At 36.2% G+C, this 57,671-nt stretch carries 61 protein-coding genes, 2 pseudogenes and 2 other annotated features (2 of these 65 only partly in view); of the genes and pseudogenes, 51 read left to right on the top strand and 12 right to left on the bottom strand.

Annotated features, from left to right (window positions below; genetic code table 11):
- Nucleotides 1-226: the 3' portion of a VOC family protein gene (locus DT250_RS23065; protein ID WP_149213749.1), read on the top strand. 197 nt of this gene lie to the left of the window's left edge; the window shows 226 of its 423 coding nt (coding positions 198-423); its start codon lies off the left edge, out of view; its stop codon occupies nt 224-226.
- A 266-nt stretch (nt 227-492) separates the two neighbouring features.
- Here the strand turns inward: DT250_RS23065 and DT250_RS23070 are convergent, their stop codons facing one another.
- The gene (locus DT250_RS23070) at nt 493-951 is read right to left on the bottom strand and encodes a universal stress protein (RefSeq protein WP_001066680.1); all 459 of its coding nucleotides are present in this window, start codon (nt 949-951) and stop codon (nt 493-495) included.
- Nucleotides 952-1,098: 147 nt separating this feature from the next.
- On the opposite strand from DT250_RS23070, the gene DT250_RS23075 reads away from it, so the two are divergent.
- Both DT250_RS23075 and ald read left to right on the top strand, forming a co-directional pair.
- Nucleotides 1,099-1,890 (top strand): SDR family oxidoreductase, encoded by a 792-nt coding sequence (locus DT250_RS23075; RefSeq protein ID WP_060486605.1) that lies wholly within the window; start codon nt 1,099-1,101, stop codon nt 1,888-1,890.
- Nucleotides 1,891-2,104: 214 nt separating this feature from the next.
- The gene (gene ald / locus DT250_RS23080) at nt 2,105-3,238 is read left to right on the top strand and encodes an alanine dehydrogenase (protein ID WP_001219390.1); all 1,134 of its coding nucleotides are present in this window, start codon (nt 2,105-2,107) and stop codon (nt 3,236-3,238) included.
- 51 nt (nt 3,239-3,289) lie between these two features.
- On the opposite strand, the gene DT250_RS23085 is transcribed toward ald, so the two are convergent.
- Together DT250_RS23085 and DT250_RS23090 are read right to left on the bottom strand one after the other, a co-directional pair.
- Nucleotides 3,290-3,715 carry a hypothetical protein gene (locus DT250_RS23085; RefSeq protein WP_149213750.1) on the bottom strand — a complete coding sequence of 142 codons (426 nt, stop codon included), beginning with the start codon at nt 3,713-3,715 and terminating at the stop codon, nt 3,290-3,292.
- Nucleotides 3,712-3,927: a helix-turn-helix transcriptional regulator gene (locus DT250_RS23090; RefSeq protein ID WP_000594566.1), complete on the bottom strand. Its 216-nt coding sequence runs from the start codon at nt 3,925-3,927 to the stop codon at nt 3,712-3,714. The genes DT250_RS23085 and DT250_RS23090 overlap by 4 nt, the downstream gene beginning before the upstream one ends.
- 178 nt (nt 3,928-4,105) lie before the next feature.
- Here DT250_RS23090 and DT250_RS23095 point away from each other — a divergent pair, with 178 nt between their 5' ends.
- The 7 genes and pseudogenes from DT250_RS23095 (at nt 4,106) to DT250_RS23125 (ending at nt 7,939) form a co-directional block, all read left to right on the top strand.
- Complete coding sequence (locus DT250_RS23095; RefSeq protein ID WP_088064561.1) at nt 4,106-4,534, top strand: hypothetical protein; 429 nt, start codon at nt 4,106-4,108, stop codon at nt 4,532-4,534.
- 44 nt (nt 4,535-4,578) lie between these two features.
- A complete protein-coding gene (locus tag DT250_RS23100) occupies nt 4,579-4,911 on the top strand; it encodes a cupin domain-containing protein (protein WP_149213751.1) in 333 nt (110 codons plus the stop codon).
- The gene (locus DT250_RS23105; RefSeq protein ID WP_149213752.1) at nt 4,908-5,696 is read left to right on the top strand and encodes a GNAT family N-acetyltransferase; all 789 of its coding nucleotides are present in this window, start codon (nt 4,908-4,910) and stop codon (nt 5,694-5,696) included. Before DT250_RS23100 ends, DT250_RS23105 begins: the two co-directional genes overlap by 4 nt.
- Before the next feature lie 2 nt (nt 5,697-5,698).
- A pseudogene (locus tag DT250_RS23110) lies at nt 5,699-6,043 on the top strand (DUF6176 family protein).
- A 122-nt stretch (nt 6,044-6,165) separates the two neighbouring features.
- A complete protein-coding gene (locus DT250_RS23115) occupies nt 6,166-6,675 on the top strand; it encodes an RNA polymerase sigma factor (protein ID WP_149213753.1) in 510 nt (169 codons plus the stop codon).
- Complete coding sequence (locus DT250_RS23120; protein WP_000087170.1) at nt 6,656-7,669, top strand: anti sigma factor C-terminal domain-containing protein; 1,014 nt, start codon at nt 6,656-6,658, stop codon at nt 7,667-7,669. Before DT250_RS23115 ends, DT250_RS23120 begins: the two co-directional genes overlap by 20 nt.
- Nucleotides 7,670-7,732: 63 nt before the next feature.
- A complete protein-coding gene (locus DT250_RS23125) occupies nt 7,733-7,939 on the top strand; it encodes a hypothetical protein (RefSeq protein ID WP_149213754.1) in 207 nt (68 codons plus the stop codon).
- Nucleotides 7,940-7,953: 14 nt separating this feature from the next.
- Here DT250_RS23125 and DT250_RS23130 read toward each other — a convergent pair whose 3' ends face one another.
- Nucleotides 7,954-8,781 carry a DUF2785 domain-containing protein gene (locus DT250_RS23130; RefSeq protein ID WP_149213755.1) on the bottom strand — a complete coding sequence of 276 codons (828 nt, stop codon included), beginning with the start codon at nt 8,779-8,781 and terminating at the stop codon, nt 7,954-7,956.
- A 93-nt stretch (nt 8,782-8,874) separates the two neighbouring features.
- Here DT250_RS23130 and DT250_RS23135 point away from each other — a divergent pair, with 93 nt between their 5' ends.
- Both DT250_RS23135 and DT250_RS23140 read left to right on the top strand, forming a co-directional pair.
- Nucleotides 8,875-9,249, top strand: a complete 375-nt coding sequence (locus tag DT250_RS23135; protein ID WP_097916527.1) for a hypothetical protein — start codon at nt 8,875-8,877, stop codon at nt 9,247-9,249.
- A 20-nt stretch (nt 9,250-9,269) separates the two neighbouring features.
- A pseudogene (locus DT250_RS23140) lies at nt 9,270-9,635 on the top strand (DUF3221 domain-containing protein).
- A gap of 29 nt (nt 9,636-9,664) precedes the next feature.
- Here the strand turns inward: DT250_RS23140 and pepQ are convergent.
- Entirely contained in the window at nt 9,665-10,762 is a 1,098-nt protein-coding gene (gene pepQ / locus DT250_RS23145; RefSeq protein WP_149213756.1) for a Xaa-Pro dipeptidase, read from the bottom strand.
- Nucleotides 10,763-10,911: 149 nt separating this feature from the next.
- Here pepQ and DT250_RS23150 point away from each other — a divergent pair, with 149 nt between their 5' ends.
- Nucleotides 10,912-11,595: a metal-dependent hydrolase gene (locus tag DT250_RS23150; protein WP_149213757.1), complete on the top strand. Its 684-nt coding sequence runs from the start codon at nt 10,912-10,914 to the stop codon at nt 11,593-11,595.
- A gap of 40 nt (nt 11,596-11,635) precedes the next feature.
- Here the strand turns inward: DT250_RS23150 and DT250_RS31785 are convergent, their stop codons facing one another.
- Nucleotides 11,636-11,797, bottom strand: coding sequence for a hypothetical protein (locus DT250_RS31785; protein WP_087985390.1), 162 nt, complete (start codon nt 11,795-11,797; stop codon nt 11,636-11,638).
- A 244-nt stretch (nt 11,798-12,041) separates the two neighbouring features.
- Here DT250_RS31785 and DT250_RS23155 point away from each other — a divergent pair, with 244 nt between their 5' ends.
- From DT250_RS23155 to DT250_RS23165, 3 genes are all read left to right on the top strand, one after another.
- Nucleotides 12,042-13,355: a CBS domain-containing protein gene (locus tag DT250_RS23155; protein WP_000201566.1), complete on the top strand. Its 1,314-nt coding sequence runs from the start codon at nt 12,042-12,044 to the stop codon at nt 13,353-13,355.
- 147 nt (nt 13,356-13,502) lie between these two features.
- Entirely contained in the window at nt 13,503-13,826 is a 324-nt protein-coding gene (locus tag DT250_RS23160; RefSeq protein WP_149213758.1) for a hypothetical protein, read from the top strand.
- Between the two features lie 121 nt (nt 13,827-13,947).
- Entirely contained in the window at nt 13,948-14,211 is a 264-nt protein-coding gene (locus DT250_RS23165) for a DUF3949 domain-containing protein (protein ID WP_142291818.1), read from the top strand.
- Nucleotides 14,212-14,229: 18 nt separating this feature from the next.
- Here the strand turns inward: DT250_RS23165 and DT250_RS23170 are convergent, their stop codons facing one another.
- Nucleotides 14,230-14,526 carry a YtpI family protein gene (locus tag DT250_RS23170; protein ID WP_001144772.1) on the bottom strand — a complete coding sequence of 99 codons (297 nt, stop codon included), beginning with the start codon at nt 14,524-14,526 and terminating at the stop codon, nt 14,230-14,232.
- Nucleotides 14,527-14,763: 237 nt separating this feature from the next.
- On the opposite strand from DT250_RS23170, the gene DT250_RS23180 reads away from it, so the two are divergent.
- A complete protein-coding gene (locus DT250_RS23180) occupies nt 14,764-15,696 on the top strand; it encodes a DHH family phosphoesterase (RefSeq protein ID WP_087985387.1) in 933 nt (310 codons plus the stop codon).
- 51 nt (nt 15,697-15,747) lie between these two features.
- Here DT250_RS23180 and ytrI read toward each other — a convergent pair whose 3' ends face one another.
- Nucleotides 15,748-16,251: a sporulation membrane protein YtrI gene (ytrI, locus tag DT250_RS23185; protein ID WP_046958744.1), complete on the bottom strand. Its 504-nt coding sequence runs from the start codon at nt 16,249-16,251 to the stop codon at nt 15,748-15,750.
- Nucleotides 16,248-16,661: a sporulation membrane protein YtrH gene (gene ytrH / locus DT250_RS23190; RefSeq protein WP_073516695.1), complete on the bottom strand. Its 414-nt coding sequence runs from the start codon at nt 16,659-16,661 to the stop codon at nt 16,248-16,250. Before ytrH ends, ytrI begins: the two co-directional genes overlap by 4 nt.
- A gap of 42 nt (nt 16,662-16,703) precedes the next feature.
- Between ytrH and dnaE the strand changes: the two genes are divergently transcribed.
- The 8 genes from dnaE (at nt 16,704) to DT250_RS23230 (ending at nt 27,532) form a co-directional block, all read left to right on the top strand.
- Nucleotides 16,704-20,030 carry a DNA polymerase III subunit alpha gene (gene dnaE, locus DT250_RS23195; protein WP_088609291.1) on the top strand — a complete coding sequence of 1,109 codons (3,327 nt, stop codon included), beginning with the start codon at nt 16,704-16,706 and terminating at the stop codon, nt 20,028-20,030.
- Between the two features lie 133 nt (nt 20,031-20,163).
- Complete coding sequence (ystJ, locus tag DT250_RS23200) at nt 20,164-21,372, top strand: NADP-dependent malic enzyme (protein ID WP_161796084.1); 1,209 nt, start codon at nt 20,164-20,166, stop codon at nt 21,370-21,372.
- A gap of 14 nt (nt 21,373-21,386) precedes the next feature.
- A complete protein-coding gene (locus DT250_RS23205; protein ID WP_000204434.1) occupies nt 21,387-22,031 on the top strand; it encodes a FadR/GntR family transcriptional regulator in 645 nt (214 codons plus the stop codon).
- Between the two features lie 185 nt (nt 22,032-22,216).
- Nucleotides 22,217-23,086, top strand: a complete 870-nt coding sequence (gene accD / locus DT250_RS23210) for an acetyl-CoA carboxylase, carboxyltransferase subunit beta (RefSeq protein WP_149213759.1) — start codon at nt 22,217-22,219, stop codon at nt 23,084-23,086.
- Nucleotides 23,074-24,048 carry an acetyl-CoA carboxylase carboxyl transferase subunit alpha gene (gene accA / locus DT250_RS23215; protein WP_000818786.1) on the top strand — a complete coding sequence of 325 codons (975 nt, stop codon included), beginning with the start codon at nt 23,074-23,076 and terminating at the stop codon, nt 24,046-24,048. Before accD ends, accA begins: the two co-directional genes overlap by 13 nt.
- 128 nt (nt 24,049-24,176) lie before the next feature.
- Nucleotides 24,177-25,136 carry a 6-phosphofructokinase gene (gene pfkA, locus DT250_RS23220; RefSeq protein WP_149213760.1) on the top strand — a complete coding sequence of 320 codons (960 nt, stop codon included), beginning with the start codon at nt 24,177-24,179 and terminating at the stop codon, nt 25,134-25,136.
- A gap of 53 nt (nt 25,137-25,189) precedes the next feature.
- Nucleotides 25,190-26,947 (top strand): pyruvate kinase, encoded by a 1,758-nt coding sequence (gene pyk / locus DT250_RS23225; protein WP_001232677.1) that lies wholly within the window; start codon nt 25,190-25,192, stop codon nt 26,945-26,947.
- A gap of 195 nt (nt 26,948-27,142) precedes the next feature.
- Entirely contained in the window at nt 27,143-27,532 is a 390-nt protein-coding gene (locus DT250_RS23230) for an FxsA family protein (protein WP_048544357.1), read from the top strand.
- Between the two features lie 631 nt (nt 27,533-28,163).
- Here DT250_RS23230 and ytvI read toward each other — a convergent pair.
- Nucleotides 28,164-29,282 (bottom strand): sporulation integral membrane protein YtvI, encoded by a 1,119-nt coding sequence (gene ytvI, locus DT250_RS23235; RefSeq protein WP_001081380.1) that lies wholly within the window; start codon nt 29,280-29,282, stop codon nt 28,164-28,166.
- A gap of 420 nt (nt 29,283-29,702) precedes the next feature.
- On the opposite strand from ytvI, the gene DT250_RS23240 reads away from it, so the two are divergent.
- From DT250_RS23240 to DT250_RS23265, 5 genes are all read left to right on the top strand, one after another.
- The gene (locus DT250_RS23240; RefSeq protein ID WP_000625511.1) at nt 29,703-30,164 is read left to right on the top strand and encodes a DUF441 domain-containing protein; all 462 of its coding nucleotides are present in this window, start codon (nt 29,703-29,705) and stop codon (nt 30,162-30,164) included.
- Nucleotides 30,165-30,551: 387 nt separating this feature from the next.
- Nucleotides 30,552-31,700 (top strand): citrate synthase, encoded by a 1,149-nt coding sequence (citZ, locus tag DT250_RS23250; RefSeq protein ID WP_000503659.1) that lies wholly within the window; start codon nt 30,552-30,554, stop codon nt 31,698-31,700.
- A 160-nt stretch (nt 31,701-31,860) separates the two neighbouring features.
- On the top strand, nt 31,861-33,153 hold the full coding sequence (gene icd, locus DT250_RS23255) for an NADP-dependent isocitrate dehydrogenase (protein ID WP_000206896.1): 1,293 nt from the start codon (nt 31,861-31,863) through the stop codon (nt 33,151-33,153).
- A gap of 19 nt (nt 33,154-33,172) precedes the next feature.
- Nucleotides 33,173-34,111, top strand: a complete 939-nt coding sequence (gene mdh / locus DT250_RS23260) for a malate dehydrogenase (protein ID WP_088609290.1) — start codon at nt 33,173-33,175, stop codon at nt 34,109-34,111.
- A gap of 217 nt (nt 34,112-34,328) precedes the next feature.
- Entirely contained in the window at nt 34,329-34,802 is a 474-nt protein-coding gene (locus DT250_RS23265) for a MaoC family dehydratase (protein ID WP_000914190.1), read from the top strand.
- Between the two features lie 56 nt (nt 34,803-34,858).
- Here DT250_RS23265 and DT250_RS32355 read toward each other — a convergent pair whose 3' ends face one another.
- On the bottom strand, nt 34,859-34,990 hold the full coding sequence (locus tag DT250_RS32355; protein WP_001265022.1) for a hypothetical protein: 132 nt from the start codon (nt 34,988-34,990) through the stop codon (nt 34,859-34,861).
- Between the two features lie 88 nt (nt 34,991-35,078).
- On the opposite strand from DT250_RS32355, the gene DT250_RS23270 reads away from it, so the two are divergent.
- The 19 genes from DT250_RS23270 (at nt 35,079) to DT250_RS23360 (ending at nt 55,298) form a co-directional block, all read left to right on the top strand.
- Nucleotides 35,079-35,324 carry a hypothetical protein gene (locus tag DT250_RS23270; RefSeq protein ID WP_149213761.1) on the top strand — a complete coding sequence of 82 codons (246 nt, stop codon included), beginning with the start codon at nt 35,079-35,081 and terminating at the stop codon, nt 35,322-35,324.
- A gap of 154 nt (nt 35,325-35,478) precedes the next feature.
- Nucleotides 35,479-36,198, top strand: coding sequence for a two-component system response regulator PhoP (gene phoP / locus DT250_RS23275; RefSeq protein WP_001065223.1), 720 nt, complete (start codon nt 35,479-35,481; stop codon nt 36,196-36,198).
- A complete protein-coding gene (gene phoR / locus DT250_RS23280; protein WP_098145505.1) occupies nt 36,191-37,954 on the top strand; it encodes a sensory box histidine kinase PhoR in 1,764 nt (587 codons plus the stop codon). Before phoP ends, phoR begins: the two co-directional genes overlap by 8 nt.
- Before the next feature lie 284 nt (nt 37,955-38,238).
- On the top strand, nt 38,239-40,872 hold the full coding sequence (gene polA / locus DT250_RS23285) for a DNA polymerase I (RefSeq protein ID WP_149213762.1): 2,634 nt from the start codon (nt 38,239-38,241) through the stop codon (nt 40,870-40,872).
- A gap of 12 nt (nt 40,873-40,884) precedes the next feature.
- Nucleotides 40,885-41,715, top strand: a complete 831-nt coding sequence (mutM, locus tag DT250_RS23290; RefSeq protein ID WP_087985380.1) for a DNA-formamidopyrimidine glycosylase — start codon at nt 40,885-40,887, stop codon at nt 41,713-41,715.
- A 72-nt stretch (nt 41,716-41,787) separates the two neighbouring features.
- Nucleotides 41,788-42,420 (top strand): sporulation membrane protein YtaF, encoded by a 633-nt coding sequence (gene ytaF, locus DT250_RS23295; protein WP_149213763.1) that lies wholly within the window; start codon nt 41,788-41,790, stop codon nt 42,418-42,420.
- A 53-nt stretch (nt 42,421-42,473) separates the two neighbouring features.
- Nucleotides 42,474-43,076, top strand: coding sequence for a dephospho-CoA kinase (gene coaE / locus DT250_RS23300; protein WP_088064547.1), 603 nt, complete (start codon nt 42,474-42,476; stop codon nt 43,074-43,076).
- Between the two features lie 109 nt (nt 43,077-43,185).
- The gene (locus DT250_RS23305; RefSeq protein ID WP_000198978.1) at nt 43,186-44,214 is read left to right on the top strand and encodes a glyceraldehyde-3-phosphate dehydrogenase; all 1,029 of its coding nucleotides are present in this window, start codon (nt 43,186-43,188) and stop codon (nt 44,212-44,214) included.
- Nucleotides 44,215-44,601: 387 nt separating this feature from the next.
- Nucleotides 44,602-44,985: an adenosylmethionine decarboxylase gene (speD, locus tag DT250_RS23310; protein WP_002003660.1), complete on the top strand. Its 384-nt coding sequence runs from the start codon at nt 44,602-44,604 to the stop codon at nt 44,983-44,985.
- A 285-nt stretch (nt 44,986-45,270) separates the two neighbouring features.
- A complete protein-coding gene (gene nrdR, locus DT250_RS23315; protein ID WP_001203687.1) occupies nt 45,271-45,732 on the top strand; it encodes a transcriptional regulator NrdR in 462 nt (153 codons plus the stop codon).
- A gap of 151 nt (nt 45,733-45,883) precedes the next feature.
- Complete coding sequence (locus DT250_RS23320; protein WP_087985378.1) at nt 45,884-47,290, top strand: replication initiation and membrane attachment family protein; 1,407 nt, start codon at nt 45,884-45,886, stop codon at nt 47,288-47,290.
- 33 nt (nt 47,291-47,323) lie between these two features.
- On the top strand, nt 47,324-48,262 hold the full coding sequence (gene dnaI, locus DT250_RS23325; RefSeq protein ID WP_000400114.1) for a primosomal protein DnaI: 939 nt from the start codon (nt 47,324-47,326) through the stop codon (nt 48,260-48,262).
- A 278-nt stretch (nt 48,263-48,540) separates the two neighbouring features.
- Nucleotides 48,541-49,422: a putative sporulation protein YtxC gene (gene ytxC / locus DT250_RS23330; protein ID WP_088064546.1), complete on the top strand. Its 882-nt coding sequence runs from the start codon at nt 48,541-48,543 to the stop codon at nt 49,420-49,422.
- A 31-nt stretch (nt 49,423-49,453) separates the two neighbouring features.
- Nucleotides 49,454-49,683 (top strand) — a binding site (T-box leader).
- A gap of 47 nt (nt 49,684-49,730) precedes the next feature.
- On the top strand, nt 49,731-51,668 hold the full coding sequence (gene thrS, locus DT250_RS23335) for a threonine--tRNA ligase (protein ID WP_000786074.1): 1,938 nt from the start codon (nt 49,731-49,733) through the stop codon (nt 51,666-51,668).
- Between the two features lie 210 nt (nt 51,669-51,878).
- Nucleotides 51,879-51,999 (top strand) — a sequence feature (ribosomal protein L20 leader region).
- A 62-nt stretch (nt 52,000-52,061) separates the two neighbouring features.
- On the top strand, nt 52,062-52,565 hold the full coding sequence (gene infC, locus DT250_RS23340) for a translation initiation factor IF-3 (RefSeq protein WP_000973214.1): 504 nt from the start codon (nt 52,062-52,064) through the stop codon (nt 52,563-52,565).
- Nucleotides 52,566-52,586: 21 nt separating this feature from the next.
- Nucleotides 52,587-52,787 carry a 50S ribosomal protein L35 gene (rpmI, locus tag DT250_RS23345; protein WP_001125946.1) on the top strand — a complete coding sequence of 67 codons (201 nt, stop codon included), beginning with the start codon at nt 52,587-52,589 and terminating at the stop codon, nt 52,785-52,787.
- A 37-nt stretch (nt 52,788-52,824) separates the two neighbouring features.
- Nucleotides 52,825-53,181, top strand: coding sequence for a 50S ribosomal protein L20 (rplT, locus tag DT250_RS23350; RefSeq protein WP_001138364.1), 357 nt, complete (start codon nt 52,825-52,827; stop codon nt 53,179-53,181).
- A 470-nt stretch (nt 53,182-53,651) separates the two neighbouring features.
- Nucleotides 53,652-54,143, top strand: coding sequence for a dUTP diphosphatase (locus tag DT250_RS23355; RefSeq protein ID WP_000365057.1), 492 nt, complete (start codon nt 53,652-53,654; stop codon nt 54,141-54,143).
- A 69-nt stretch (nt 54,144-54,212) separates the two neighbouring features.
- Nucleotides 54,213-55,298 (top strand): M42 family metallopeptidase, encoded by a 1,086-nt coding sequence (locus DT250_RS23360; protein WP_048544341.1) that lies wholly within the window; start codon nt 54,213-54,215, stop codon nt 55,296-55,298.
- A 40-nt stretch (nt 55,299-55,338) separates the two neighbouring features.
- Here the strand turns inward: DT250_RS23360 and DT250_RS23365 are convergent, their stop codons facing one another.
- Complete coding sequence (locus DT250_RS23365) at nt 55,339-55,956, bottom strand: TetR/AcrR family transcriptional regulator (RefSeq protein ID WP_048544339.1); 618 nt, start codon at nt 55,954-55,956, stop codon at nt 55,339-55,341.
- 297 nt (nt 55,957-56,253) lie between these two features.
- Between DT250_RS23365 and DT250_RS23370 the strand changes: the two genes are divergently transcribed.
- Together DT250_RS23370 and DT250_RS23375 are read left to right on the top strand one after the other, a co-directional pair.
- Nucleotides 56,254-56,907, top strand: coding sequence for an HlyD family secretion protein (locus DT250_RS23370; RefSeq protein WP_001071411.1), 654 nt, complete (start codon nt 56,254-56,256; stop codon nt 56,905-56,907).
- A 12-nt stretch (nt 56,908-56,919) separates the two neighbouring features.
- Nucleotides 56,920-57,671, top strand: partial view of a DHA2 family efflux MFS transporter permease subunit gene (locus DT250_RS23375; protein WP_087985376.1) — the beginning only. Its footprint extends 1,048 nt past the window's final position; the window shows 752 of its 1,800 coding nt (coding positions 1-752); its start codon is at nt 56,920-56,922; its stop codon lies off the right edge, out of view.

A 57,671-nucleotide genomic window follows, 5' to 3' on the forward strand; every position in this document is an offset into this window, starting at 1 on the left:
AGATTCCTTTATCGGTAACCAATCAGGCGGCAGAGTTTTTCTTTTCTTAAATACTGACGATTTTTGGAGAGATTATAATGAAATGATTTCAAGAGGAATAGAATTTGTGAGAGAGCCGAAAGAGCAAGAATATGGAATAGTTGCAGTATTCAAGGATTTGTACGGGAATTTATGGGATTTGTTACAACTAAAAGATGACCATCCAATTACTCAAAGAATTAAGTAGAATACAGTTTAAACTTGATTAGAAAATCAATTAAAAAATGAGGATTTTAAAATCCATGTAAGAGTGGAGAAAAACAGAGAAGATTTATTTTTATGAGTAAAATGAAACATCTTTATTCTTCTTACACATTCGTGAAAAAAAGGAGTGGATTACCCACTCCTTTTTTATCATTGTTGAGCAACATGTATTTATTGTTCATTCAAGCCTAAAGCTTCATTTCCCTTATCCACCAGTAAAACATGTGGACTTGGTGTTTTATTTATGAATTAAAGATCACCTTGCTCCTCATCACCACGAACAACAAGGACATCGCATTTCGCATAGCGAATAATATGTTCAGAGACGCTACCAATTAGGAAACGCTCAACAGCATTTAAACCAGTTGCACCACACATAATTAAATCTACTTTATGGTTTGGAGCGATTTCTTTTGAAATTTTAGATTTAGGATTACCAAATTCTAATACAGTTTCAATTTTTTCAAGGCCAGCTTCAAGCGCAGTTTTTTTGTAGTCTTCTAATAAGTCTTCTGCAAATAGATTTGCACGTTCAGCAATTGCGCGGCTATAAGCTTCTACTGCTGAGTATGCTTTTACATCAACGATATGAGCAATTGTTAATGTTGCATTGTTGCGTTTTGCGACTTGAATTGCTTTTTTAAAAGCTCTTTCTGCTTCTTTAGAACCATCCACCGCGATTAAAATATTTGTATATGTATTATTCATAGTAAATTCCTCCCAATCATTTTTATTACCGTTTACAACTTTATTATAAAGCAAATTTTGGTAATGTGCTTGCCAGAAACGTTACAGAATTTTGAAAACTTTGCTTTAATTCATTTTAGTTGTAATTGAGGCGAGAACTTGTTACATATGAAGTATAGCAATTTAAAAGGAGGCATGTTTGTGAGACACGCGCTCATTACAGCCGGTACGAAAGGTTTAGGAAAGCAAGTAACAGAAAAGTTATTGGCTAAAGGGTATTCAGTAACAGTAACATATCATAGCGATATAACTGCTATGGAAACGATGAAAGAAACATATAAAAATATGGAAGAGCGTCTACAATTCGTGCAAGCGGATGTCACGAAAAAGGAAGATTTACATAAAATAGTAGAAGAAGCGATAAGCCGTTTTGGTAAAATTGACTTTTTAATTAATAATGCTGGTCCATATGTATTTGAACGAAAAAAGTTAGTCGATTATGAAGAAGACGAATGGAATGAAATGATTCAGGGTAATTTAACAGCGGTATTTCATTTATTAAAACTTGTCGTTCCGGTTATGAGAAAACAGAACTTTGGCCGTATTATTAATTACGGATTCCAAGGGGCAGATAGCGCACCGGGATGGATTTATCGTTCAGCTTTTGCAGCAGCGAAAGTAGGACTTGTTTCATTAACGAAAACAATTGCTTACGAAGAAGCAGAATATGGTATTACTGCAAATATGGTATGTCCTGGTGATATTATTGGTGAAATGAAAGAAGCGACAATTCAAGAAGCACGTCAATTGAAAGAACATAAAACACCAATTGGTAGATCTGGAACAGGTGAAGATATCGCAAGAACGATTTCGTTTTTATGTGAAGACGATTCCGATATGATTACCGGTACAATTATTGAAGTAACTGGTGCAGTAGATGTTATTCATAGACATCGATAGAGCGAAATAAGGTGAAGTTTTGAATAATTGGACAGTTTATCCTTTACGCTGAGAGGTGCGGATAATACTGTCCTTTAATGTGAGATTAAATCTATCGGAAAACTTGTATTATTTTTTTGTCAAATATTGAGATATTATGTTAAAATATAAGAGCGTAGAAAGCGCTTTAAAAAATGATTCAGGGGTCATTTCATAACTCAAGGGGGAACTAATAATGCGTATCGGTATTCCAACAGAAATTAAAAACAATGAAAACCGTGTGGCGATGACGCCAGCGGGAGCTGTACATTTAGTACAAAATGGTCATGAAGTTTTTGTTCAAAAAGGAGCAGGTATAGGATCAGGCTTTACAGATGAAGAATACGTACAAGCTGGTGCGAAACTTGTTGAAACTGCTGAAGAAGCATGGAATCAAGATATGGTTATGAAGGTAAAAGAGCCAGTTGCAAGTGAATACGGCTATTTCCGCGAAGGTTTAATTTTATTCACATACTTACACTTAGCTCCAGAACCAGAATTAACGAAAGCATTAATTGATAACAAAGTTGTATCAATTGCATACGAAACAGTGCAATTAGACAATCGTTCTTTACCATTACTTGCACCTATGAGTGAAGTAGCTGGTCGTATGTCTGCACAAATCGGTGCACAATTCCTTGAGAAAAACAAAGGCGGTAAAGGTATTTTACTTGCAGGCGTTCCAGGGGTAAAACGTGGCAAAGTAACAATTATCGGCGGTGGTCAAGCTGGTACAAACGCAGCTAAGATTGCAGTAGGTTTAGGTGCAGATGTAACAATCATCGACTTAAGTGCAGAGCGTCTTCGTCAACTAGATGATATTTTCGGTAACCAAGTAAAAACGTTAATGTCTAATCCATACAACATTGCAGAAGCTGTAAAAGAATCTGACCTTGTTATTGGTGCGGTATTAATTCCAGGTGCAAAAGCGCCAAAACTTGTAACAGAAGAAATGATTCAATCAATGGAACCAGGTTCTGTCGTTGTAGATATCGCGATTGACCAAGGTGGTATTTTCGAAACAACTGACCGTATTACAACTCACGACAACCCAACTTACGAAAAACATGGCGTTGTTCATTATGCAGTTGCTAATATGCCAGGTGCGGTTCCACGTACATCAACTCTTGCATTAACAAACGTAACAGTACCATATGCAGTACAAATTGCGAACAAAGGTTACAAAGATGCTTGCTTAGGCAACACTGCATTATTAAAAGGTATTAACACATTAGACGGATATGTAACATTCGAAGCAGTTGCAGAAGCACACGGTTTACAATATGCTGATGCGAAAGAGCTTCTTGAAAAAGCTCCTGCTTTATCATAATAGAAATACATGTAAGCCCCTCCTTTTGTAAGGAGGGGCTTTTTGCTTGGATTAATTGTCTAGTTTCTTTACAATTTTCAATCCGAACATCATTGTAAAGAAAAGAATGCCGAATAAGTAATACAAGGCATACTCAACTCGTATCATCGAATTTTTGTCAGTGATATATAAAATAAATAGTATCGCAGAACCGATTAAATGAGAGAGACCAAAAATTTGCGCCATAAGTTTTAAACTCATCTTCTCGATTCTTTCATCCATCTCAGGTAATGGATATTTTTCGGGATCGCTCTTTTTTTTCTTAAAGAATATTTGTTTCACTACGAATAGTATCGAGTCTAAGAGTATAAATACGCCAGCGAATAGAAGGACAGAAGTAATTTTTTCTTCATCATTACTAGTGAAATAAAGAAAAGTTGAACCTAACAATAAAAAGGTAAGATGCGAAATGAACTTTTGATTAAAAGGTTTTTTCATTCTTTTTCCTCCCCAGTTTTATCTAATTGAAATAAATCTTCTACTTTACAGTTGAAAAACTCACATAATTTCAATGCTAATTCTAAACTCGGGTTGTATTTATTCTTCTCGATAGCGATGAGGGATTGTCTAGTGATTTGAACAGAGGAAGCTAATTGTTCTTGGGTGATGTCTCTAATGACGCGGAATTGTTTCACCTTATTTTTAATCAAATATACAAAGTCTCCTTTTTGTAAATTTGTTACATTTATTATATCCATTTTTAGGTAATAAGTAAATAAAACTTTACAAAAAGTAAACAAAACTTTACGTGAAATATAGCTTGTTATAATGTTATTTTTTGTGATAATTTGGAATTAAATGAAAAAAGAAGTCGGAAGAGGAGATTCAATGGGGAGTAAAAAGAGGAAGAAAAGGCAAGTTAAAAGACAAAAGTATATGAAGAAAAAACAGGAACAGAACATACCTCTATCACAAAAAATAGTCATTATGATAGAGAAAACATTTCGGTATATTTGTATGGCTCTGTATGTAATTTTGTGTCTTTATTCAGCTAGGGTGTTTTACAGTTTTGGGATAACACCCAATATTATTGAGAATGTTTTTGGGTATCTCCTTGTCGCAATAGAGCTAGTCTTATTCTTTATATTATTTAATAAAGTGTGGCCTAGTTATGAAAGTAAGAACGATAAGCAAAGAAAAATGAGAAAAAAATCTTCAGATGCTTCAAGCTCATCAAGTGGATTCGGTGACTACAGTAGCAACGATTGTAGCAGCTCAAGTGATAGTGGAGGAGATTGCGGAGGTGGTGGAGACTAAGTTGTTTTTGAAGAAGAACGACTAATGAAAGGGTGGGACGAAATATGGAGACTGTGAATTTATTAGAATTAACGAAGGGCATTCAAGATCAACATAAAAACTTCTTCGTTTCAAATGTAAATAGTCATTGCTTACGAATCGCTGTATTTACTGGTGAATATGATTGGCACTATCATTCTAATTCGGATGAATTATTTATTGTGTTAGAGGGAGAATTACTTATCGATTTTGAAGATGGAGAAACGGCGGTTTTAAAGCCAAATGATTCTATCTTAATTCCAGTATGCACGATTCATAGAACGAGAGCGTTAAAGAGAACAGTAAATCTTTGTTTTGAAAATATAGAAGCTGATACGATTAAAGTGGAGCAGCTATGAAAAAATTATCTGTAGCTGAGTATAGAAAAATCTTTCCGATTTTAGAAAGTAATACAACAACGACGACGTTTGCTTATGCGGTATGTGACCAAATGATAGATGGCGAGATTTTTGCCAACGAGAAGTTAACAGCAGGGTTAATTCGTACAGCTAACGGTATCTATTATGTATTTGGTGATACGGATGATCACAATTATAACGAATATTTATTTGCGTATTTAAAAATGGCTATTGAAAAAACAGAGAAGAGATTTACATTGTTCACTTCGAGTGAGGAGTGGGAAATGAAGTTAGAAGAGCGTTTTAGTAATACACTTCGGAACATCCTGCGAATGAAATTTCAACGAGAAATTTTTGAAGAGAGAAAACGAGATGCAAACAAAAATACATATGAAGTGAAGCGTATTGATAAAAGTGATATAGAACGAAGCAATGAATTTACAGAGGAGTATTATAAAGAATATTGGGGATCAAAAGAGCTATTTTTGAACGGTGGTTTCGGATTTTGTATAGAACAAGATGGGATGATTGTAGCTGAATGTGTTTCGATATTTAACGGGAATGGATTTGCTGAAATTGATATTGTGACGCATAAAGCATATCAAGGGAAAGGATTAGCACAAGCTGTTGCAACACGGTTCATTGAACATTGCATGCAAAATGATATTACACCGTGCTGGGATTGTTATGTAGACAATATTCCTTCGCAAAAACTAGCTAGTAAATTAAGTTTTAATCATCCAATAGAATATAGATTGTTTGTACGCAAGAAAACGGGGGAATAAAAATGAATGTAGAGTTAACGAGATTCAAAGTGAAACAAGGTAAAAGTTAGCGTGTAGATGCATGGATGCAGCTTCTTAATGACAATATGAAAGAAGTGCTTTTGACACTAAACGACGAAAAGATGTACGTTGAGACAATTTTCCGGGAAATAAGAGATGGAGAAGAATACTTATATTGGTATTCTGTGCAAGGAGAAGGCGGGATTCCTGTCGAAAATTCTCATCATGAAATTGATAAAAAGCACTTAGCGTTTTGGTATGAATGTATTGATGAAGAAGCACTGTCTGTTGATATGAAAACAGAAGTCGTTATGATTCAAGATGTTGTGAAGGAAGCGATGAAATAATAGAATAGTATGTTGGAGAGAAGCGCATCAAAATAGGTGTGCTTTTTATTTTGAAAAAAATTATAGAAAAGCTGTATACATTTTACGCTCTCAAACGTTGAGTATATAGAAGGGAGAGCAGAATGAGTCATGATACGTTTGAATCGTTATTAATAGAGAAGTCAAAAGCTGTGTTTGGATACTTAATTAAGATTGGAGCAGATAGAAAAGAAGCGGAAGATATTGTGCAAGATACGCTGTATAAAGCTTTATTGCTTATGGAGGAAATACCGTTAGAGCATTTAACACCGTGGCTCTTTAGGGTTGCAATCAATCAACACCGAGATTTATATCGGAAAGAAAAAAGGCTAAATCCCATTGCGATTGAATCTGTCGTTCTTATTGGCCAAAAGTCATTAGATGAAGTGCTTTTAACAAGTGAACTACAAGGCGAGGTACAAGAAATATTGGAGACGATGACGGAGGATCATCGTCATATTTTACTGTTGAAATATGAATATGAACTATCTTATAAGGAAATTGCCATTTTATTAAGTATGAAAGAAGATACAGTAAAAACAAGTTTGTACCGTGCAAGAAATCAATTTAAAAAATTGTATAGGAGGAGAAACGATGAGTCGGAAAGACTTTGATTTGAATATGGATGATAAGCAGATGAAAGTTTTGATGAAGAGAGCGAAGCGGAAGCAACTTTGGAGAAATTGGCTTATTTCTATTTGTGCGTCCATTATTGTTATAGTAAGTTTGTTTTTGGGAGCAGCGTATTTTTCTCAGCAAACGTTTAGAAAAATGGAAAGAGAAATGAATGCACTACATAGGGTTCAAGGCCCTAATATTCGTTTCAGTGGAAGTATGTATTTAAGTCTCGGTGTTACAGGGAGTACGGTAATATATAACTCGTATAAAAATATAGCTGGCCAACCAGTAAAATGGGTAAATGATATATATGAATCTGGCATATGGGATTATAGTATGAAGCACTACAATGGTGAGCTTGTTAGTTTAGATGAGGAAAAAAGGGGCGAAGAGGCTGTTGCGATACCAGACTATAATGTACAAACAATGCAAAGAGAAATGAGGTTTTATTTACCTTTCGTTACTTATAAAAATTATGTGGATGACCTGAAAAATATTGGGGATTTGCAAAATAAAGTTGCAGAAGTAGCCTTATCTTTTGATAAATCGTATACAGTTGAACAAATTACTGAGATGCTTCCCAAAAGTGTACAGCCAGTTTGGTTTTGGGTAGATACATATAATGAAAAGAAAAGTGATTCTTATGTAGGGCTAAAAGATCCTAAAAATGGCGCAATATTAAATGCAGAAATGGCTAAAAATGTTTTTGGGTTTGAAGGGAGTTATGCAAAAGTAAAAGAAGATGTGAAAAATGATGTAACAATAAACTCAAAAGAGTTTCTATACCAAATGAAGTATTTAGCAAAAAATAGTGAAGGTATACCAAGTGATTATTTTGAACAATATTATAAAGAAATAAAAAATACGAAACCAAAAGACCTACCAATATACGGTGTAGTCGTAACAGGTAAAACAGAGGATTTACAAAGTTTACAAGGAGCACCGTATATTAAGGCTGCTGTTAGAGGTGTAACAGTTGAGAAATATTGATTACAAGAGATTAATGTGAATAATCAGAAAATTTATGTTATAATATGGGAAAAGGAGGTTAATATGAGGCAAATACATGGAGCAATTTATATTTACATAACAATGTTTTTCGTGGCGATATCCTATGGATTAGGGCACGTGTATTCGCATCCTATACTAACTTTTTTAAGCGGAGCATGTATGGTGTTTGCGATTCTTGTCCACCTTTTCTCAGTTTGGATCGTGAAATTTCAATTAAATATTAGTGAAATAGAAGAAGGCACTTTTTGAGTGGCCTTCTTTTTTTAATAATATCTTGGAAGCTCTCGTAGCAATTTTTCAATTTTGCATTCGGTTTCTTCACATATAGACAGTGTGCGTAGTCGGAAAAACAAACTACGTAAGAAAGATTTTATATTTCCGTATAGGTACTCGTACGATTCAATATGTAATGTTTGTTTTTTGACGGGTAATTGAGCTACTACATCATGAAGGGCTAATATGAGTACTTCTTCCTTTAGGCCATTTTGCAGCATTGCGACAATCGGATAAACGATACGTTCATCTTCTTCATATTTGTAATAGATGGAATGAACACAAACTTTGTTTAATAAAGTTTTTAATAGTTCTTCGTAATGTAAAGTTTCCAGTTTAGGACTACGAACAAGCGCTTCAAATGTATCAGAAGCGTGAGCGATACTATGTGCCCAGCCGTGGTCTTGCACATATCCGCGGAAATCATGCTCATTGTTCATATATAGAATTAATTGATCTTTCACATTTAAAATATCAGTCTGTGATAAGAAATTATGATTTGTATCGGCATCAATAATGAGCGCAATTAATAATGTTGTAAATGCGCGGGTAAATACAGCATCTTCGTCATCCGAATGAATCTTATACAATAAATATTTGTCACTGATGCTTTCTAATAATAGTTTCTCTAATTGCGTGTGTGAAATGTAGTCCTTTTTGATGAGATTATAAAAAGTAGAGTAGATGAGCTTGTCTCTTAAATAGCTATCGGTAACACCGATATGCTCAAGCATATTGGAACTTAAAGAATCAATGTTAAGTGTGTTATCCAATATGTAATTATTATTACGAATTTCTTCTAACTGTTGTTGTAACATATAAACCTCCTATTTTAGAAAATTCTGTATTTTTATAATATAATAAGAGGAAGAAATAGACAATAAATAAGTGCTTTTGAATGGAGGAGCATTATGAAGAGAGCGTTATTCTTTTTCATTAGTATTTTCTTTTTAGGAAGTTGTTCGATTTCGTATGTTACTTTTTCTAGCGAGAGCAAAAGTTGGACGGGGCAATATAAAGGATATATTAAGGATGACAGTGAAGATGGAATGTTTACGTTTCAGTATAAGGGCGGAGATGGAAATACAGAATTTAAAAATTTAGAGATTGCTATTAATGAAACCTTTAGTGCAATGACGCAAACTTCAGAAGTTCATAAAGGAGCAAGGATTGAAATGAAGTCTTCTTGTGTAAGTTGTGCACCTCTATCTAAAGATGAACCGATAGAGGTTGTGATTAAATGGGATGATAAGTATGAGGAGAAGATGGTGTTAAATTTGAAATAGCCTAGAGTAAGGAGTTAAAAATGAATAGGCGTATGAAAAACTTTATGTTTTTAAGTGTATTTCTAATCATATTATCAGCGTGTGATATAAAATAAGTAGAGCAAGTAGCGGTAAAAAAAGTACCTGAAGAGGGGTATGTCATAGTAAGAAATGACACGGTATTTTTTGTCGATGATAAAACGTTTAATACAAAAGTAGAATTGCAACATTATATGGAACAACAAATAAATAAAGAGCATCCATCACATATAGTTTTGAGCTTTAAAGATAAAGGCGCATATAAACAGTTAAAAACAGGGGATAAAATAAAAGTATGGTTTTCTCAAATGCTTGAAAGCTATCCAGCAAAAATGATTGTAGAGAAATTTGAAATAGTAGAGAAATAAAAAAGGCAGCAATCACGCTGCCTTTTTTATTATTTCACAAATTGTAATTCTTTCGGGAATTTCGTTAAAATTTCTGACCCGTCTTTTGTGATATAAATATCATCTTCAATACGAACGCCACCTACGTTTGGTACGTAAATACCTGGCTCGATTGTGAAGACCATACCTTCTTTTAATGGAGACTCGTTACCAGCTTTTACATCTGGATATTCGTGTACGCTAATTCCAAGTCCGTGACCAAGGCGGTGTGGGAAGAAGTCCCCGTAACCTGCATCTGCGATAACAGAACGAGCAGCGTTGTCGATTGCGCCAAGTGTAACACCTGGTTTACATGCTTCAACTGCTTGTAGTTGTCCAGCAAGTACAGTGTTATAAATACGAGTTTGTTCTTCAGAAATTTCACCGAATGCTACTGTACGTGTAATGTCAGAGCAATAACCTTCAATGATTACGCCTAAATCAAATAGTACGAAATCGCCGCGTTTCATTTTGTTTGCACCTGGAATACCGTGTGGAAGAGCAGAGTTTGCACCTGCTAATACCATCGTATCAAATGACATTTTATGTATGCCTTTTGTTTTTAATTCGTGTTCAATAATTGCTAATACTTCTAGCTCGCTACGATTTTCTTTAATTGCATTTACACCAACTCCAACAGCGTAGTCCGCCATTTTAGCTGCTTCGCGTAAAATAGAAAGTTCTTTTTCATCTTTAATTAAGCGAAGTTCACGAACTTTTTCCTCAGCTGATTTGAAAGCTGCATTTGGGAATAACTTTGTTAATTCTTCGTAGCGCTCTACGTTTAAATGTTCTTTTTCAATTGCAACTGCATTTGCATTGATGCCGCGGTCTTTAATTGCTTTTGCAATCATATCCCATGGTCTGTCAGTATCAGTAAATCCGATAATTTCATGTGCCCAGCCAGCGTTACGCGCTTGACCTTCTTCCATTTTAGGGCAAATTAAAATAGGCTCTTTTTCTTGGAATACAAACATACCAAGAAGTCTTTCATGTGGTTCACAGTGGAAGTTTGTCATGTAGAAGACGTTCGGTGTAGAAGTTAAGAACGCAGCTTCTACGTTTTTTTCTTTTAGCCATTGCATTAAATTTTCTAATCTAGCATTCATCGATTGGCACCCCCGAGATATTTAATTACAAATATAACTTTACATCGGAAGAAAGCGTTATGACAAGTAAATAGATGTTAGAAAAGACAGGGAATTGAAAAATCATGTAGAATAAAAAATGAGAATGTGAATAGGGGAGGAATGTAGTAATGAAAGTATCTTATCACGGGCATTCAGTTGTAAAGATTGAAACGAATGGAAAAGTGATTTTAATTGACCCATTTTTAACTGGAAATCCGACAACGGATTTAAAGGCTGAAAATGTCAAAGTAGATGCAATTCTTTTATCGCATGGACATGGTGATCATGTTGGAGATACAGTAGAGCTTGCGAAGAAAAATAATGCAGTTGTTGTGGCACCATTTGAACTAGCGACATTTTTAAGTTGGCAAGGTGTAAATACACATCCGATGCATATTGGTGGTTCGCATGAATTTGACTTCGGAAAAGTGAAGTTTACACAAGCATTCCACGGTTCTAGTTATATTGATGAAGAAAATAAGACGATTACATATACAGGTATGCCAGCAGGTATTTTATTTACAGCAGAAGAGAAAACTGTATACCATGCAGGAGATACCGCTCTATTCTCTGATATGAAATTAATTGGGGAACTGAATAACATTGATATAGCATTTTTACCAATTGGCGATAATTTCACAATGGGGCCAGAAGATGCTGTTTTAGCAGCAAAATGGGTTCAGGCGAAAACTGTTGTGCCGATGCATTACAATACGTTCCCAGTAATTGAACAAGACCCATATCAATTTGTAGAAAAGCTACAAAATTGTACAGGAAAAGTATTAGAAGCTGGAGAAAGTATTACACTATAGAAAAGAAACCCTTCATTTGAAAAGACAAGTGAAGGGTTTTTTACGTGTGTAGGACAGCTTTTAAAGGTTGTACTTGTTTTGATGATTTTTTTCTTTTTGGAAGTGGCTGTTCAGGTGTTTCATTCAATTCCATTGCAACTTTTTTTCCATCTACGAAAGCTAAAAATACAGCACCTAAAACTTCTAATAATTTTTTCATCATATATCCGCTCCTTTGTTTCATTTCTTGTCTTCATTGTATATTGAAGCGGCTGGACAAACTATCGAACGAGATGACAATACCATTACATTGTTGTAATAGAAGAAGTAGTGTAATGTAAGGCGTATTTTGTTATAAAAAAAATAGTACAGATATATAAAGAGAGAGTGTAACAGTTTTGAAAATATAGTATACTGAAAATACAACACATGAAGAATTTAGGGAAAAGAAAGTATGGTGAAACCATTTGGCTACCAAGCATAACCAAATTTTAGAACATATTAATGGCCTGCCAGTAGGGCATAAAATTTCTGTAAGGCAAATTGCGAAAGATTTGAGTGTAAGTGAAGGGACAGCTTACCGTGCAATTAAAGATGCAGAAAATAAAGGATATGTTAGTACGATTGAACGTGTCGGAACAATACGAATTGAACAAAAGAAGAAAGAGAATATTGAAAAGCTGACATATGCAGAAGTCGTTAACATTGTCGATGGTCAAGTACTTGGGGGCAGAGAGGGCCTACATAAAACGTTAAATAAATTCGTAATCGGGGCAATGAAATTAGAAGCGATGATGCGCTATACAGAAGCTGGAAACTTACTTATTATCGGTAACCGTACGAACGCACATCAATTAGCGTTAGAAGCCGGAGCTGCGGTATTAATTACGGGCGGATTTGATACGGAAGATCATGTGAAGAAATTAGCAGACGAATTAAAACTGCCGATTATTTCAAGTAGTTACGATACATTTACAGTTGCGACGTTAATTAACCGTGCAATTTACGATCAGCTTATTAAGAAAGAAATTGTCCTCGTTGAAGATATTTTAACGCCAATTGAAGAGACGTTATATTTAAAGCCGAATGATACAGTGCAGCAATGGCATGCGTACAATGAAGAAACGATGCATGGACGTTATCCAATTGTTGATGAAAATAAAAAGGTGTTAGGTATCGTAACTTCAAAAGATATGATTGGTGTCGTGAAAGAAACACCAATTGATAAAGTGATGACAAAGCATCCAATTACGGTAAACGGTAAAATGTCTGTCGCAGCTGCAGCACGTATGATGGTGTGGGAAGGTATTGAGTTACTTCCAGTTGTTGATGAAGGAAATAAACTGCAAGGAATTATTAGTCGTCAAGATGTACTTCAGGCGCTACAAATGATTCAGCGTCAACCACAAGTCGGCGAAACAATCGATGATATTGTAACGAATCAATTTATGACGCCGAAAGAAGCGAAAAATGAACATTTATATCAATTTTCAGTGACGCCGCAAATGACGAATTCAATCGGAACGTTATCTTACGGTGTATTCACAACAATTGTGACGGAAGCAACGAATCGCGTTATTCGTGCGCAAAAGAAGAGTGATTTAATTGTTGAGAACTTAACAATTTATTTCGTAAAACCAGTTCAAATTGACAATGTTGTATCGGTTCATCCGAAAGTATTAGAAATTGGACGTAAATTTGGTAAGGTTGATGTAGAAGTGCATCATGAAGGTAATGTTGTCGGGAAAGCATTACTTATGGTGCAGTTGATCGATAAGTAAAAAGATGGAGCAGACCGCTTTGGTTTGTTCCATTTTTTTATTTAAAAGGATAGAAACAAAAATAAATAGCGTATCATTTCATATGTATAATAAAAATACTCAAAAATTCGAAGATGCGGAAATGGCATAGCGATAAGGAGGAAGTGAATGGGCGGAATCATTTTCTTTTTAGTGGTCGTATGTTTCATCATTATTCATGTTTTAACGCATAGAAGAATGAATGCTATTAAAAAGAGGTTGTATTTTGTAAGTTTGACTCTTGCTAGTATAGGTGCCTTGATTCCTATATCAGGAGAAAATGAGCCGGATTTTTTTTACTTTGGTGTACCAGCTGAAACGTTTGTTTATTATGGTGGGTGGGAATGTGGGTTTAATCCATTAGGTTTTTTCTTTAACTTTATTTTGTTTTATTGGATTTTGAAGCTGTTGCTAAAGATGAGGGAGGATTTTAGGGGGAAAGCAAAGGAGTAGCAGGATATATATGTGGAGAGGTAATTGTACATTAAAAAAACAGAATATTAATTTAATTAGAGTTTATACTATGTTATAATCGAGTTGTAAGAAAATGGATTTTAGGGAGGTGGTATGCAATATGTCATCAGAGGTGCTCTTCTTTGGTGGAATCGCACTATTTTACTTTCTTGTGATGATACCGTTTCAATATTTATACTTACAAGGTTTACATGAAAAAAAGAAACGAACAGGATTATCTCAGCGAGAACTATATGAAAAAATGTCTTTTGAGGAAGAACAATTACATTTTCACGTACAAGGCAACCCCTTTAATATACCTTCTGCTTTTGTTGCATATATGATTTTAAAAGTTAAGGGACGTAAAAAAGCATCACAATGTTGATGCTTTTTTTGCGCTGCTTCAGACAGATTCAGCTTCTTCAACTGCTAATGGTAAGAAATGTTTGTATTGGCGAAATCCATTAAATACACTTGCACTACCAAATAGAACAAATAAAACACCAACGATAATTCGAGCGGTTGAAAGTTCTAAAAAGAATTGGTTTATCCCAAAGAATAAGACGAATGAACCAAGTGCCATTGCGGATTTTCCTGAGAGCCAACCTTTCTCCATTGGGCGGTTTGTACGAAAGTATTTTGTTTTGTAGAAGAGGTACAACATAAATGAGACGATAATACAGAAGACTAATACTGGCATAATGCACGCTCCCATCGCTTTGTGAAAAATAATAGTAGAGAAAAAGAAATATCTAAACTTTCTAACTTTTATTATAAAGCAATTGTTCGCATGTATGAAATACTTTCCGTTATAATGGAGGATAAAGTGAAACTTTAATTAGTGTGAGGATGTTTCTACGCTAATGATTTGCCCGCACCAATCGGGCTTTTACTGCACGTTAAAGTGAAGAAGTTGAGTAAAAAGGAGATTATACATATGCATGAGCAAATTTTAAGAGCAATTAAAGAGTTTGATACAATTATTATTCATCGTCATGTGCGTCCAGATCCAGATGCATTAGGTTCACAGGGAGGTCTTGGTACAATTCTACAAGAATCGTTTCCAGAGAAAAATATTTATACGGTTGGGTACAATGAACCTTCACTAGAATATTTACGAGTAATGGATGATATTGAAGATAGTGTATATGAAAATGCACTTGTTATCGTATGTGATACTGCGAACCAAGAACGTGTTGACGATCAACGCTATGCAAAAGGGAAGATGTTAATTAAAATTGATCATCATCCGAATGAAGATCCGTACGGAGATATTACGTGGGTAGATACGACAGCAAGTTCTACAAGTGAAATGATTTATGAGTTTTACAGTTATGGAAAAGATAAAGGATTACAGATAACGAAAGAAGCAGCTCGTCTTATTTTAGCGGGTATTGTTGGGGATACAGGTCGTTTCTTATTCCCGAATACAACAGCGAAAACACTTCGTTATGTAAGTGAGCTTGTTGATATGGATGTGAAGTTCACAGATTTATATAATGAAATGTATAAGACGAAAGAAAAGATTGCTCGTTTAAACGGCTATATTTTACAAAACTTTACGATGGTAGAAGAAGGAGCAGCTTACATTAAATTAACGAAAGAAGTGTTAGAAAAGTTTGATGTACTTCCTTCTGAGGCATCCGGTGTTGTTGGAGCACTTGGTAATATTGATGGATTAAAGTCGTGGGTTCTATTTTTAGAGGAAGACGATGTGATTCGTGTTCGTCTTCGTTCAAAAGGACCAGTGATAAATAAATTAGCAATGCAATATAATGGCGGAGGGCATCCGATGGCTTCTGGTGCAAAAGCATCTTCTTGGGAAGAAGCGGATCGTCTTTTTGCTGATTTACGTGAGTTGTGTAGATAAGAGATTATATATGAGAACGAAAAGAAGGAGCGGCGCTAAAGCCCTCCTTCTTTATTTTTCTTTCTCTATCGTAATGCTAATTTCAAGCACTGTATCAAAAGATATCGTATCGACTTTGAAACGGTATAGCCGATCGTAATGTTTGTACGTTTTGTTTTCGATTACCTTTTTGAGTAGGTCTTTATTTTTTGCTATACTTTGAATGTTTTTCGTTAAAAGATGTTGGAGGTCATTATGGATAGACGTAGTCATATTTTCGAGTGTAAGGTTGTCTAAATCGTATTTTTCTCGATTTATAAGTTTTATTTTAATCTCTTGAATAGTTAAGAGGCGTTTATTTTCTGTATTCAATTTTTCTTGATCTTCGAGAAGGACGTGGAGCTTTGCTTCTTGTTTTTCTATAATTTCTCGTTGCTCTGCTATTTTACTAGCTTGTTCTTCTTGAAAAACACCGTATATGTACAAAAAAACAAACCAGCTCAACACGCCTCCAACAGCAGCACCAGCTAAAACTAAATACCATTTTTTTGCTGTATTGGCACTTGGTACTCTCATACATGTTCCTGCGTTAGCCATTTAATAATGGTAAGACCTGTTTGCATACCACCCGTTGCGAAAAAAATAAGGAGAATTTGTTTTACAATATCTTTCATATCTCCGCCAAAGAAACTTCTTTCAAAGCTATAAAAAGTATCAAATGTTCCGCCAATTGCTGCAACAAGTGCCCAGATTCTTAAATTTTGGGCGAATTGATTAATGTAAGTTAGAGTTGGTTTTCCGATAAGAAATGCACCAAACCCACCAATTAATGAACCACCAAGTATAACCCCAAAGGCAATAAAATAACTAATAATAAGCAGAGAGAAAAAAGTATGTTCTCTTACATCCATCGTCATTCCCCTTTCTTCTTCATATATATGGACAAAGTATAAGAAGTATGTTTTGATTTCCGCTTTCCTCATCACCTATAATAAAAGTAGTCAGATTGGTAAAGAGAGGGTACAACAGTGAAGTTTGTGCATTTACAATGTCAAACCGTTTTTAGTTTATTAAAAAGTGCTTGTAAAATTGATGAGCTTGTAGTCAGGGCGAAAGAACTTGGTTTTTCGTCACTCGCTATTACGGACGAAAATGTTATGTATGGCGTTATTCCGTTTTATAAAGCATGTAAGAAACATGGTATACAGCCTATTATCGGCTTAACAGCTTCTATTTTTAGTGAAGAAGAGGAAAAATCTTATCCGCTTGTTTTACTTGCTGAAAATGAAATGGGCTATCAAAATTTATTAAAGATTTCTAGTAGCATTATGACGAAGTCAAAAGAAGGTATTCCGAAAAAGTGGCTTGCCCATTATGCGAAAGGATTAATTGCTATTTCACCAGGTAAAGATGGGGAAATTGAACAATTATTATTAGAAGACAAAGAGAGTCAAGCTGAAGAAGTAGCTCGCATGTATCAAAGTATGTTCGACAATTTTTATATGAGTTTGCAGCATCATGCGATTCAAGATGAACTGCTCCTGCAAGAGAAATTACCTGCATTTATGAGTAGGATAAATGTTCCAGTCGTTGCAACAAACGATGTACGCTACATCAATCAAAGTGACGCACTTGTTCATGAGTGCTTATTATCTGTTGAAAGTGGAACGAAAATGACTGATCCAGATAGACCAAGGTTGAAAACTGATCAATATTATTTAAAATCATCAGATGAAATGGAAGCACTATTTTCTCACGTAGAAGAAGCGATTTATAACACAATAGAAATTGCAGAACGTTGCAGAGTAGAAATACCGTTTCATATAAATCAATTACCGAAATTTCCTGTTCCAGCTAACGAGACGAATGATATGTATTTACGCCGCGTTTGTGAAGAAGGCTTGCAGAAACGATATGGTACGCCGAAAGAAGTACATATAAAGCGTTTGAATCATGAATTAAACGTTATTTCTAGTATGGGGTTTAGTGATTATTTCCTCATCGTGTGGGATTTTATGAAGTATGCGCATGAAAATCATATTTTAACAGGACCAGGACGTGGATCGGCAGCCGGCTCACTCGTTTCTTACGTATTAGAAATTACAGATATTGATCCGATTGAATACGATCTATTATTTGAAAGATTTTTAAATCCTGAACGTGTGACACTTCCAGATATTGATATCGATTTTCCAGATATAAGACGTGATGAGATGATTCGATATGTGAAAGATAAATATGGTCAGCTGCGTGTTGCACAAATTGTAACGTTCGGGACGCTTGCAGCGAAAGCGGCGATTAGAGATATTGCGCGTGTAATGGGGCTTCCGCCGCGAGACATTGACATATTCTCAAAACTTATCCCATCAAAGCTTGGTATAACGTTAAAAGATGCATATGAGGAATCGCAATCACTCCGTGAGTTTATACAAGGGAATCTGTTACATGAGCGTGTGTTTGAAATTGCAAAACGTGTAGAAGGCTTACCACGTCATACGTCTATTCATGCAGCTGGCGTTATTATGAGCCAAGAGCCGTTAACCGGAAGTGTTGCAATACAAGAAGGGCATAACGATGTGTATGTTACGCAATACCCAGCTGATGCATTAGAAGAACTTGGTTTGTTAAAGATGGATTTTTTAGGATTACGTAATTTAACGTTACTTGAAAATATTATAAAGTTTATCGTGAAAAAGACGGGGACACAAATTGATTTAAGAAATTTACCACTTCAAGATGAAAAGACGTTCCAATTGTTAGGTAGAGGGGATACAACAGGTGTATTCCAGCTTGAATCAGGTGGTATGCGAAATGTACTTCGCGGGTTAAAACCGAATGAATTTGAAGATATTGTCGCTGTTAACTCGTTATATAGACCAGGACCAATGGAACAAATTCCAACCTTTATTGAATCAAAGCACGGAAAAAGAAAAATTGAATATTTACATCCGGATTTAAAGCCGATTTTAGAAAGAACATACGGTGTAATTGTATACCAAGAACAAATTATGCAAATTGCGTCGAAGTTGGCGGGATTCTCGCTCGGAGAAGCAGATTTATTACGCCGTGCAGTGAGTAAAAAAAATCGTGATATTTTAGATCAGGAGCGTAAGCATTTTGTACAAGGCTGTTTACAAAATGGTTATGACGAGACATCCGCAGAGAAAATTTACGATTTAATTGTAAGATTTGCGAATTACGGTTTTAACCGAAGTCACGCTGTAGCCTACAGTATGATTGGATATCAGCTTGCTTACTTAAAAGCGAATTATACGCTGGAATTTATGACAGCATTATTATCAAGTGCAATTGGAAATGAAGATAAGATTGTGCAGTATATACGAGAAACGAAGCGGAAAGGTTTTCACGTTTTGCCGCCGTCTCTTCAGAGAAGTGGTTACAATTTCCAAATAGAAGGTAATGCGATACGTTACAGCTTACTTTCAATTCGAAACATCGGAATGGCTACAGTGACAGCATTACTCGAAGAACGAGAGAAAAAAGTATTTGAAGATTTATTTGAATTTTGTCTTCGCATGCCATCAAAGTTTGTAACAGAGCGAAATTTAGAGGCGTTCGTCTGGTCTGGGTGTTTTGACGATTTTGGTGTTTCGAGAACAAATTTATGGAAAAGCCTTAAAGGAGCGTTAGAGTACGCAAATCTTGCACGTGATTTAGGAGATGCTGTTCCAAAATCAAAATACGTGCAAGGAGAAGAGCTCTCTTTTATTGAACAGTTAAATAAAGAGAAGGAAGCACTAGGTTTTTATTTATCAAGCTATCCGACAGCGCAGTATGTGAAGTTAGCGAAAGAATTAGAAATTCCATCTCTTGCTCAGGCAATGCGACATAAGAAAAAAGTACAAAGGGCTATCGTGTATATAACAAGCGTGAGAGTGATTCGTACGAAAAAGTTGCAAAAGATGGCGTTTATTACATTTTGTGATCAAAACGATGAAATGGAAGCAGTTCTTTTCCCTGAAACATATATACATTTCTCAGATAAGTTACAAGAAGGAGCAATTGTTTTAGTTGACGGCATGATTGAGCTTAGAAATCATAAGTTGCAATGGATTGTAAATGGACTATATCCGTTAGAAGAAATGGATGTGTATGAAGAAAAGAAAGATGCATCTGTTTACGTGAAATTGTCGTCTCAGTATGAGAAAAAGCTTTTAAATCAGGTTACTAAAATATTGTTTGACTATTCAGGTTTTGCGAAAGTACTAATTTATTATGAAAAGGAACATAAAATGGTACAATTGTCTCGAAGTTTATCGATTCATCCAAGTGAAGAATGTTTAGGAGCACTTCGTGAAATTGTCGGGGAAGAAAATGTAGTTGTGAAAATATAATGGACAATTTCCCTACACTTCGATTATTATAGTAGTAGTGTTCGTGGTCAGACCACTTGGAGAAATTGATATCAGCTAGAATAATTTGAGGAGAGTGGATAGTTTGTCAACACTTCGTGAAGAAGCACTTCACATGCATAAAGTGCATCAAGGAAAATTAGAAACTGTATCAAAAGTAAAAGTAGAAAATGCAAAAGATTTAAGTCTTGCATATTCTCCAGGGGTTGCAGAACCTTGTAAGGAAATTTATGACGATAAAAGTAAGGTATATGAATATACAATGAAGGGAAATATGGTAGCAGTTGTGACAGATGGAACGGCTGTACTTGGTCTTGGTAACATTGGACCTGAAGCATCTCTTCCAGTAATGGAAGGTAAAGCTGTATTATTCAAGAGCTTTGCTGGTGTAGATGCATTCCCAATTGCCTTAAATACAAACGATGTAGATAAAATTGTTGAAACTGTAAAATTAATGGAGCCAACTTTTGGCGGCGTTAACTTAGAGGATATCGCAGCACCAAACTGCTTCATTATTGAAGAACGTTTGAAAAAAGAAACAAATATTCCTATCTTCCATGATGATCAACACGGAACAGCTATCGTAACAGTAGCAGGTCTTGTGAACGCGCTAAAATTAGTTGGAAAGAAAATGTCTGACATTAAAGTTGTCGCAAATGGCGCAGGTGCAGCAGGTATTGCAATTATTAAACTTTTATATCGCTATGGTGTACGCGACATTATTATGTGTGACCGTAAAGGCGCAATTTATGATGGTCGTCCTACAGGTATGAATCCGGTGAAGGATGAAGTTGCAAAATATACAAATAAGAATCGTATTGAAGGTTCTTTAGCTGACGTTGTACAAGGTGCGGACGTATTCATTGGTGTATCTGCAGAAGGTGCATTAACAGAAGAGATGGTTCGTACAATGAATGACGATGCAATTATTTTTGCAATGGCGAATCCAGTTCCAGAAATTATGCCAGAATTGGCAAAAGCAGCGGGCGCAGCTGTTGTTGGAACGGGTCGTTCTGACTTCGCGAACCAAGTAAATAATGTACTAGCGTTCCCTGGTATTTTCCGTGGTGCACTTGACGTACATGCGACACAAATTAACGAAGAAATGAAGATGGCAGCTGTACAGGCTATTGCTGAGCTTGTAGCAGAAGATGAGTTGAATGCAGACTATATCATTCCGGCACCGTTTGACGCGCGTGTAGCGCCTCAAGTGGCAGCTTACGTTGCGAAAGCTGCAATGGAGACAGGAGTAGCTCGCCGTCAAGTAGATCCAAATGAGATTGCTGAGAAAACAAAACAATTAGCGCTGATTGGTAAAGAATAAGCGAGGAATTTCCATTGACATCATCAAATACAAAAGTATATCTCGAAATTGTAAAAAAAATCCGTTCCATTATGGAAGAAGATGGATTGGTGGCGGGGGATCGTTTGCCGTCTGAGCGTGAGTTAAGTTCACGTTTAAACGTAGGGCGTTCCTCTGTAAGAGAAGCATTGCGTGCTTTAGAACTGGTAGGATTGATTGAAACGAGACGTGGTGAAGGGACGTTTATTCGAAACTTTTACGATAACGGTCTTGTACAATTGATTGCGCCGTTCTTGCTGCAAGATGAGAAAACAATTCGTGATTTATTACAAACAAAACGATTGCTTGAGAAAGATATGATTCGAATTGTATGTAATTTGCCGAAAGAAACGTTTTCTAAAGTGCTAAGAAAATTAAATCAAGTGCTTGAAGAAAATGAAAACTCGATTCCAATGCTTCATCAAACGTTCTTTAAAACACTCATTGAACAAGTCGATAATTATTTACTCTATCGCATTTGGATGATCGTAAATGATTACGTATCAACTCTTTCTTGTGAAGTTTCAGGAGATTCTATCGATATGTATAGAAAGCTTTATGCTACTTTGGAAGAAAAACAAGAAAATGATGCACTAAAAATTTACGATGAATTAGTAGAGAATATACAGTTTCACTCGTAATGTATAAAATTTGTCGAAATGACCATGACACGTTATGACAAACATTCTATCGCGTAGCGGTTAAAGTTAAACGTAAAGAGTGAGGTTATTAGACAGATTGAGAAGATAAGGCTAACATCAAACTTTGGTGTTAGCCCAATTTTCTTCTTGCGCTAACCTTAGCTCTCAACGAAGGGGGTCAAATTGTGCTAAGAGATTTATTCGTGAAAAAGAAAAAGTACGCTGCAATACCTTCAGAACAAGTACGAAAAGATGTACCAGATGGCGTTATGACAAAATGTCCGAAATGTAAAAAAATCATGTATACGAAAGAGCTTCTAAAAAATTTAAAAGTATGTGTGAATTGTGGATATCATCATCCTATGAATGCATGGGAACGTCTTGATAGTATATTGGACGAAGGGTCATTCCGTGAGTATGACAAAGAAATGGTTTCATTAAATCCACTCGAGTTTCCAGGATACGAAGAGAAACTAGAGAGCGATCGTAAGAAGACTAAATTGAACGAAGCGGTTGTAACTGGTGAAGGAACAATTGATGACATGCTTGTTGTTGTTGCAGTAATGGATTCTCGTTTTCGAATGGGCAGCATGGGCTCTGTTGTAGGAGAGAGAATTGCCCGTGCAGTTGAAAAAGCATACGACTTACAAGTTCCATTTATTATCTTTACTGCGTCGGGTGGTGCCCGTATGCAAGAAGGGATATTAAGTTTAATGCAAATGGCAAAAACAAGCGTAGCTTTGAAAAAGCATAGTAATGCAGGAGGGTTATTTATTTCTGTTATGACTCACCCAACGACGGGCGGGGTTTCAGCGAGTTTCGCTTCACTTGGTGATTACAATCTTGCAGAGCCAGGTGCACTTATCGGATTTGCTGGTAGACGTGTAATTGAACAAACAGTGCGTGAAAAACTACCGGAAGATTTCCAAACGGCAGAATTTTTATTAGAGCACGGTCAATTAGATGCGGTTGTGCATCGTGATGATATGAGAGAATCACTCCGTAAGATTTTAGAAGTTCATCAAGGAGGGGAAATGGCTGTATGGCAGAGCTAGAATTTGAGAAACCAGTTGTTGAGCTAAGAAATAAGATTCGTGAACTGAAAGACTATACGAAAAACAGCCAGATGGACTTCAGTGAGGAGATTCGTATTTTGGAAGACAAGCTAGAAAAATTAGAGGAAGATATATACGGCAATATGAAAGTATGGGACCGTGTTCAAATTGCTCGTCATGCAGAACGACCAACAACGCTCGATTATATTGAGCACTTATTTACTAATTTTTTTGAATGTCATGGAGATCGCCTATTTGGCGACGATGCAGCGATTGTCGGCGGCATTGCGAAATATAAGGGGATGCCTGTAACTGTAATTGGGCACCAACGCGGAAAAGATACGAAAGAAAATATTCGTCGTAATTTTGGGATGCCTCATCCAGAAGGATATCGAAAAGCACTGCGTCTAATGAAACAAGCGGAAAAGTTTAATCGTCCTATTATTTGTTTCATCGATACGAAGGGAGCCTATCCTGGTAAAGCAGCTGAAGAACGTGGACAAAGTGAGGCGATTGCCCGTAATTTATTTGAAATGGCGGGTTTAACAGTACCTGTTATTTGTATTGTTATCGGTGAAGGTGGTAGTGGTGGTGCGTTAGGTCTTGGAGTAGGAGATTACATTCATATGCTGGAAAATTCCACGTATTCTGTTATTACACCAGAGGGTGCGGCGGCAATTCTTTGGAAAGACGCTGGTAAAGCAAAAGAAGCTGCAGAAGCGATGAAAATTACAGCATTAGATTTGAAAGAATTAGGTGTAATTGACGAAATTATTCCAGAGGCAAAAGGTGGAGCGCATCGTAACATTTTAAAACAATCAGAAAATATAGATTTAATGCTTAAGAAAACTTTTGAACAATTAAGCGGAATTTCGAAAGATGAATTAATCGAAAAACGTTATGAAAAATATATGAAAATTGGGCAAGTTTCGTTTTCAAACGCTTCCATTGGGATAAAATAATAAAAGCGTGCGTTCCTCTTCGCGAATGCACGTTTTTATTATGAAAAGACACATCTTCTCCATTGTGTTTTTATATTTTTTCGTGTTATTTTATTATAAGGCAAATAATCTTTATGAGGTGAGTACAAATGAAACGTATTGGTGTATTAACAAGTGGTGGAGATTCACCTGGTATGAATGCTGCCATTCGTGCAGTTGTTCGTAAAGCGATTTTCCATGATATTGAAGTATATGGTATTTACCATGGATACGCGGGTTTAATTTCTGGTCATATTGAAAAATTAGAACTTGGTTCTGTTGGCGATATTATCCACCGTGGTGGTACGAAATTATATACAGCAAGATGTCCTGAGTTTAAAAATCCAGAAGTACGACTAAAAGGTATCGAGCAATTAAAGAAACACGGTATCGAAGGACTTGTTGTTATTGGTGGAGATGGCTCTTACCAAGGTGCTAAAAAATTAACTGAACAAGGATTCCCATGTGTTGGTGTACCAGGTACAATCGACAATGATATTCCTGGAACAGACTTCACAATTGGTTTCGATACAGCTTTAAATACTGTTATTGATGCAATTGATAAAATTCGTGACACAGCTACATCTCATGAACGTACATATGTTATCGAAGTAATGGGACGTCATGCTGGAGATATCGCATTATGGGCTGGTTTAGCTGATGGTGCCGAAACAATCTTAATTCCAGAAGAAGAGTATGACATGGAAGATGTTATTGCTCGTCTGAAGCGTGGTAGTGAACGTGGTAAAAAACACAGTATTATCATTGTGGCTGAAGGTGTTGGAAGTGCAATTGACATCGGTAAGCACATTGAAGAAGCAACAAACTTTGATACTCGTGTAACTGTATTAGGTCACGTACAACGTGGTGGATCACCAAGTGCACAAGACCGTGTATTAGCAAGTCGTCTTGGCGCAAGAGCAGTTGAATTATTAATTGCTGGTAGAGGTGGACGCTGTGTAGGTATTCAAGATAATAAACTTGTTGATCATGATATTATCGAAGCGTTAGCTCAAAAGCATACAATCGATAAAGATATGTATCAATTATCTAAAGAATTATCCATCTAATCGGCTTAATGTCGGATATTTGGGAACGGTTTCATAATTTTCGGAGGTGCAATATGCGTAAAACTAAAATTGTATGTACTATAGGTCCTGCTAGTGAAAGTATTGAGAAATTAGAACAATTAATCGAAGCGGGTATGAACGTTGCTCGTTTAAACTTCTCTCATGGTAGCCATGAAGAGCACGGCGCTCGTATTAAAAACATTCGTGAAGCTTCAAAGAAAACTGGTAAAACAGTTGGTATCTTACTTGATACAAAAGGTCCAGAAATCCGTACTCACGACTTCGTAGACGGACAAGCTGAGCTTGTAACAGGTGCAGAAGTAGTTCTTTCTACTGAGCAAGTATTAGGTACTGCAGAGAAGTTCTCTGTATCTTATGCTGGTCTTTATGACGATGTAGACCCAGGTTCTCGTATTCTAATCGATGACGGTCTTATCGAACTAGAAGTAATCGAAAAAGCTGACGGAAACATCCGTACAAAAGTTTTAAACAGCGGAACTGTAAAAAATAAAAAAGGTGTTAACGTACCAAACGTAAGCATTAAGCTTCCTGGTATCACTGAAAAAGACGTAAAAGATATCGTCTTCGGTATCGAGCAAAAAGTTGATTTCATCGCAGCTTCATTCGTACGTAAAGCATCTGACGTATTAGAAATCCGTGAATTATTAGAAGAGCATAACGCTCAATACATCCAAATCGTACCAAAAATCGAAAACCAAGAGGGTATCGATAACATCGATTCAATCTTAGAAGTTTCTGACGGTTTAATGGTAGCTCGTGGTGATATGGGTGTAGAAATTCCACCAGAAGAAGTACCATTAGTACAAAAACGTCTAATCAAAAAATGTAACGTGTTAGGTAAACCGGTTATTACTGCGACACAAATGTTAGATTCTATGCAACGTAACCCACGTCCAACTCGTGCGGAAGCAAGTGACGTAGCTAACGCAATCTTCGATGGTACAGATGCAATCATGCTTTCAGGTGAAACAGCTGCTGGTCAATACCCAGTAGAAGCAGTAACAATGATGGCTAACATTGCAGTACGTGTTGAAAAATCATTACAATATGAAGATATGTTCAAAAAACGTATTAAAGAGTTCACTCCAACAATTACAGATGCAATTAGCCAATCTGTTGCGCATACAGCACTTGCTCTTGATGTAGCTGCAATCGTAGCTCCAACAGAAAGTGGACATACTGCGAAAATGATCTCTAAATACCGTCCGAAATCTCCAATCGTAGCTGTAACATCTGACGAGCAAGTAGGACGTCGTCTTGCACTTGTTTGGGGTGTACAAGCATTTATGGCTGGAAAACGTGCAGCGTCTACTGACGAAATGTTAGATACTGCAATTCAAACAGGTATGGATGCAGGTCTAATTGGACTTGGAGACACTGTAGTAATCACTGCTGGTGTTCCAGTTGCTGAAACTGGTACAACAAACTTAATGAAAATCCATGTTGTTGGTGAAGAAGTTGCGAAAGGACAAGGAATCGGTCGTAAAGCTGCAAAAGGTAAAGTAGTTGTAGCGAAAACAGCTGCTGAAGCTGTAGCGAACGTAAACAAAGGTGATATCCTTGTTACAACAAGCACTGATAAAGATATGATTCCTGCAATCGAAAAAGCTGCTGCTCTAGTTGTAGAAGAAGGCGGTCTAACAAGCCATGCGGCTGTTGTAGGTGTATCAATCGGTATTCCTGTTATCGTTGGTGTAAACGGCGTAACAGCAACTTTAAAAAATGGCCAAGAAGTAACAGTTGATGCAGCACGCGGAATTGTTTATAATGGACATGCGGAAGTGCTATAAGTAATACGAAGAGAAGGATCGGAGTCCTTCTCTTTTTTTTACACAAAAACGAGGTGGAGTCAGCTTGAAACGCCTGGAATTACGTTTAAAATCCGTTTGTTACGAGGTTCAATAGGGAAAGGTGTTTAGTTTCTGTGTAGCGTATACGGACGCTCTGGGTTCGTTTAAAGTGATGAGTGAGAGGAGTGTAGAACTATGAAGTGGTTACTATTCTTGTTTATTTTAATACCGGCGATTGAGATTACAGTCTTAATTGGATCGAGTCATGTAATAGGTTTATGGTCTACGTTCGCTATGATTGTATTTACGGGTGTTGTAGGTGTCTATTTAGCGAAAAGACAAGGATTTAAAGTGCTTAGAGAGATTCAATCTAAGTTGAATAGAGGAGAAATGCCAGGAGGAGCGGTACTGGATGGTATTTTTATCTTTGTAGGAGGTATTCTTTTGGTACTTCCTGGATACGTAACGGATATAATAGGTTTGATCTTCGTTATCCCTATGACGAGGGCTTTGTTGAAGCCATTTGTTATGAAGTGGATGGAATGGAAGTTCAGAAAGAGTTCTACTATTATTGTGCAGAAATAGTGCTTAGATTATAGCGATCTAAGCACTATTTTTTTGCCCGCAAAAGGATGAGAGATGGATGAAGTTCTGTTGATTAAAGTTTTGCTGTATCATGCCTTAAAATGTGGTGAATGCGAAGGAGTTAAGTGGAAATCAGACTGCTCATACAAGTCCGGTTGGTGAAAGTTAATAATCGGTGGTGGACAAAATCCTTACTGATCATAGTTTTGCCTTATTATATTTGCTATGTATTTTTCGATTGGATATGGAGGTAGTTCTTAATGAGTGTGTTGTAGGGAAATTCATATGAACTCAAGCTGGTTTTTGTATATAAAAAGAATCAATTGGTATGGAAAAGTTAGATACGAACAGGAAAAATGTTAGTTTAAGTCTTATTTTATACCATTTTGCATATTTATTCATTTACATAAAAAGTAATAAAAGTAAGTAATAATTATAAAAATAATAGAATAAATATGTAAAAATACCTCAGAATATGCGTTTTCTATGCAAAAAAACAAGAGTATTATCCTTTTTGTGGGAAATTCTCTTGTTTTATGTAATGAGTGTGAAAAACAAGTATAAGGAATAATCAGTGGGAAATTCCCACTGATTACATATAAGTTTTTTGTTGTATATGAATTAGAAACTATTATTTTGAAGGTGAGCCTTTAATATATTTCCACAAATCATGGAATACACGAGCTTTGTGCAATGTATTAAGTAGTACTAAGATGACTGGACCGATGATTAATCCTAAAAAGCCAAAAAGCTTAAAGCCGACAAATAGAGCGATCAGTGTTGCTAATGGATCGAGGCCGATATTAGATGAAAGTACTTTAGGCTCCATAATTTGTCTTTGGACAATCACGACGATGTATAAGATGAGAAGACCGATGGCGAAAGCAGTATCGCCAGTGAAAAATACGTATATAACCCAAGGAACGAAGACGGCACCTGTTCCTAAATACGGGAGTAAATCTACAACCCCTGTAATAATCGCGATAGTAATGGCGTATGGTACGCGTAATATTAAAAGTCCGATTAGTACAATAACAGTTGTCATAGATACGAGTGTAAGTTGCGCTTTAACAAAACCAAATAAAGCTTTTCTTAAGTCGACAAAAATAGTTTTTCCATAGCCATGAACACGATTTGGCAAAAATTTTCTTACTTTCTGAGCAAGACGATGCCAATCGTAACTAATGAAGAAAGTGGCTAATAAAACGAATACAAGGACAGTTAAAGTGGTTGGTAATGCACTAATGAAATTTGTTAACCCGCTTATAATAGCAGTTAAAAGTTCTTTCATTTGCGTCGTTGCTTCGGTTCCTAAGTTTTGAATGTTTTGTGTAATCGTATAGCGCTGTGGTTCCCCAAGATGATTAAATTTAGAAATTAAATCATCATAGAGAGGCATAATATGATTAAGTGCAAATTGCTCTGCGAATTTAACGATATCCGGGAACTTTACTGTAACAAGTTGTAGTAAGTATGTTGTGGCCGATATTGCTTCCGTTACAAGATATGTAACGAGTCCGACGATAGCTCCGAATACGAGAATTAAGCTAACGAGTACTGCTAGTGCGCGAGGAAATTGTAGTTTTTGATTAAGGAAATTGACGACGGGATTAATCAAATAAGCAAATGCGAAAGCGATAATAAAAGGATAGATAAGTCCTGACATATATAGTAATGCATAGAACCCGGCTACCGTTGCTACAATGACAAATATGAGTCGCAATATCATATATAGTAAGTTTCGGTTCAAAGATGTATACCTCCCATTCCAATTTGGATTATCCTAATTCGTTCAACTTATAACGAGTGTGCTGCACTGATTAAAGTTTCACTTTATGTTATAGTGGAATGATGGATTTTTCCTGCTTTTTCAGTACATGAGTGACTGTAAAAGCTTGGTGTTGATGCTTCTACTATATGGTAAAAACTTCATTTTCTCTTCTTTTTATTTTACCTGTTTCTTATTAGAAAAGAAAGGAGAGACAATCGTTTTCAAAAATGTATATAGGCTTAAATTTTTGATGATGAAAGTCTCAGTTTAGCATTTTAAAATACATAAAAAATGAAGTGGTTATTGTTGAATATACATCGATATAGCATGTATAACGATAGGTTTAAAGGTATTTTTGTTTGGAAATGAGTTCATTATTTTCAGAAAGGAAGTGTAAACATGATTAGTCAGTCAACGTTATTTTTATTCATACTACTTATTATAGGACTTGTTGCTAAAAACCAATCGCTTACTGTAGCTATTGGTGTGTTATTTTTATTGAAATTTACGTTTCTAGGAGATAAAGTCTTTCCTTATCTACAAACGAAAGGGATTAACCTCGGTGTAACGGTTATTACAATAGCAGTACTCGTACCGATTGCAACGGGGGAAATAGGTTTTAAACAACTTGGAGAAGCGGCGAAATCGTATTATGCATGGATTGCTTTAGCCTCAGGGGTAGCGGTTGCTTTGTTAGCGAAAGGCGGCGTGCAATTATTGACGACGGATCCTCATATTACAACTGCGCTCGTTTTCGGGACAATTATAGCGGTTGCTTTATTTAATGGAGTTGCTGTAGGTCCATTAATTGGGGCTGGAATTGCCTATGCAGTTATGAGTATTATACAGATGTTTAAATAAGGAATTTTATAGTAATATAAAATTTTTGAATTCTTTCTGTTCACAAAAGTCAGATAATTGTTTATAATAGGATTAGAAACTTTGAAAAGTTACATAACAGCAGAGACTTTACACCAGATAAAATAAAAACAACATAAAACAATTTTATAATGATATTGTTTTATGTTGTTTTTATCATAAAACTCTTCGGGATTAATTTTCCTCACTAACTTGTTGTTTTGAGCGTGAGGATTCGGGGAGACATTCACGCTCATGCTTTCCATGTAAACAATGGACAATAAGAGGGGAACATCGCAACAAATTTGCATGATCGTGCATTTTGCTTGCCTAAAGAGTGAACGGGCGTTCATAATTCAAAAGGGAAGCAAATAGATATAAGGAGCAAGGTTGGGAGAATTTTCAGGAAAAGGAGAGAATGTCATGACTGTTATTCGAGGTTTAGAAGGGGTAGTAGCAACAACATCATCTGTGAGCTCTATTATTGATGATACATTAACTTATGTTGGGTATAATATTGATGATTTAGCTGAGAATGCTACATTTGAAGAAGTAGTGTACTTATTATGGCATCGCAAGCTTCCTAATGAACAAGAACTAGCGAAATTTAAAGAGATTGTATCGGAATACTATAAAGTTCCAGGTGAGATTTTAACATATTTGAAACAAGTAGATTTAAAAATCGCACATCCGATGTCTGTTTTACGAACTGCAATTTCCATGCTATCATTATACGATGAGAGTGCTGAAATTATGGATGAAAACTCCAATTATTTGAAAGCGGTTAAATTGCAGGCTCAAGTGGGAACTTTAGTTGCTGCTTATGCAAGAATTCGTAAAGGTTTAGATGTTGTTGAGCCTAGAAACGATTTATCATTAGCTGCAAACTTCTTGTACATGTTAAATGATCGCGAGCCAAATGAAGTCGAAATTGAAGCTTTTGATAAGGCACTTGTACTTCACGCAGATCATGAGTTAAACGCTTCTACATTTACTGCACGCGTTTGTGTAGCTACACTTTCAGATGTATATTCTGGTATTACAGCAGCAATCGGTGCGTTAAAAGGTCCTCTTCACGGCGGGGCAAACGAAAATGTAATGAAGATGCTAACTGAAATTGGCGAAGAAGAAAATGTAGAATCATATATCCATAATGCTCTTCAAAATAAAGTAAAAATCATGGGCTTTGGCCACCGTGTATATGAGCAGGGTGATCCGCGTGCAAAACATTTACGCGAAATGTCTAAGAGATTATGCGTGCTTTTAGGAGAAGACAAATGGTATAATATGTCTATCAAAATTGAAGACATTGTAACAAAAGAAAAAGGTCTTCCACCAAATGTTGATTTCTATTCAGCTTCTGTATACCATTGTTTAGGAATTGACCATGACTTATTTACACCTATTTTTGCAATTAGCCGTATGTCAGGCTGGTTAGCTCATATTCTAGAACAATATGAAAACAACCGTTTAATCCGTCCGCGTGCTGATTATAATGGACCAACACATCAAGTGTACGTTCCAATTGCACAACGATAAGCGAAAAACACTATTTTGATAGTGAAAATACGCTTTCAAAAGTCTGATTTTTTCGGAAAGACGTAATGATTAGAATATTTTAATTTAAATAACGGTTTGAACTGAGGGGTTATTCCCTCAGTTTCATACATATGAAATTTCAAACATGGGGGTTATCACATTGACGACAGGTGAAAAAATTACTGTAACTAATGGTGTTATGAATGTACCAAACAATCCGATTATTCCATTTATCGAAGGAGATGGAATTGGTCCTGATATTTGGGCAGCTGCATCTCGTGTACTAGAAGCAGCAGTTGAAAAAGCTTATGATGGTGAGAAGAAAATCGTTTGGAAAGAAGTGCTTGCAGGGGAAAAAGCATTCAACCAAACAGGCGAGTGGTTACCAGAAGAAACTTTAAATTTAATCCGTGAATATTTAATCGCGATTAAAGGTCCACTTACAACTCCAGTTGGCGGTGGTATTCGTTCTCTAAACGTAGCACTTCGTCAAGAATTAGATTTATATGTATGTCTACGTCCAGTTCGTTATTTTGATGGTGTTCCTTCACCTGTAAAACGTCCGGAAGATACTGATATGGTTATTTTCCGTGAGAATACAGAAGACATTTATGCTGGAATTGAATATGCACAAGGATCTCCGGAAGCAGAAAAAGTCCTTGCTTTCTTAAAAGAAGCAATGGGTGTTAATAAAATTCGCTTCCCAGAAACATCTGGTATTGGTATTAAACCAATCTCAGAAGAAGGGACAAAGCGTCTTGTTCGTGCTGCAATTCAATATGCAATTAACGAAAAACGTTCTTCTGTTACATTAGTTCATAAAGGAAACATTATGAAATTTACAGAAGGTGCTTTCAAAAACTGGGGTTACGAAGTAGCGGAACAAGAATTCGGCGATAAAGTATTTACTTGGGCTGAATATGATCGTATCGTTGAGAAAGATGGTAAAGATGCAGCGAATAAAGCGATGGCAGACGCTGAAGTGGCTGGGAAAATCATCGTAAAAGATTCTATTGCAGACATCTTCTTACAACAGATTTTAACTCGTCCACGTGAGTTCGATGTTGTTGCAACAATGAACTTAAACGGAGACTACATCTCTGATGCACTTGCTGCACAAGTAGGTGGAATTGGTATTGCACCTGGTGCAAACATTAACTATGTGACTGGACATGCTATCTTTGAAGCTACACATGGTACAGCTCCAAAATATGCAGGTTTAGACAAAGTAAACCCATCTTCAGTTCTTCTTTCTGGTGTATTATTATTAGAGCACTTAGGATGGAACGAAGCTGCGAAATTAGTAACTGATTCAGTTGAGAAAACAATTGCTTCAAAAGTAGTAACTTATGATTTCGCACGCTTAATGGAAGGTGCAACAGAAGTGAAATGTTCTGAGTTCGCTAATGAACTTATTAAAAACATGGATGTAGCGATAATCAAAAACGCATAATTAAAGCGGGGGGTAAATTATGACAATCAAACGCAAGAAAGTTTCAGTCATCGGTGCAGGATTTACAGGAGCAACAACAGCATTCTTATTAGCACAAAAAGAACTTGCAGATGTTGTATTAGTGGACATTCCACAACTGGAAAATCCAACAAAAGGGAAAGCGTTAGATATGTTAGAAGCGAGCCCAGTACAAGGTTTTGATGCTAACATTATTGGAACATCTGATTACGCAGATACTGCTGATTCTGACGTTGTCGTTATTACAGCAGGTATTGCACGTAAGCCTGGTATGAGCCGTGATGACTTAGTAGCAACAAACTCTAAAATTATGAAAAGTATTACGCGCGACATTGCAAAACATTCACCAAATGCGATTATTGTTGTGTTAACAAATCCAGTTGATGCAATGACATATTCTGTATTTAAAGAAGCAGGATTCCCGAAAGAGCGTGTTATCGGTCAATCGGGCGTATTAGATACAGCTCGTTTCCGTACATTTATTGCACAAGAATTAAATCTTTCTGTGAAAGATATTACAGGATTTGTTCTTGGTGGACACGGTGACGATATGGTACCTCTTGTACGTTATTCTTATGCAGGTGGCATTCCGTTAGAAACGTTAATTCCGAAAGAGCGTTTAGAAGCAATCGTAGAACGTACCCGTAAAGGTGGCGGCGAGATTGTAGGCTTATTAGGAAACGGTAGTGCATATTACGCACCAGCTGCTTCTTTAGTTGAAATGACAGAAGCAATCTTAAAAGATCAACGCCGTGTATTACCAGCTATTGCGTACCTTGAAGGTGAATATGGTTATAGCGACCTTTACTTAGGCGTACCAGTAATTCTAGGTGGTAACGGAATTGAAAAAATTATTGAGTTAGAACTTCTTACAGATGAAAGAGAAGCGTTAGATCGCTCTGTAGAATCTGTACGTAATATAATGAAGGTTCTTGTTTAATAATTAAATATTAAGTAGAAAAAGATTCGGGGCCCCGAATCTTTTTCTACTATTTATTCAAATGTTTTTTTGAAATAATATGAAAACGCTATCATTTGGTGTATCCTATAATGAAATTATAGATTTATACTATACATTGCCCTCATCATAGTAAATTTCGGATAAGGTATCGCTATTAGTAGGATAATAAGGTGAAAAAATCGGAGGGGGTTGTAACATGTTAAAGAAAAAAGTTCAAATTGGTCGTAGAATGGATGAAATTACAGTAGGAGAGAAATTATCTATCACTGAAAAAATTGAGGATAAAGATTTGTTATTGTACTTAGGGTTAACGAATGATGCCAATCCATTATATATTCAGCATGATTACGCATCCCAAACTCCGTATGAAAAGCCGATTGTACCAAGCATTATGCTAACTGGAATGATTACAACGGCAGTTACGAAATATTTACCAGGTCCAGGCAGTCATATTACTAGGAAGGACCTTACGTTCGTGAAGCATGTTCACCATTATGAAACGTTACAAATCCACTTTGAAGTTGTGGCTGTTTCTGAGGAGGAACATACAATTGATATGCTTGTATCTGCTCATGATGAAAAAGGAGAAACGGTTGTAAAAGGTTCCTTAACAGTAACACCGCCTTTTAAATCAGTTTCTATTATGGAAAAAGCATTAGATAATTTTTAAAACATGAAAATATGAATAGCGCTAGCATACCTTACTATAAGGGGCTAGCGCTATTTTTAGTTGAAAAATCCTTCTTTAAACCCTTCGGCAAATTCTGAACAACCTGTTTTAATCGTATCCCAGCTTGGTACGTTAAAAGTAAGGAAACATGTTACTACTAAAGTTAAAATAGGTAGTAATACTCGCATAATAGCCTCCTGAATCGTATTTATTTATATATTTAAATTAATAATATATTTATTGGTAATTGAAGTCAATGAAAGGGGTGTTTTTAAGGTGAAGTGGAAGAGAGAAGATATTATTTTTGAAACGATAAGAGAAGCTGAAGTGTGGGCAGACGGGGTCGCGAATGAAATGTATGGAAGAGTATTTGATGGATATGAAACGCTAGACTATAAAATAGCGTATGCTCTTTCGTTTTTCCTAGCGCAGGAGAGGGGATTTGTGGTTCATACGGAAAAATACTTTGAAAAAGGTAGGTTTATCTACCGAGTTTGGATAGCGGAGAGGGAGAGAGAATGAAGTTTTAATTGCTTTTATTTTCGAAGCATTAGTAGAAACGAGCTCCATGAATAGACAATTATATTGAGAGGGACCTTGTTTTCTAGTATGATGAGAATAACGGGGAAAATACTAGGATGAAGAAGGTTTCAAGTCTATAACTTGGAGGAAAAGAATGAACAATCGTATTTTAGTAGTTGATGATGAGGAATTTATCTTAACTTTAATTGAATTTAATCTACAACAAGCTGGGTTTGAAGTGATAACAGCGATGGATGGAGAAATGGCGCTTCAAAAAGCGACAACAGAACGCCCAGATTTAATTATATTAGATTTAATGCTTCCAAAAATGGATGGTATGGAAGTGTGTAAAGAATTACGATTGCAGCGCGTTATGACGCCGATTTTAATGTTAACAGCAAAAGATGATGAATTTGATAAGGTGCTAGGTCTTGAACTTGGGGCAGATGATTATATGACGAAGCCATTTAGCCCAAGGGAAGTTGTTGCGCGTGTGAAGGCAATTTTGCGCCGCACGAAATTACAACAAGAAGAACAAGTGAAAGAAGCGTCAGATGAAGAGAGCATCACACTTGCTGAACTTAAAATTTTGCCGGAATTTTATGAGGCTTATTTCCAAGGAAGAAAGCTTGAATTAACACCAAAAGAATTTGAACTACTTGTTTATCTTGCGAAAAATAAAAGTCGCGTGTTGACACGTGATCAATTATTAAGTGCTGTATGGAACTATGATTTTGCTGGTGATACACGAATTGTTGACGTTCATATTAGCCATTTGCGCGATAAAATTGAACAAAATACGAAAAAACCGACGTACATTAAAACGATACGTGGTTTAGGATATAAATTAGAGGAGCCAAAAGGGGATGAATAAATTTCGTTCCAGGCTTCTTTTTACATTTGTTTCTCTTATTGTTTTTATTTTAGTTGGACTAGGTTTATTACTGGAAACCGTGTTTGAAAACTACTATATAGATCATGCAAAAGAGAGAATGGTAAAAGAGACAGAGTATGTTGCGGTATTAGCAGAAGAACAGGGTTTTGATAATGTTTTAAAAAATCCATATGTATTTGAAAAGTTAGAAGAAAAAATACAGGCTTCTATTGCATTTGTAGATGAAAAAAAGAAAGTTCAATATAGCGGCGGAGAACAGTCTGCATTTAGCCAAGGGATAATTAAAGAACTTTCTTCTGAAACAACAAAACAAAGAAACAAAGTCATTACGAAAGAAACGGATCAGAATAATGAATTTTATCATGCGGTATTCGTTCAAGATGTAGCAGGGAAACAAGGATACATTTTAGTGAAAAGTACAATTGAACCTTTGAAAACTGTTCATCAAAAAACGTGGGGATTATTAATTATCGGATTTGTTATCGCTTGTCTCGTAGTCGTATTTTTAGGTATGAAAATTACAGGGCAATATATTAGGCCAATTGAATCCGTTACGAAAGTTGCTATCGAATTAGCGAAGGGAAATTATAAAGCACGCGCTTATGAAAGTCATTCGGATGAAACGGGAATGCTGAGTAAAGCAATTAATATTTTAGCCCGTAATTTACAAGAGATGACACTTGAACAAGAAATGCAACAAGATCGTCTGCATACGTTAATTGAAAATATGGGAAGCGGAATGATTTTAATTGATAGCCGCGGTTATATAAACCTTGTAAACCGTTCTTATAAGGAGACTTTCCACGTAACAGATGAAGAATATTTAGATCGTTTATATTATGAGTCGTTTCATCATACAGAAATTATAGAGCTCGTGGAAGAAATCTTTATGACAGAAGTGAAAGTGCGTAAACAAATGTTATTGCCGCTTGGAATTGAGCGAAAGCATTTTGAAGTATATGGAGCACCGATTATCGGGACGAACCATGAATGGAAAGGGATTGTCCTTGTATTCCATGACATTACTGAGCTAAAGAAATTAGAACAAATGAGAAAAGACTTTTTAGCGAATGTTTCTCATGAACTAAAGACACCGATTACTTCTATTAAAGGTTTTTCAGAAACGCTCTTGGACGGTGCTATGGATAATAAAAAATTCTGCGAACATTTCTTGCACATTATTTTAAAAGAAAGTGAACGCATGCAAGGGTTAATTGAAGATTTATTAGATTTATCAAAGATTGAGCAACAAGGATTTAAATTGAGTATGGGGACCGTTGATATGAAGGGACTTCTTGAAGACATTCATATGGTGCTTGATAACAAAGCAGGAGAAAAAGAAATTTCTTTACAAGTAAATGCGCTAAAAGGAGTCTCGGTCATTGGAGATCCAAGTCGTTTGAAGCAAATCTTTATTAATTTAATGAATAACGCAATCGTATATACGCCGGCTGGAGGCGTTGTTTCTGTAGAATTAGTAGAAGATAAATATAATGCTTATATAAAAGTATCGGATACGGGAATTGGTATTAGTAAAGATGAAATTCCGCGTATTTTTGAACGCTTTTACCGAGTGGATAAAGCGAGAAGTAGAAATACTGGTGGTACAGGCCTCGGATTATCGATTGTAAAGCATTTAGTTGAGGCACATCACGGTACGATTACAGTGGATAGTGAAGTTGGGGAAGGGACAACATTTACAGTTGTTTTACCAAAATCAGCAACTGAAAAATAGGATGAAGGATGTTTACAATATATTAACAATGGCTTAATTAAATATTAATAAAGGTCTGTTAATATAATACATGAAAACCCCTTCATCCAAGGAGTAATTTTGGACGAGAATAGTTATGCTGTTCTCGTCACTTCCCTTTTATGTTAGTAAACGTTTATATATATGATAGAAAATAGCCGTTATTTTTCTTCTCTCTATTAGTCATGTTAATATAGAGAGAGGAAAGGAACGGTTTTTTTTCTGTGAAAAAAATCATTTCAAATTTGTATGGGGAGGTTTCTGGTTTGGAAAAAAAGGTCGTATTAGTAGATGGTAACAATATCGCGTATCGTGCTTTCTTTGCACTACCGCTTTTAAATAACGACAAAGGTATACATACGAACGCAATTTACGGTTTTACAATGATGTTAATGAGAATATTAGAGGAAGAAAAACCAACGCATATGTTAGTAGCGTTTGATGCGGGTAAAACGACATTCCGTCATAAAACGTATAGTGAGTATAAAGGAGGACGTCAAAAGACTCCACCTGAATTATCAGAGCAATTCCCGTTTATTCGTGAGATGCTTGATGCATTCAACGTACCGCGTTATGAATTAGAAAATTATGAAGCGGATGACATTATGGGGACGTTAGCGAAAGAAGCGAGTGAACAAGGGTTTCATGTAAAAGTTATTTCAGGAGATAAAGACTTACTGCAACTTGTTTCAGATAATACACTCGTATGTATTCCACGCAAAGGGATTACAGAAGTGGATGAATATACGAAAGAAGCTTTATTTGAGAAATACAGCTTATCACCAAAGCAAATTATCGATATGAAAGGTTTAATGGGAGACCAGTCAGATAATATTCCAGGTGTACCAGGAGTTGGTGAAAAAACTGCGATTAAATTGTTAACACAGTTTGAAACGGTCGAGGCAGTGTATGAAAATATAGATCAAGTAAGCGGGAAGAAATTAAAAGAAAAGCTAGAAGCAAATAAAGACCAAGCTCTTATGAGTAAAGATCTTGCAACTATTATTACAGATGCGCCGATTACAGTGCATGTGGATGATATGGAGTATAAAGGGTATGAAGCAAGTGATGTGATTCCAATGTTCGAGAATTTAGGATTTACATCACTTTTAAATAAATTAGGTGTTACGCCAGAAGAAACGACTCCAGCTGAATTAGATGATATTACATTTGATATTGTGGAAGAAGTTACAGAAGAAATGCTAGTGCAAGATAGTGCGCTTATTGTTGAAGTACAAGAAGATAACTATCATAAAGCGGACATTCAAGGTTTTGGTATTCAAAATGAAAATGGCTGTTACTTTATTCAAACAGAAATTGCTCTTAAGTCAGACGCTTTTAAAGAGTGGCTTGCAGATGGAGATATGAGAAAGTATACATTTGATGCGAAGCGCGCAATCGTTGCACTTAAATGGAACGGGATAGATATGCAAGGGATTGACTTTGATCTACTAATCGCTGCTTATTTACTTGACCCGGCTGATACGGATAAAGATTTCCGTACTGTAGCAAAAATGAAAGAAACACATGCTGTGAAATCTGATGAAGAAGTTTACGGAAAAGGTGCGAAGCGTGCTGTTCCAGAGCTAGAAGTAGTAGCGGAGCATGTAGCTCGTAAAGTGCACGTATTATATGATGTAAAGCAAACATTCGTTGAAGAGTTACAAAAGAATGAGCAATATGAACTGTTTACAGAGTTAGAATTACCACTTGCGCGTGTATTAGCTGATATGGAAGTAAAAGGTGTAAAAGTTGATACGGAGCGTCTTCGTAATATGGGAGAAGAACTTGCAGGTAGATTAAAGGAAATGGAACAGGAAATTTATAAGCTTGCGGGAACAGAATTTAATATTAATTCACCGAAGCAGCTTGGTGTTATTCTGTTTGAGAACTTAAACTTACCAGTTATTAAAAAGACGAAAACAGGTTATTCTACGTCAGCAGATGTACTAGAAAAGCTTATGGATCGCCATGAAATCATTCCAAACATTTTACATTATCGTCAATTAGGGAAACTAAATTCAACTTATATTGAAGGTTTATTAAAAGTTGTACATGAAGATTCATCTAAAATCCATACTCGTTTCAATCAAGTATTAACGCAAACAGGTCGATTAAGTTCAACGGATCCGAACTTGCAAAATATCCCGATTCGATTAGAAGAAGGAAGAAAGATTCGTCAGGCATTTGTTCCATCAGAAGAAGGATGGATTATGTATGCGGCAGATTATTCACAAATTGAACTTCGCGTATTAGCTCATATTGCAAATGATAAAGGGCTAGTTGAAGCGTTCCAACATGACATGGATATTCATACGAAAACAGCGATGGATGTATTTGGCGTTGAAAAAGATGAAGTAACTTCGAATATGAGACGACAAGCGAAAGCTGTCAATTTCGGAATTGTATATGGTATTAGTGATTATGGTCTTTCACAAAACTTAGGAATTACAAGAAAAGCAGCAGCGGAATTTATTGAAAAGTATTTAGAAAGTTTCCCTGGTGTACAAGAATACATGAGTGACATCGTAAAAGATGCGAAACAAAAAGGGTATGTGGCTACATTATTAAATCGCCGCCGTTATATTCCGGAAATTACGAGTCGTAATTTCAATTTACGTAGCTTTGCTGAGCGTACGGCTATGAATACACCAATTCAAGGGACTGCAGCAGATATTATTAAAAAAGCGATGATTATTATGGCAGACCGTCTAGAAGAAGAAGGATTACAGGCGCGTCTACTTCTGCAAGTACACGATGAATTGATATTTGAAGCACCAAAAGAAGAAATTGAAAAATTAGAGAAGCTTGTACCTGAAGTAATGGAGCATGCGATTGAACTTGCGGTTCCGCTGAAAGTTGATTATTCTTACGGTCCAACTTGGTACGACGCAAAATAAGGAAGTGATGAAATGCCTGAATTACCAGAGGTTGAAAATGTTAGGCGGACGCTTGAAAATCTTGTAACAGGAAAAACGATTGAAGATGTCATTATTACTTATCCAAAAATAGTAAAACGTCCGGATGATGCAGAAATCTTTAAAGAAATGCTAAGAGGCGAGAAGATTGAAAATATAAAGCGAAGAGGAAAGTTTTTGCTTTTATATGTAACGAATTATGTTATTGTTTCACATTTACGTATGGAAGGTAAGTTTTTACTGCATCAAGAGGACGAGCCAATTGATAAGCATACACACGTCCGTTTCTTATTTACAGATGGAACTGAATTACATTATAAAGATGTGAGAAAGTTTGGTACGATGCATCTCTTTAAGAAAGGTGAAGAATTGAATCAAATGCCTCTTGCTGACTTAGGTCCGGAGCCGTTTGATGCTGAATTGACACCGCAGTATTTACAAGAAAGATTGCAAAAGACCAATCGTAAAATAAAAGTCGTATTATTAGACCAGCGTCTTTTAGTAGGGCTTGGAAATATATATGTAGATGAAGTTTTATTCCGTTCTCAAATTCATCCGGAACGAGAAGCTTCGTCTTTAACAGCAGAAGAAATTGAACGAATTTACGAGGCGACTGTTACAACGTTAGGTGAAGCAGTGAAGCGAGGCGGAAGTACAATTCGAACGTATATGAATTCGCAAGGGCAAATTGGCTCATTCCAAGAACTTCTAAATGTATACGGAAAAAAAGGAGAACCATGTGTGACTTGCGGTACGATATTAGAAAAAACAGTTGTTGGCGGAAGAGGAACGCATTACTGCCCGATTTGTCAGCCGAGAATATAGAAAAGAGATAACATTGGATAGGCATTTGTCATATACATACAGCAGGGCTATGTATAAGGGAGGAGCTTACCGATGTACCTTTATTTATCTCTTATTTTATTAGCTTTTACATTAAGCTTAGATAGCTGTAGTGTAGGGCTAACATATGGTTTAAGAAGCGTAAGAATTCCACTAAGATCAATTATAATTATCGGAATGTGTTCAGCGGCTGTTATGCTTGTTTCAATGGGAATTGGACATATGATCGCGAAAATATTTTCACCTGTTATCGCAACGCGTATCGGTGGGCTTGTTCTTATTGGAATAGGAATTTGGGTATTATATCAATTTTTTCGAAGTGAGAAAAGAGAAGAACCAAAGCAAGAGGAGAAGGTTTGGAAATTAGAAATTGCTTCGCTCGGGCTAGTGATTCAAATTTTACGGAAACCGACTGTTGCAGATTTTGATAAATCAGGCACCATTTCCGCAGGAGAAGCATTGCTTCTTGGTATCGCTCTTTCTATAGATTCGTTCGGTGCTGGAATTGGTGCATCTTTATTAGGGTATGCGCCCGCTATGATGGCGATATTAGTTGCGGTTATGAGTTCTTTGTTTTTATTTATTGGAATGAAACTTGGAACGGTTTTATCAAACATGAAGTGGTTACAAAAATTTACATTCCTGCCTGGGGTATTACTCATTATTATTGGAATTTGGAAAATGTAAGTATGGGCGTGGAACATTAGTTTCGCGCCTTTTATATTGTGAGGAGGATTATGATGACAGTAGTAATTGGATTAACGGGAGGCATTGCAAGCGGAAAAAGTACAGTGTCTCAAATGTTTCGTGAACTGAGTATACCAGTTATTGATGCAGATATTATTGCGCGAGAAGTTGTAGAACGAGGAAAACCAGCATATAACAAAATTGTAGAAGTGTTTGGAACGGAAGTATTACAAGAAGATGGAGAATTGGATCGCCCGAAATTAGGAAGTGTCGTTTTCTATAATGAAGAAAAACGATTGCAGTTAAATAAAATCGTTCATCCTGCAGTTCGTGAGGAAATGAATACACAAAAGGAAAAGTACATAAAGGAAGGTATGCAAGCGGTTGTGTTAGATATACCTCTCTTATTTGAAAGCAAATTAACAAGTCTCGTTGACCGCGTATTAGTTGTAGCGGTTAAGCCACATACGCAATTAGAACGTTTAATGAAACGAAATAATTTTTCAGAAGAAGAAGCAACAGCTCGTATTCAATCTCAAATGCCGTTAGAAGAAAAAGTGAAGAATGCAGATGAAGTGATAAATAATGATGGCACAATTATGGGAACGAAAACACAATTACAGGTGATTTTAAAGAATTGGAACATTATTGACTAAAAAATTGTGAAATTAATGAAAATGCTTAGTGACATATCCCCTTTTTGTGTTATACTATTATTGGGATTGGAGATAAATAGTATAACGCATTCAAGGGGGATAACATATTATGACTCGTGTGGCAATTAATGGATTTGGACGTATTGGGAGAATGGTATTTCGTCAGGCAATAAAAGAAAGCGCATTCGAAATTGTAGCAATCAATGCAAGCTATCCATCTGAAACGTTAGCACATTTAATTAAATATGATACAGTTCACGGCAAGTTTGACGGAACAGTAGAAGCATTTGAAGATCACTTGTTAGTTGATGGGAAAATGATTCGCCTTTTAAACAACCGCGATCCAAAGGAATTGCCTTGGACAGATTTAGGTGTTGAAGTTGTAATTGAAGCAACTGGTAAATTTAATTCAAAAGAAAAAGCAATTCTTCATGTTGAAGCTGGAGCGAAAAAAGTTATTTTAACAGCGCCTGGTAAAAATGAAGATGTAACAATTGTAGTTGGTGTGAACGAAGACCAATTAGATATTACAAAACATACTGTTATTTCAAATGCATCTTGCACAACAAACTGTTTAGCGCCTGTTGTTAAGGTGTTAGATGAGCAGTTTGGAATTGAAAACGGTTTAATGACAACTGTTCACGCTTATACAAATGACCAAAAAAATATTGATAACCCACATAAAGATTTAAGAAGAGCACGTGCTTGCGGACAATCAATCATTCCGACAACGACAGGTGCCGCGAAAGCGCTTGCAAAAGTTCTTCCGCACTTAAACGGAAAACTTCATGGTATGGCACTTCGTGTACCAACGCCAAACGTGTCTCTTGTTGACTTAGTAGTAGATGTAAAACGTGATGTGACAGTTGAAGCTATTAATGAAGCATTCAAAACTGTTGCAAACGGTGCGTTAAAAGGCATTGTAGAATTCAGCGAAGAGCCTTTAGTATCTATTGACTTTAATACAAATACACACTCAGCTATTATTGATGGTTTATCTACAATGGTAATGGGTGATCGTAAAGTGAAAGTACTTGCTTGGTATGATAACGAGTGGGGCTACTCTCGTCGTGTTGTAGATCTTGTAACGTTAGTTGTTGACGAATTAGCGAAACAAAAAAATGTGCAACATATTTAAGTGAATAAGGGAGAGGGCAAGTGAATATTTGCCCTCTTTTTTTATTTTTTTCTGAAAAGGAAAAAAATTATAGGAGTATATTTTTGAAAGTGGACATACCACGAAACGTTGTGATTACTGTATTTGTGAATCATTTATTTTTTTTAGGGAAAAGTAAAGAGGAAAATATGACAGAAAATCGAAAAAACTGTTGTTGCAAAATGAAAATAAACAAAGTATACTAACACTCGTAAACTTAAGAGCTGAGGTACGTAGTCACTACTTAAAGGGTTAGGACCTCTCTGGACTAACTTTCCCCCGTGGTAGTGGAGCAAGCCAAATTGCAAATTAGTTTTCAATTCGAACAGTTAGAATAAATTTACAAGGGGGAACTGTAGAATGGATACTATGGATACGATGGGTCGTCACGTAATCGCTGAACTTTGGGATTGCGATTTCGACAAGCTTAATGACATGCCGTATATTGAACAATTATTTGTGGATGCAGCACTGAGAGCTGGTGCTGAAGTGCGTGAGGTTGCTTTCCATAAATTTGCACCACAAGGTGTAAGTGGAGTAGTAATTATCTCGGAATCACATTTAACAATTCATAGCTTTCCGGAGCACGGTTACGCAAGTATTGATGTTTATACTTGTGGGGATCGTATTGATCCAAATGTTGCTGCAGAATATATTGCAGAAGGTTTAAACGCGAAAACGCGTGAGAGCATCGAGCTTCCTCGAGGCACTGGTAGCTTCGAAATTAAGCAGAGAGAAACAAAAGCTCTTTAAAAAAGAACATAATTGATTTAAAATGTAAAGAGGTGTATAATGCACCTCTTTTTTAGTTTATAAAAAAGGAAAAATATAACGTACTCGTTAGTGAGATAAATTGAGCTCTTACGAATAAGTTAGCACCCCATCTACCATCTTATTTTTGAAAACGAGATGATAAAATAATGTGCTTAAACTTAAAGTGGTAAGAGAGTTAGAATGAGTTATATAATATTGTATATATATTGTCAGATGAAGTAAGTAGAGAAAAAATAAAGAGTATAGTGTAAAGGAGTGAATATATTGCGTTGTCCATCCTGTTCGCATAATGGTACAAGAGTGTTAGATTCGCGTCCGGTAGACGAGGGGCGCTCTATTCGAAGAAGGAGAGAGTGTGAAAGTTGTTTAAGTCGCTTTACGACATTTGAAAGAGTAGAAGAGTCACCTCTTATCGTTGTAAAAAAAGAAGGCACACGAGAAGAATTTAATAAAGAAAAGATTTTGCGCGGCTTAATTAAAGCGTGCGAAAAAAGACCAGTATCTTTAAGACAATTAGAAGAAGTAACTCAAAGTGTGGAACGTGAACTTCGTAATTTAGGTATATCAGAAGTGAAAAGTGATATGATTGGTGAAATTGTTATGGAAGAACTGCGTGATATTGATGATGTTGCTTACGTGCGTTTTGCTTCTGTATATCGCCAATTTAAAGATTTAAATGTATTTATTGAAGAATTAAAAGATATACTGCAAAAAGAAAGAGAGTAGAAGTTGTATTTTATTCTCTTTACATACCGTAGTAATGAGATAAGAGAGCTAGAAGCGAAAGCTAATAGCTCTTTTTCGCTAAGCAATTATATAATGAAGATAGAACGAATGAAGTAGAGGATAGATTGGATGAGAGAAAGGAAAAGCAAGAATGGAAAAACAGTCATGGATGGAGCTATTGCCAATTGATCGTTATAAAGTAAGTGCGAAAGGGTTATTGCATAATTACGACCGAAAAGTGTTAACGATGTTGTATCAGCCGTTAATAGGTAGTAGAGCTTTTAGTTTGTACATGACGCTATGGGGAGAGTTAGAGCAAGATCGTGTGTTTGGAAAAGAGAATACACATCATTCCCTTATGGTGACCATGCAGATGCAGCTTCCCGAAATATATGAGGAACGAGTAAAGTTAGAAGCAATTGGGCTTTTGAAGGTATATATTAAGAAAGAAAAAGATATTCGAATGTTTATATATGAATTGCAACCACCTTTATCTCCGAAGCAGTTTTTTGATGATATTGTGTTAAGCATCTTTTTATACAATCGATTGAGTCGGACAAAATATAATCAAGTAAAGCAATATTTCTTAGAAGAAGAATTTGATTTTGCTTCTTATGAAAATGTTACGCGTTCTTTCAATGATGTGTTTGGTTCGTTTAATCCAGGACAGCTTGAGCATGCGCAAGAAGATCTTCGTATTCCAAAAACGACAGCTATGCCAAGTAACGAGAAGGGAGACGCTCCAAAAGTTTGGAATGATTTCTTTGATTTCTCCTTATTTGTAGATGGCTTGTCCGCTCTTGTCCCTAAAAAGGCGATTACAGATCAAGTGCGAGAATGTGTCATTACACTTGCTTACGTGTACGATGTAGATGTGTTATCGATGCAAAATATCGTTCTTGGTACGGTGACAGAGATGCAGACAATTGATACCGAAAGGCTTAGAAAAGGAGCACGTGATTGGTATCAGTTCGAAAACGGTCAAGCGTTACCTGTATTAAGTGAAAGAGTACAACCTCACGCTGCACGTATGATGGAAGGAAAAGAGCCTTCTACACAAGAAGAGATGTTAATAAAACAGTTAGAGGAAATCTCACCAAAACAACTATTAAAAGAAATCTCTGGTGGTGCAGAGGCGACAAAGGCTGACTTGCAGATCGTTGAAGATGTAATGATCAATCAAAAATTAACGCCAGGTGTTGTGAATGTACTTATTTATTACGTTATGCTACGCTCAGATATGAAGCTTGCGAAAACGTATGTGGAGAAAATTGCTGGGCATTGGGCACGTAAAAAGGTCGGTACAGTAGCTGAAGCAATGGCGTTAGCGAAAGAAGAAAACCGTCAATATCAAGAATGGGCTGAGACGAAGAAAAAAGGCCGTACGTCGAAGAAAACGATAAGAAAAGAAATGGTACCAGATTGGCTGAAAGAAGAGCCGAAAGAACAAGAGAAAGAAACAGTGAAGAAAGATGTAAGTAAGAAAAAAGATGCAAGTACGTTAGATGATGAACGAAAACGACTAGAAGAAGTGTTAAAAAAATATAAGCGTGATTAATAGAAGAGAATGAACGCTCTTTGAGGTGAGAAAATGGAGCATATTCAAAATTCATTTGCAAAGTTAATGGAAAATAAAAATTTTAAAAATAGATATGAAGTATTAAAGGCGGAAGTAATGGCGCATCCGCGTGTGAAAGAATTTATAGACGAACATCAAGGTGAAGTAACAACTTCTATGATTGAGCGCAGCCTTGTGAAGTTATACGAATATATTGGACAAAGTGTAGGTTGTGCGGATTGTCCGGATCTAGGTTCGTGTAAAAACATGCTGCAAGGATATGAGCCAAAGCTCGTTATCCAAGGGAAGATGATTGATATTCAATACGATCGTTGCGTTAGAAAAGTAGCATATGACGAGAGAAAGAAATATGAAAAACTCGTTCAAAGTGTATATATGCCAACTGACATTTTACAGGCAACGATGGAAAACTTAGATCCTTCAGATTTAGATGCGCGTATTGATGCAATTGGTGCAGCTAATGAATTTTTAAGTACATATGAACCTGGTAAAAAAGTACAAGGTTTATATTTGTACGGTAAATTTGGTGTAGGGAAAACGTATTTGTTAGGAGCAATGGCGAATGAACTTGCTCAAAAGAAAATAAGTTCGATGCTCGTATACTTCCCTGAATTTTTACGTGAAATTAAAAGTTCGATTCAAGATAATTCGATTGGGGAAAAGATTGATGCGGTGAAACGCGTACAAGTTTTAATGCTAGATGATATCGGAGCAGAAGCGATGTCAAGTTTTGTGCGTGACGATGTGCTTGGTGCCATTTTGCAATTCCGTATGTTAGAAAACTTACCGACGTTCTTTACGTCTAACTTTGATTTCAAGGAATTGGAACATCATTTAACGTATACACAGCGTGGTGAAGCAGAACAAATGAAAGCAGCGCGTATTATGGAACGAATTAAATATTTAGCGAAGCCAATTCCGATTGGCGGGAAAAACCGACGTCATAAGTAAAGAGTAAGCTGAAAAGCTTGCTCTTTTTTCGTTTTGAACACTTTTCAGAATAGGTGAATTGCAAAACGAAAAACTTCTTATAGAAAATTCATTGTAGCTTGTATCATTTTTTTCTCCCTCCCTTAATATATATAAAATTAGCAAGCCATATTGAGTGGATTTTCTAACGATAGGAAATGTAATTCTACTAAGAGTGAACTTCACGCGGGACGGACTCTTATAGGATTTGTAACGTATAGATACAATCCTTTAGAGCAGGGATAAAAGGGGGGACAAAAGTGATTGAAATTTGCTTCGAAGAAAAAAATGATGCTATGCATGTATATAGACAACTATTGAAAAGAGCGGAACTGTTATATAAGGAAACGAGTGTGTATTTACAGGAACAAAAAGTGGTGATTCACATACCAGTATGTGAATCGAATTATATTGAAAAGATTTTATTGCCGGTAATGGTATGTTTCATTGTGAATGTAAAGCAAAATAAGTGGATTTATACAATCTTAAAAGAGAAGTTTTTTTATGAAGAAGAGGAAGAGTGTCATCAAATATTGCATATGGCACAAGAGATTTTAAAGGGAAGAAGAAAAGGGATTGCTCGTGAATTAACACGTCACACATTTGAATCATATATTAAATCTTCTTTAAATAACTGGCTTTGTGATCCGCTTTCGTTCTCGTTTTCATCATATGTTCGTTTTCGCCTTCGTACATATAGGGAAATGGTAGCTAAGCTTGCTGAATTGTCGATTGATGAGTATAAGTTGGAACAAGAATATCAAATGTTTATTGAGACGCTAAGGCAACAAGTGCGCAGCCGAAAATCACGTTTGTCCTGTGTGCATCTTATTTTTGATGAAAGTTTTATTTTCTATGATGATAAAGGTAGACGTTTAAAACAGGAGAAATTGGTCCAATATATAGACGAGGAATTATTAAAGCAAAAGGATGTATATATTGATACGAAAGTAATTGCACCACTTCTTTCTATTTCGCCGAAAAAAATTTATTTATATACGAAAGAACAAGACCATAATATGATTATTACTTTGCGAAATGTATTTCAAGAACGGGTCCAATTACATGGATTACATGAGTTTGAGCGCAATGTGAAAAATTTAAAAAATAAAGGTAACGCCCTTGATTTTCTAAGTTTTTGAGCATATAATTACCTACATAAATGAAATATATTGAAATGTCATGATGAGGACATGAGTAGTTTTCTACGATTTTCAGAGAGGGAAGCCTTAGGGTGTGAGCTTCCTAGTACGGGATTATTACTTACCACCTCTAAACTTTAGCAGTGAACGGTTTTTTCTAGTAATTGCTAACGGACAACACCGTTATGTTGAACTTGAGCAATTAACAATAATGTTAATTGGAACAAGGGTGGAACCACGAATTCAACACTCGTCCCTTTTTACGGGATGAGTGTTTTTTATTTTGAAAAAAAGAGGAGTGACCAGTGATGGCAGATGTAGTTAAAATTACTTTCCCTGATGGAGCTGTGAAGGAGTTTCCAAAAGGCGTAACAACTGAAGAAATCGCAGCTTCTATTAGCCCAGGCTTAAAGAAAAAAGCTGTGGCTGGAAAATTAAACGATGAGATGATCGATCTTGTTACACCAATCGAAGAAGATGGTGCAGTTTCTATTATTACATTAGATTCTGAAGATGGCTTATACATTTTACGCCATTCAACAGCCCACCTATTAGCACAAGCGTTAAAACGTTTATATAAAGATGCTAAGCTTGAGCTCGGCATTGGTCCAGTGATTGAAAATGGCTTCTACTACGATATTGATATGGAAGAAGCAATTACAGTTGAAGACTTCAAGAAAATCGAAAAAGAAATGCAAAAAATTGTGAACGAGAACTTAGAAATCGTTCGTCATGAAGTGCCACGTGCAGAAGCACTTCGTCGCTTTGAAGAAATCGGCGATGAGTTAAAATTAGATTTAATTAACGATCTTCCAGAAGATGCAGTTATTTCAATCTACGAGCAAGGCGAATTCTTCGACCTTTGCCGTGGTGTTCACCTTCCATCTACAGGGAAAATTAAAGTATTTAAATTATTAAGCGTTGCAGGTGCTTACTGGCGCGGCGATAGCAATAATAAAATGCTACAACGTATTTACGGTACTGCATTCGTTAAGAAAGCAGAATTAGATGAGCACTTACGTATGCTTGAAGAAGCGAAAGAGCGCGATCACCGTAAATTAGGTAAAGAATTAAAACTATTTACTAATAGCCAAAAAGTAGGACAAGGTTTACCACTTTGGTTACCAAAAGGTGCAACTATCCGCCGCATTATCGAGCGTTACATCGTTGATAAAGAAGCAAGCTTAGGCTATGATCACGTATACACTCCAGTACTAGGAAGCAGAGAGCTTTATGAAACTTCTGGTCACTGGAATCACTACCGTGATGGTATGTTCCCATCAATGGAAATGGATAATGAAGAGTTAGTTCTTCGTCCAATGAACTGCCCTCACCACATGATGGTTTATAAAAATGATATTCACAGCTACCGTGAATTACCAATCCGTATTGCGGAACTTGGAACAATGCACCGCTATGAAATGTCTGGAGCATTATCTGGATTACAACGTGTACGCGGAATGACTTTAAACGATGCGCACATTTTCGTTCGCCCAGATCAAATTAAAGAAGAGTTAAAACGTGTTGTAAACTTAACTCTAGAAGTGTACAAAGATTTTGGTTTAGAGAACTATTCATTCCGTCTATCTTATCGTGACCCAGCTGATACTAAAAAGTACTATGCTGATGATGAGATGTGGGAAAAAGCACAAGGTATGTTAAAAGAAGCTATGGATGAAATGGGTCTTGATTACTATGAAGCTGAAGGTGAAGCGGCATTCTACGGTCCAAAACTTGACGTTCAAGTTCGTACTGCTCTTGGAAAAGACGAAACACTTTCAACTGTACAATTAGACTTCTTACTTCCAGAACGCTTTGAATTATCTTACGTTGGTGAAGACGGTAAACAACATCGTCCAGTTGTAATTCACCGTGGTGTTGTATCAACTATGGAACGTTTCGTAGCCTTCTTAATTGAAGAATACAAAGGTGCATTCCCAACTTGGTTAGCTCCAGTTCAAGCGCAAGTAATTCCAGTTTCTCCGCAAGTACATTTAGACTATGCGAAGAAAGTACAAGATGAATTACGTCGTGCTGGTATCCGTGTTGAATTAGATACTCGTGAAGAGAAAATTGGTTACAAAATCCGTGAAGCACAAATGCAAAAAATTCCGTACATGCTTGTAGTAGGTGACAATGAAGTAACTGAAAACGGCGTAAACGTACGTAAATATGGTGAACAAAAATCAGAAACAATTGCATTAGATGCTTTTGTTGATATGATTAAAGTAGAAGGAAAACGATAAGACAAAGCCGCGGTATACCGCGGCTTTCGTATGTATTATAAAAAAGAAAAACTAGAAAAAATAACCAAACTATACTTATCATAAAAAAGTATTGCAAGTATGTTAGTTGTTTGTTACAATATTTCTTGTTGTTAGTAAAACACATAGCGTCTTCTTGACAGACGTCATGTCCTATGATAAACTCATCAAGGATAATAGAATATTGTTTTGTGGAACAAGTAGAAGCACCCGCTTCTCACCTGATGGACGCATTCGCAGTTTACAGGTAAATGTATTTCTTACTTAAGAATTTACAAGTGTGGGTGTCGTATGCCCGCACTTTTTTTGTCGGGTTCTATGACTACAAAAGATGTTCTGAAAAAACCTTGGAGGTGGCTTACTATTAGCAAGGATATGATGATTAACGAGCAAATTCGTGCACGTGAAGTACGTTTAGTTGGTGCAAATGGCGATCAACTTGGAATCAAGTCTCGTAATGACGCTTTAGACTTAGCTGCAAATCTTAATCTTGATTTAGTATTAGTTGCTCCAAATGCGAAACCGCCAGTATGCCGCATTATGGACTACGGTAAATTCCGCTTTGAGCAACAGAAGAAAGAAAAAGAACAGCGCAAAAATCAAAAAGTAATTAGCATGAAAGAAGTTCGTTTAAGTCCAACAATTGATGAACACGACTTTAACACAAAACTTCGTAATGCTATCAAGTTTTTAGAGAAAGGCGACAAGGTTAAAGCGTCAATTCGCTTTAAAGGACGTGCCATTACTCATAAAGAAATCGGTCAACGTGTTTTAGATCGCTTCTCAGAAGCTTGTGCTGAAGTTAGTACAATTGAATCTAAGCCTAAAATGGAAGGACGTAGTATGTTCTTAGTTTTAGCACCGAAAAACGATAAGTAATAGATAGAGGAGGAAATACCTATGCCTAAACAAAAAACTCATCGCGGCTCTGCAAAGCGTTTCAAAAAGACTGGATCAGGTAAACTGAAACGTTCTCACGCTTACACAAGCCATTTATTCGCTAACAAATCTACAAAAGCTAAACGTAAACTACGTAAAGCTGGTGTAGTAAGCGCTGGTGACTTCAAACGCATTCGTCAAATGCTTGACAACTTAAAATAAGTTCGGCTGATATATAGAACAATTAGGAGGTAATATTATGCCAAGAGTAAAAGGTGGTACAGTTACTCGTCAACGTCGTAAAAAAGTTATAAAATTAGCAAAAGGTTACTACGGTTCTAAGAGTACATTATTCAAGGTTGCTAACCAACAGGTTATGAAATCTTTAATGTATGCATTCCGTGACCGTCGTCAAAAGAAACGTGACTTCCGTAAATTATGGATTACACGTATCAACGCAGCAGCTCGTATGAATGGTCTTTCTTACAGCCGTTTAATGCACGGTCTTAAAAATGCTGGCATCGAAGTTAACCGCAAGATGCTTGCTGACTTAGCTGTTCATGACGAAAAAGCTTTCGCTGAATTAGCAACAGTTGCAAAAAACAACATTAACTAATTAATTAGTTGAAACCTTAGAAGATTTTTCTTCTAAGGTTTTTTTATTTGTATGCAAAGAGAAGTATGTCGTTATCGATATGACAAAATCAATATAAAAGCTATAGCGATATAGAAGAATATATATATGAAGCCAGGAGAATTCTCCTGGCTTTTTTCAATTATCCCCCTTTGGAAAGAAGAGTATCTTTCCTACCTGAAACGACACTGCTATAATGGAAAGATGATATGCAACTTTCATCAGATAAAATAAATTTTTTATCAGTGGACAATCCCCGGATAATGATTAACTATCACCAATCGGAGTGAACAATCTAATAGTGATGATTGAAACGTATTTGTAAATTAAGGACAAGCTATTTTGTAAAGAGATAAATGGCTGACTTATTAATAAGAAACGAAAAATAATAATGAACTTTGAGATGAAACAACATTGTTGCGTAAAATGCGATGTTGGAGGAGGACAATAGAATGGACTTACTACAACTATTTAAATTACAAAAAGAATTAGATGACCGTATTGTGAAAGAGCATGATTTACAACCGAAAAAGTTGTTAAAAGAAAAAATGTTAGCTCTTCTTGTAGAAATTGGAGAACTTGCAAATGAAACACGTTGTTTTAAATATTGGAGCAACAAACCAGCATCAGAACGTGAAGTAATATTAGAAGAATACGTAGATGGCTTGCATTTTATTTTATCAATCGGAATTGATTTAGGTATTGATAAAAACTTCCTATTCTATAAATGTGCACAAACGAATAAAACACAAGTAGAAATTTTCTTAGACACATATGCGAAAGTAATTCGTTTTACAGATCAACCATCTATTACGAACTATATTGAATTATTTACAAGCTACCTTCGACTTGGACAAGCGCTAGAGTTTGAGCAAGAAGAAATTGAAAAGGCATATTTAGATAAAAATGAAGTAAATCATCAGCGTCAAACACAAGGATACTGATTTAATTTTTGAATATTTCAATTTCCTTTTGTATAATGAAGTGACTGAAGAAAAAGGAGGGTGTTGGCAATGACAAAATTAGACGCGACATTGACAATGCTAAAAGAATTAACAGATGCACGTGGTATTGCGGGTAACGAGCGTGAACCACGCGAAGTAATGAAGAAATATATTGAGCCGTTTGCGGACGAACTTTCTACTGATAATTTAGGAAGTTTAGTTGCGAAAAAAATAGGGGAAGAAAACGGCCCGAAAATTATGGTTGCAGGTCATTTAGATGAAGTTGGCTTTATGATTACGCAAATTGATGACAAAGGTTTCCTTCGTTTCCAAACAGTTGGTGGCTGGTGGTCACAAGTTATGCTTGCGCAGCGCGTGACAATTGTAACGCGTAAAGGAGATGTAACAGGTGTAATTGGTTCAAAACCACCACACATCTTACCTCCAGAAGCGCGTAAAAAGCCAGTTGAAATTAAAGACATGTTCATCGATATTGGTGCTTCTAGCCAAGAAGAGGCAATGGAGTGGGGCGTACGACCTGGCGATCAAGTTGTACCTTACTTTGAATTCCAAGTGATGAAAAATGAAAAAATGTTACTTGCAAAAGCATGGGATAACCGAATTGGTTGTGCAATTGCAATTGACGTATTAAAACAATTAAAAGATGAAAAGCATCCAAACGTTGTATACGGCGTAGGGACTGTACAAGAAGAAGTTGGTCTTCGTGGTGCGAAAACATCTGCGAACTATATTAAACCAGATATTGCATTCGCAGTAGATGTTGGTATCGCTGGTGACACACCAGGTGTAACGGCAAAAGAAGCGCAAAGTAAAATGGGTGATGGACCACAGATCATTTTATATGATGCTTCTGTTATTGGACATACAGGTTTACGTGACTTTGTAGTTGATGTTGCTGACGAATTACAAATCCCGTATCAATATGATTCAGTAGCGGGCGGTGGAACGGATGCAGGCGCAATTCACATTTCTGCAAATGGTATTCCGTCTATGGCAATTACGATTGCAACGCGCTACATTCATTCTCATGCGGCAATGTTACACCGTGATGACTATGAAAATGCAGTGAAGTTAATTGTAGAAGTTATTAAACGTCTTGATAAAGAGGCTGTACATAACATTACATTTAATTAATAGAAAAAGCGAAGGAGATTTTCCTTCGCTTTTTTATGTTTTAAAAAGGTCGTTCTAATCCTGCAGCAGTATGAGCTCCTAAAATGATTAAACGAGTTAATTGCATAGCCATAAAATGCGGGGTATAAATCATCCCTCTTTTTAACCATGACATAATCATCCCGATATGAGCTCCTGTCACATAACTAATTAAAATATCACGAGGAACCATAAGATCTTTATCATCTGGCTGTGAAATAGACAGGCTTAATGTTAAATGTGTTTGTATTGTTTTCATCATTTTATAAGAGTAGTTTCCAGCGGCTTTATCACCAAGCATAACGTTATAGAAGTTCACATTTTCTGCAATATGTTCGAACAAAGCCAAAAATGTCGGATGTGGTGAATCAAATGTAAGTTGAAAATCTTCTTTATTTCTATTTTTCGGCTTAATAACTTCTGTTAATTTCTCTAACATTTCTTCAATGCTTTTGTCTAATAGGTCATATTTATCATGGTAATGGCTATAAAACGTAGCGCGATTTACAGGAGCACGTTCTGCAATATGTTGAACAGTTACATCATCAAATCCTTTTTCGCCTACTAAAGCGACAAAAGCATCCTGTATGAGTTGTCTCGTCCGCTTTACACGTGGATCATTTGTATTTTTAATAGACATTTTTACTTCCCCTCGTTTAATTTTCTATACTTAAACAACATATAGGTATTATATTGTTGTTTAAGCGACATTTCATACTTAAATTGTCGGTTGTAGATTCAAAATAATTATTTATAATTATAAACGATAGTCCTTCAGAAATCAGCACCGCTCGCAGGTAGATAAATTTCAATTTACACCGCAGATGGTGTGATTTTTTTGTTTAAAAGTTAATATAATTAACAATTAAACACTCTAAACAATAAGGACGTAAATAGTTTAGAAAAAAATTATATGCGATATAAGGAGAGGAATGCAATGAATCAGTTTCGAAGAATGGTGATTATCAACATTATCACATTAATTGTACTAGTTGGCGGCGGTATTGGCGGTTATTACTATTACAATCAAGCGGAAAATTATTTAAAAACAGAAAATGCAAAAATTGATGGAAAGGTAATTCCGATTGCATCACCAGTAGCAGGTAAATTAACTGACTGGAAAGCTGAAGTAGGAAAGAATTACAATGAAAATGATAAATTAGGTGCTGTTACTGTAGCGGCAGCAAATGGAGAACAAACAGTAGATGTAACAATTCCACAAAATGCAACAATTGTGCAATCAAATGCAACAACAAATGCTTTCGTTGGAGCAGGTAGCCCAATTGCTTATGCATTTGATATGAACAATTTATGGGTAACAGCAAACATTGAAGAAACAGATGTTGACGATGTACAAAAAGGTCAAGATGTAGATGTGTATGTAGATGCATACCCAGATACAACTTTATCAGGAAAAGTAGAGCAAGTTGGATTAACAACAGCGAATACATTCTCTATGTTACCATCAAGCAACGCAACAGCGAACTATACGAAAGTAACACAAGTAGTACCAGTTAAAATTTCTTTAGATCATAGTAAATCAGTAAATATTGTTCCTGGAATGAATGTGTCAGTTCGTATTCATAAGTAAGGGGGAGATGAGATGTCCTCAATTGCAATTGCAGGATATGCACTATTTTGTATAATCGTCTTCTTCCTTGTAAATCGTCTTTTACGAAAGAAAAAAACGAACGTGGGAGAAGAACAAGTCCCAGCCGTAAATAAAATAGAAGTAAGTAAGGTAGAAACAGAAGAGAAAGAAATTGAACGAAAGCAAGAAGCAGAAATTTCTAATGTAGTTGAGTTAGAAACAGGAAAGCAAGAAGAAGTAAAACAAGAAAAAGAAGCGCCGAAAAAACAAATGTCTACGCCTGTAGAAAATGTGAACGTAAAAGCAGTTGTAGCTGTATTAATTCTCGGCATGTTCGTTTCTATTTTAAACCAAACAATTATTAACGTTGCATTGCCTCCGTTAATGAACGAATTTAACGTATCAACTTCAACAGCACAATGGTTAATTACAGGTTTCATGCTTGTAAATGGTATTTTAGTACCGATTAGTGCCTTTTTAGTTTCACGATTTACGTATCGTAAATTATTCGTAGCGGCAATGTTATTCTTCACGGTAGGATCTATCATTTGTGCTATTTCAGGAAACTTTACAATGATGATGACGGGCCGCGTTATTCAGGCGGTGGGTGCAGGTATTTTAATGCCGGTTGGTATGAATATTTTCATGACATTATTCCCGCCTCATAAGCGCGGAGCAGCGATGGGATTACTAGGTGTAGCGATGATTTTAGCACCAGCTATCGGACCAACTGTAACGGGCTGGGTGATTGAAAACTATAGCTG

The organism is Bacillus sp. AR2-1, assembly GCF_008368755.1.
GTDB lineage: Bacteria > Bacillota > Bacilli > Bacillales > Bacillaceae_G > Bacillus_A > Bacillus_A wiedmannii.

Excerpts from the sequence above, each read along its gene's own strand:
- DT250_RS23265 (WP_000914190.1), top strand. The coding sequence starts at position 34,329 with ATGTTAAAGAAAAAAGTTCAAATTGGTCGTAGAATGGATGAAATTACA.
- DT250_RS23230 (WP_048544357.1), top strand. The coding sequence starts at position 27,143 with ATGAAGTGGTTACTATTCTTGTTTATTTTAATACCGGCGATTGAGATT.
- DT250_RS23370 (WP_001071411.1), top strand. The coding sequence starts at position 56,254 with ATGAATCAGTTTCGAAGAATGGTGATTATCAACATTATCACATTAATT.
- DT250_RS23085 (WP_149213750.1), bottom strand. The coding sequence starts at position 3,715 with ATGAAAAAACCTTTTAATCAAAAGTTCATTTCGCATCTTACCTTTTTA.
- DT250_RS23130 (WP_149213755.1), bottom strand. The coding sequence starts at position 8,781 with ATGTTACAACAACAGTTAGAAGAAATTCGTAATAATAATTACATATTG.
- pepQ (WP_149213756.1), bottom strand. The coding sequence starts at position 10,762 with ATGAATGCTAGATTAGAAAATTTAATGCAATGGCTAAAAGAAAAAAAC.
- DT250_RS23355 (WP_000365057.1), top strand. The coding sequence starts at position 53,652 with ATGGACTTACTACAACTATTTAAATTACAAAAAGAATTAGATGACCGT.
- DT250_RS23360 (WP_048544341.1), top strand. The coding sequence starts at position 54,213 with ATGACAAAATTAGACGCGACATTGACAATGCTAAAAGAATTAACAGAT.
- pfkA (WP_149213760.1), top strand. The coding sequence starts at position 24,177 with ATGAAACGTATTGGTGTATTAACAAGTGGTGGAGATTCACCTGGTATG.
- mutM (WP_087985380.1), top strand. The coding sequence starts at position 40,885 with ATGCCTGAATTACCAGAGGTTGAAAATGTTAGGCGGACGCTTGAAAAT.
- phoR (WP_098145505.1), top strand. The coding sequence starts at position 36,191 with ATGAATAAATTTCGTTCCAGGCTTCTTTTTACATTTGTTTCTCTTATT.
- infC (WP_000973214.1), top strand. The coding sequence starts at position 52,062 with ATGATGATTAACGAGCAAATTCGTGCACGTGAAGTACGTTTAGTTGGT.
- mdh (WP_088609290.1), top strand. The coding sequence starts at position 33,173 with ATGACAATCAAACGCAAGAAAGTTTCAGTCATCGGTGCAGGATTTACA.
- DT250_RS23320 (WP_087985378.1), top strand. The coding sequence starts at position 45,884 with ATGGAAAAACAGTCATGGATGGAGCTATTGCCAATTGATCGTTATAAA.
- DT250_RS23135 (WP_097916527.1), top strand. The coding sequence starts at position 8,875 with ATGAAGAGAGCGTTATTCTTTTTCATTAGTATTTTCTTTTTAGGAAGT.
- DT250_RS23115 (WP_149213753.1), top strand. The coding sequence starts at position 6,166 with ATGAGTCATGATACGTTTGAATCGTTATTAATAGAGAAGTCAAAAGCT.
- DT250_RS31785 (WP_087985390.1), bottom strand. The coding sequence starts at position 11,797 with ATGATGAAAAAATTATTAGAAGTTTTAGGTGCTGTATTTTTAGCTTTC.
- dnaI (WP_000400114.1), top strand. The coding sequence starts at position 47,324 with ATGGAGCATATTCAAAATTCATTTGCAAAGTTAATGGAAAATAAAAAT.
- DT250_RS23070 (WP_001066680.1), bottom strand. The coding sequence starts at position 951 with ATGAATAATACATATACAAATATTTTAATCGCGGTGGATGGTTCTAAA.
- ytaF (WP_149213763.1), top strand. The coding sequence starts at position 41,788 with ATGTACCTTTATTTATCTCTTATTTTATTAGCTTTTACATTAAGCTTA.
- DT250_RS23165 (WP_142291818.1), top strand. The coding sequence starts at position 13,948 with ATGTCATCAGAGGTGCTCTTCTTTGGTGGAATCGCACTATTTTACTTT.
- rplT (WP_001138364.1), top strand. The coding sequence starts at position 52,825 with ATGCCAAGAGTAAAAGGTGGTACAGTTACTCGTCAACGTCGTAAAAAA.
- thrS (WP_000786074.1), top strand. The coding sequence starts at position 49,731 with ATGGCAGATGTAGTTAAAATTACTTTCCCTGATGGAGCTGTGAAGGAG.
- DT250_RS23095 (WP_088064561.1), top strand. The coding sequence starts at position 4,106 with ATGGGGAGTAAAAAGAGGAAGAAAAGGCAAGTTAAAAGACAAAAGTAT.
- ytrI (WP_046958744.1), bottom strand. The coding sequence starts at position 16,251 with ATGAGAGTACCAAGTGCCAATACAGCAAAAAAATGGTATTTAGTTTTA.
- phoP (WP_001065223.1), top strand. The coding sequence starts at position 35,479 with ATGAACAATCGTATTTTAGTAGTTGATGATGAGGAATTTATCTTAACT.
- coaE (WP_088064547.1), top strand. The coding sequence starts at position 42,474 with ATGACAGTAGTAATTGGATTAACGGGAGGCATTGCAAGCGGAAAAAGT.
- DT250_RS32355 (WP_001265022.1), bottom strand. The coding sequence starts at position 34,990 with ATGCGAGTATTACTACCTATTTTAACTTTAGTAGTAACATGTTTCCTT.
- DT250_RS23125 (WP_149213754.1), top strand. The coding sequence starts at position 7,733 with ATGAGGCAAATACATGGAGCAATTTATATTTACATAACAATGTTTTTC.
- speD (WP_002003660.1), top strand. The coding sequence starts at position 44,602 with ATGGATACGATGGGTCGTCACGTAATCGCTGAACTTTGGGATTGCGAT.
- pyk (WP_001232677.1), top strand. The coding sequence starts at position 25,190 with ATGCGTAAAACTAAAATTGTATGTACTATAGGTCCTGCTAGTGAAAGT.
- DT250_RS23240 (WP_000625511.1), top strand. The coding sequence starts at position 29,703 with ATGATTAGTCAGTCAACGTTATTTTTATTCATACTACTTATTATAGGA.
- accA (WP_000818786.1), top strand. The coding sequence starts at position 23,074 with ATGGCAGAGCTAGAATTTGAGAAACCAGTTGTTGAGCTAAGAAATAAG.
- DT250_RS23365 (WP_048544339.1), bottom strand. The coding sequence starts at position 55,956 with ATGTCTATTAAAAATACAAATGATCCACGTGTAAAGCGGACGAGACAA.
- DT250_RS23305 (WP_000198978.1), top strand. The coding sequence starts at position 43,186 with ATGACTCGTGTGGCAATTAATGGATTTGGACGTATTGGGAGAATGGTA.
- rpmI (WP_001125946.1), top strand. The coding sequence starts at position 52,587 with ATGCCTAAACAAAAAACTCATCGCGGCTCTGCAAAGCGTTTCAAAAAG.
- ald (WP_001219390.1), top strand. The coding sequence starts at position 2,105 with ATGCGTATCGGTATTCCAACAGAAATTAAAAACAATGAAAACCGTGTG.
- DT250_RS23100 (WP_149213751.1), top strand. The coding sequence starts at position 4,579 with ATGGAGACTGTGAATTTATTAGAATTAACGAAGGGCATTCAAGATCAA.
- DT250_RS23180 (WP_087985387.1), top strand. The coding sequence starts at position 14,764 with ATGCATGAGCAAATTTTAAGAGCAATTAAAGAGTTTGATACAATTATT.
- DT250_RS23150 (WP_149213757.1), top strand. The coding sequence starts at position 10,912 with ATGAAAGTATCTTATCACGGGCATTCAGTTGTAAAGATTGAAACGAAT.
- DT250_RS23105 (WP_149213752.1), top strand. The coding sequence starts at position 4,908 with ATGAAAAAATTATCTGTAGCTGAGTATAGAAAAATCTTTCCGATTTTA.
- ystJ (WP_161796084.1), top strand. The coding sequence starts at position 20,164 with ATGCATAAAGTGCATCAAGGAAAATTAGAAACTGTATCAAAAGTAAAA.
- DT250_RS23120 (WP_000087170.1), top strand. The coding sequence starts at position 6,656 with ATGAGTCGGAAAGACTTTGATTTGAATATGGATGATAAGCAGATGAAA.
- DT250_RS23160 (WP_149213758.1), top strand. The coding sequence starts at position 13,503 with ATGGGCGGAATCATTTTCTTTTTAGTGGTCGTATGTTTCATCATTATT.
- DT250_RS23170 (WP_001144772.1), bottom strand. The coding sequence starts at position 14,526 with ATGCCAGTATTAGTCTTCTGTATTATCGTCTCATTTATGTTGTACCTC.
- DT250_RS23075 (WP_060486605.1), top strand. The coding sequence starts at position 1,099 with ATGAAGTATAGCAATTTAAAAGGAGGCATGTTTGTGAGACACGCGCTC.